This is a genomic window from Mycobacterium dioxanotrophicus, from assembly GCF_002157835.1.
Classification (GTDB): domain Bacteria; phylum Actinomycetota; class Actinomycetes; order Mycobacteriales; family Mycobacteriaceae; genus Mycobacterium; species Mycobacterium dioxanotrophicus.
This window is the reverse complement of the sequence record NZ_CP020809.1, coordinates 629105-685373: the sequence shown is the minus strand read 5'-3', so window position 1 is coordinate 685373 and position 56269 is coordinate 629105. Positions and strand designations below refer to the sequence as shown.

The following is a 56269-nucleotide window of genomic DNA, read 5'->3' as shown; positions in this document are numbered from 1 at the left end:
ATCCCGGTGAGACGTTCCAGATCGGGCGCTCTCACAGCGCCGCCCGGAACAGCGTCTGCAGCGCCGCCTCGTCGGCGGGACGCGGGTTGGTGGTGATGCACGCGTCGGCCATCGCGTTGTGCGCCAGCACCGGCACGTCCTCGTCCCGCACGCCCAGCTCGCCCAGGCCGCGCGGCACCCCCACCCCCCGGGCCAGCTCCTGCAGCCGATCAGCAAGGGCCAGTGCGGATTCCCGCGCCGGGGCACGCTTGTCTGCGATGCCGAGGCAGGCGGCGATGGTGGCGAACGGCGCCGGGTCGGCCTCGGCGTTGAACCGCACCACATGGGGCAGCAGGACACCGTTGATGACGCCGTGCGGCAGGTCCAGCAGCCCGCCGACCTGATGGCTCATGGCGTGGGCGGCACCGAGGATGGCGTTGGTGAAGGCCAGACCGGCCTCGAGCGCCGCCTGCGCCATGAGCACCCGGGCAGGCATCTCGTGCGGACGTTCGATGGTGGACACCAGGTTCTCGGTGACCATGACGACCGACCGCAGCGCGTGATGGTCGGTCAGCTGATTGTGGCCCAGCGAGACGAACGCTTCGATACCGTGCGTGAGCGCGTCCAGACCCGTTGCGGCATTGAGCCATTCCGGCATGGTGGTGAGCAGCCGCGGATCGATGACGGTGATGTCGGGGACCAGGGCGCGGCCCAGGATCGTGATCTTGGTGTTGCGCGTGGTGTCGGTGACGATGTAGAACTGGGAGACGTCGGCGCCGGTGCCCGACGTCGACGGCAATACCACGAGCGGTGGAATCGGCATGGTGGCCTTGTCCACGCCGGCGTAGTCGAGGATGTCGCCGCCGTTGGCCGACAGGATGGCGATGCCCTTGGCGGCGTCGATCACCGAGCCGCCGCCCAGCGCGATGAGCACATCGCACCCGTGTTCGCGGTAGAACTCGTGCCCTGCGGTGATCTCGTGGTCCTTGGGATTGGGTGTCAGCGCGCTCCATACCTGCGCCTCTACGCACTGGGCGCGCAGGTGTCCGACGAGTTCGCGCACCCAGCCGGCCTCGATCAGCCCCGGGTCGGTGACCAACAGCGGCCGCAACCCGCCGAGTCGCACGGCGGCATGGGCGGCCTCGGCCATCGAGTCGATGCCGAACACGATCTCGGGTGCATGGAACTTCAGCAGCCGGGTGGGCATCGCGTCGGGCGTGGCCGTCGGCACCGCCATGGGCGTGATCTCCGCCTGCGCTATCACGTCGCACTCCCAAGTCATGTGAGCCAGGTAACACTGTCACCCTACGGCCCATCCCGACCGCCGCCAATGTGCAGGTGGGCAGCTGCCTACCTGTCCGATCGGGCAGGTGGGCGGTCAGGACAGGGCGTGGGCGAGTTCCCCGGCGTGCGCGCTGAGCGCCGCGGCGTCGCTGGCCACCACCACGCGGTCGCAGACCTGCGCGTACTGCGGCATCGCACAGGTGGCCTGGTTCCAGTACCGCCGCGGCTCGGGCGTCACCCACGCCAGCCGATGCACGCGGCGGCGCAGCGCACGCAGCTGCTCGACACCGGCGGGAAGTCCCCCGCTTCGCCCATCTCCGACGATCAGCACGGCCGTGCGGCGATCGAGGGCGTCGGCCTGCCCGCGCAGCATGTCGTCGAACACCTGCCCGTAGTCGCTGCTGGCGTCGAGATCCAGCTGCGCTTCGGCCAGCACCGCGGCCAGCGAGTCGTCGCCCCCGGTGCGCAACAGGATGTCCGTGACATCGACCGGGCGGTCGACGAACGCCATCACCCGGCACCGATGCGCGCGCCGGTGCATTGCCTGGGCCAGCCGCAGGGTGAACGCGGTGATCGGCCGCACGGACAGCGACACGTCGGCGATCACCAGCAGCCGAATCCGGTCGGGCAGCGGGGTACGGGTCACCAGGTGGAACGGCACACCGTCGGTGCGCAGCGCGGCTCGCGTGGTGCGGCGCATGTCGAGCCTGCCATGTCCGCGCTCGCGGGGACGCGGCCGCGGCGCACCACGCATGCGGCGCAACACCTCGTGGCACGCCAGGTCGACATCGGTGGCCAGCCCGGCATCCATTGCGGTATCTGGGGTTTCGGCTTCAGCAGTCAGCCCGCAGCGGTCCGCCAGGGCAGCGACGAAACCCTCGACCGCCGCGCTCAGCTGGCCGAGTTGTTCGGCGGTCAACGGCTGCTCGCCCGCGTCGTCGCCGTAGGTGCGGCTCGGGTCATAAGCATCCAACCAGGCCAGGATCGACGCGGGATCGTCCCAACTGAGCGCGCCCGCCACCACAGGTGCCACCGAGTCGGCGAGGTCGCCGGCCATGCTGGCGGAGGCGCGGTCCACCTCCACGGTGTAGCGGACGCCGCGTCGTCCGGTGTCGCTCTCGGCCGATACCGTCAGCTGGTTGTCGGCTCCCGTCACGCTGTGGTCGTCGTCGTCCTTGTGTGGGTTGAAGCCCTTGTCGGCCTCCGGGGTGTCGAAGTGGTCGCCGACCTCCGCGGCGCGTTCGTTGTATTCGGCGTAGCGCCCGATCTCCTGGTCCTCGCCGATGTCGAGTGCCTCGGGCAGGCCCGAGCCGGTGTGGGCACGGCTCGGGCCCGGGTCCTGACGCGCGACGTCCGTTGCGCCGAACAACGCGTCGAAGGCGCGGTCGAATCCTCGTTGTTCCCGACCGTATTTGGCGCACGTCGCCCGCAGCGCCGCACGCAATGCGGGCAGGTCCGCAGCGCCGAGCAGGCCCAGCACCCGGCGTACCTCGATGACCTCAGCCGGTGACGTCGCCACCCCCGCGCGGCGCAGCAAGGCACCGAACGTCGCGGCAACGATGTCGAGCAGATGTGACGGCGTCACGTCCTGCCGCCCCTCCCGCGGAACACCGCGGTGGTGGTGTTGGCCGGGCGCGACGCCACGGTGGCCCGTAGCGGTTCGGTGTGCACCGGGAGCGGGGCGTCACCGAGGTGGCGCAGCGCGATGTCGCGGTCACTGGTGAACTTCACCAACGTGGACAGCAGAAGCGCTTGTGCCGTATCCGATGTCGTGTCGCCGAGGATCGCGGCAGCGCGTGCGGCGTCGATCACCTCCGAGATCGACGGCGCCTTGCGCAGCGGGAGCTCACGCAGGGTGCGCGCCAGCTCGACCACATCGGCCACCACAGCGGGTTCGACGCGCGGTGCCCGCACCCCGACGATTTCCCGTTCCCGTTGCGGCGTGGGGAAATCCAGGTGGTAGTGCAGGCAGCGACGCTTGAGCGCGGCCGAGAGTTCCCGAGTGTCGTTGGACGTCAACACCACCCATGGCACGGTGCGGGCCACGAAGGTGCCAATCTCCGGGATGGTGACTTGACGTTCGGCCAGCACCTCGAGCAGCAGCGCCTCCATCGCCTCTTCGGTGCGGTCGACCTCGTCGATCAGCAGCACCACGGGCTGTTCGGAGAGCACCGATTCCAGCAGCGGACGCACCGAAAGGAAGGCCTCGGAATAGATGTCGGTGGCGATCTCGCCGACGTCGCTCGTCTGGTCGCGCATCATCTGCACGTGCAGCAGCTGTTTGGCGTAGTCCCATTCGTAGAGCACCCGGTTGTCGTCGAGACCCTCGTAGCACTGCAGGCGGATCAGCCGTCGGCCGCCGGCCGCGGCCAACGCCTTGGCCAGTTCGGTCTTCCCGACGCCTGCCGGTCCCTCCAACAACAGGGGCCGATCCAGCGCGGTCGCCAGGTGCACCACCGTGGCCAGGTCGCCGTCGGCAATGTAGTCCTGCTCCCGCAGCGCTTCGGAAAGCGCTGCGGGACCGGCGAATCCGTCGACCTCGGACTCAGTAAGTGCCATTAATCGCATGGCCGACCACCGGGATCATCGATTCCACCGTCACCTCGCGCGGGTTGCCCGGCGTGCACCAGTCGCCCTGGATGTGCTCGGAGATGGCCAGCACGGACTTGTCGTCACCCTTGATAACGTCACCCCGGCCGGCGTACTTGCCGGTGTTCATCCGGTTCTTCTCATACGAGTCGGTGCGGACCTGCGAGAAGTTGTCCGGGATGCCCACGTCCTGCGACAGCCGGATCGCGGCCTCGACCGCGGCATCGGCGGCCTGCACGGTGGTCATGTTGCGGGTGTCGACGCCCATGGCGGTGGCCAGCTGCGCGTAACGCTCATAGCGGGCGGGAAGGTTGTATTCCCACACCCGTGGCAACGCGATCGCGTTGTTGAGCCCGTGGTGGCTGTCGAAGAACGCGCTGACGGCGTGGCTGATCGAGTGCACGATGCCCAGCCCGCCGGAGTTGAACGCCTGCCCGGCGATGTACTGCGCGTTCATCATGCCTTCGCGGGCTTTGAGGTTGCGGGGTTCGAACACGGCCTCCCGCAGGTTCTTGGCGACGAGTTCGACTGAGTACAGGGCATTTCCGAGCGACGGCGCGAAGTCGATGCGCGAGACGTAGGGCTCGCTGCCGTGCGCGAGCACGTCGAAGCCACAGTATGCGGTGAAGTGTTGCGGGCAGGTGTAATACAGCAGCGGGTCGTCGATGGCCAGGGTGACGATGGTCGCCTCGTCGAATCCGACCCACTTGTGCGGGTGGTCCATGTCGGAGGTGTCGGTGATGACGTAGGCCCATGAGGTCTCCGAACCCGTTCCCGCCGTGGTGGATACGGCGATGTGCGGCGGATTCTGCTTGTTGGTGGATTTGGCGAAACCCTCGAATTCGTTGATGTTGCGGCCGTCATGGGCGATGACGACGCGCGCGCCCTTGGCCGCGTCATGGCTGGAACCACCGCCGATGGAGATGATGCTGTCGCACTTCTCCTGCTGATACAGCGCCGCGGCCTCCATGACGTTGTAGTCCTTGGGGTTGGACTCCACCTTGTCGTAGAGCACCACCTCGACGCCCTGGTACTCGATCTTGCCGGTCAGCTCCTCGATGATGCCCGAGCCGCGCAGGCCCGTCGTCATCAGCAGGGTGCGCTTGAAGCCGAGGTTCTTGGCCTCGACGCCGATGATGTCGTGCGCGCCCACCCCGAGCAGGGCCCGCGGGAACGGGTGGAACTCCTTGATCGGAAAGTCCCAAATCTGGTTCAGCTCAATGGCCATCGGAAGGCTCCTTCTGTCGTGTGACACCACCGTGAACCTCGGTGGCGCGGGTCACAACGATTCGGGGGCACTACCGGCCGACCGGAACGCCAGAACTCTCCGATCGGGTAGTGCTGCACGCTCTCCTGTGCAACAGGCTCGGTGGCGCGTGCCCGCCGCGCAGTGGACAGCCACAACATTCCGGCGCCGCACACGCGACATAAGTGCGCCTATGCATATTTGCCAGTATCCCACAAGCCGTACGTCAAGACCCATCGTGCTCAAGTCCACAGCCATCTACGTTGCGATCATCCAGTAGCAAGATACAAGCTATTTATTCCGATACCGGGTCTGCTGCACGATCAGGTGACAGTTGCGGTCACGCGGCCTGACTGGCCGGTGTGGTCATGATTGCTTCGAATTCGATCGGGGTCAACCGCCCGAGACCCGCCTGGCGCCGGCGACGATGATAGGTCCGTTCGATCCAGGTGACGATCGCGATCCGCAGCTCCTCGCGGGTGTCCCAGCGGCGACGATCGAGCACGTTCTTCTGCAGCAGACTAAAGAAGCTCTCCATGGCCGCGTTGTCGCCGGCTGCGCCGACACGGCCCATCGATCCGACCATCTCGAAGCGGCCCAGAGCATGCACGAATCTCCTTGACCTGAACTGAGATCCGCGATCGGAATGCAGAATGCATCCGGCCACCTCGCCGCGGCGTGCCACCGCGTTGCTCAAGGCCGTGGTCGCTAACCGGGACTTCATTCGGAGTCGATCGAGTACCCGACGATGCGGTTGGAGTACACGTCCTTGATCGCACACAGATAGAGCTTGCCTTCACCGGTGCGATGCTCGGTGATATCGCTGAGCCACAACTGATTTGGACCGCCAGCGGTGAAGTCACGCTCGACAAGATCATCGTGCACCGGCGGACCGACCTTGCCGTTCTTGCCGCGTTTCTTACCGAACACACTCCACAATCGATTCTGCGAGCAGATCCGCCAGGCGGTGCGCTCAGCCATCGGCTCGCCGACATCGCGGGCCTCTTGGACCAGGTAGCGGTACCCGAACTCCGGGTCGTCCTTGTGGGCGTCGAACAGGGCGTTGGCGCGGTAGGCCTCGATCATCTCGGCGTCGGTGATCGGCTGGGCCAGCCAGCGGTAGTACGGCTGGCGGCGAGCTTGAGTACCCGGCACGTCACCGCGACGGGGATCCCGTCGGCGGCGAGCTCACTTACGAGCGGGTAGATCCTTTTCCCGGCAGGTTGGCCTGCGACAGATAGGCCGCCGCGCGGCGCAGGACCTCGTTCTCCTGCTCCAACAACCGATTCCGGCGACGCAGCTCCCGTAACTCAGCCGAATCGCCGGTGCTCTTGCCGGGCTTGGCACCTTCATCGATATCGGCTTGGCGCATCCACTTGTGCAGCGTCATCGGGTGCACACCGAAATCAGTGGCGATGTGCTCGATCGTCACGCCGTCGTCGCGGTTGCGGGCCACACGGACGACATCATCGCGGAACTCTCGGGGGTAGGGCCTGGGCACACTGACATCCTTCCAGCTCACCCGTTCCGGGCAAGCCAACTCAGATGTCACCTATTCGTGCAGCAGACCCACCAGCGGTATCAGCAAAGGCAATGTGGCGACAAACACAAGGGCTGTCAAACTCGGCCAAGCATTGCTACAGTCCTCGCGAATACTTGCCAATTCAAGATCGGAACGGTCATGACAGCCGGCTTCGTAACGGGTAGTTACCACACTGGCAACGCTGACTTGCAGCGCAGCTGGACTGACCCCAAACGCTTTCTATGGCTCCTCGGCGCTGCGGTCCCATGCCTGGTGATGCTGTCCTGGCTGGCCGTGACGTTGACGGGGTTCGGCGGGTTCTGGTGGCTCGGAGCGCTTCTCACGTTCGTTGTGATCCCGCTGCTCGACCACATCGTCGGGACCGACCGCAGTACCGCACCCGATGACGTCTACATCGACCTCGACAACGATCCCTGGTATCGCTGGGCGACGTACCTTTACCTGCCCAACCAGTACCTGTCACTGATCTTCGCGTGCTGGTTGTGGAGCGGTGGCGGCTGGGTTGTCCTGTCGTCGATCGACCGCGCCGGCCTGCTGGTGACGGTGGGGATCGTGGGCGGCATCGGGATCAACGCCGCTCACGAGTTGGGTCACAGAAACGCCCGCCTCGAACGGCGGCTGAGCAAGATCGCCCTCGCCCAGACGGGCTACGGCCACTTCTTCGTCGAACACAATCGCGGTCACCACGTACGCGTCGCGACACCGGAGGATCCCGCCAGTTCCCTTATGGGCCAAAGCCTCTACCGCTTCATCCCACGCTCGGTGACCGGTGGGCTTCGATCCGCATGGGCGTTGGAGGCACGACGATTCACGCGTCGCGGCGAGACACCGTGGACATCGAGAAACAATGTGCTCAACGCGTGGCTGGTGAGTGTCGCGCTGTTCGGCGGGCTCGCCGTATGGTTCGGGCCGGTCGTCCTTCCGATGCTCATCGGCCAGGCGATGGTCGGCATCTGCCTGCTCGAATCGGTCAACTATCTCGAGCACTACGGACTGCGTCGCGAACTCCTGGCCACCGGTCGCTACGAACGGGTCTCCGCCCGGCACAGCTGGAACAGCAACACCCTGGTCGCCAACGTGTTCCTCTACCACCTCCAACGCCACTCCGACCATCACACCAATCCCCAACGGCGCTACCAATCCCTGCGCAGTCTCGACGAGGCGCCGCACCTGCCGTATGGATACGGCACCATGTTCGTGCTGTCACTGGTTCCTCCGCTGTGGCGCAAAGTCATGGATCCTCGGGTGGTTGAACACTATTCGGGGCGAATCGAATTGGCGGCGCTCGACCCGCGGCGCCGCGCGCACCTCATCCGCAGACACCAGATGCGTGCTGCATGACTGTCATGTCGCGCAGGCGGTTTCTCGGTACCAGCACGGCGGCCGCCCTGGGTGCGTGCGGCGCGGGCTGGTGGATGCACCGACATGCCGAGCGATCCGAACCACGCGCGCGCTACCCCGCGATCGTGATCGGAAGTGGTTATGGCGGAGGCGTGTCCGCACTTCGCCTGGCAGAAGCCGGTATCGAGACTCTGGTGCTGGAGAAGGGCCGGCTGTGGGACGCACCTGACACCGACGGCAAACGGTTCACCAAGATGTTGCCCGCTGACACCCGGGCAGGCTGGTTCAGTGCCGTTCCCCCCAGCCTGGTCACGTCGTTCCAGGGATTCTCGATCGACGCTGTCGCGCGCAATTCGCCGTCGCCGCAGCCAGTTCAAGCCGGCATCTGCGACAAGACGACACATGGCACCCACCATGTGTTTCGGGGTATCGGGGTCGGCGGGGGGTCTCTGATCAACGCCGCTGTGGCCGCCGTGCCCACCGCGCGGCAGATCGCCGAATGCTTCCCCGACATCGCGGCCGACGAGTTCCTGGGGACTTACATCGAGCGCGCCAAGCGCACGCTGCGCATCAGCTACCGGGATATGGGCTGGTTCGAACGGACACCGTGGTTTCAATTCGCCCGGGTAGGCCGCGAATATGCCTCCGCGGCAGGCTATCCGGTCGACTACAACGGCAGTGCGTACTCGTTCGATTACATGTTGGCCGAAGAGGCCGGAGAAGTCGAAAGATCGGCGCTGGCGTTCGAGCAGCAGTTCGGCAACAACTACGGGCGGACGGGCAGCGTCGACCAGACATACATCGCGTCCGCCCTGGCCACCGGGAAGGTCACGTTACGGCCGCTGACGGAAGTGACGGCCGTACACCGGGAGGGCCGCCAGTACGTGGTGGCCACCCGATCGATCGACCGATGGGGCAACGAGACGGGCCGTGAAGAAATCGGTTGCGACCGGCTGTTTCTGAGCGCCGGCGTGTTGGGCACCAACCAGATCCTGTTGCGCGCCAGGGAGACCGGGGCACTGCCCGATCTGAACGACGCCGTGGGATCCGGCTACGGCAACAACGGTGACGTGATGGTGGCACACTGGCTCAAGAACAGTGACCCCGCCGGAACTCAGCAGTCACTGCTCGGCCTGATCAACCTCGATGGTCGGGCCGACACCGAAAACCCCGTGTATGCCACCATGTTTTCCCTTCCGTTGCCGGTCGAGACCTTCATGCTGGGCTACTACGTCATGGTCAAGACCGGTGATCGCGCCGACATCACCTATGACCGGGCGTCGGATTCGATCGCTATCGACTGGCCTGCCCTCTACAACGACCACCTGATCGAGCGGACCCGGACCGTCTTCGACAAGCTGACACGGGTCAACGGGGTGGAGTATCGCGATGACATCTTCTCCGGGGAGATCTTCGCACCCAACACCGTTCATCCGCTGGGTGGTTGCGTGCGCGGTGAGGTCACCGATGCGTTCGGGCGCGTCAAAGGGTACGACAACCTCTACGTCAACGATGCATCGCTGATACCCGGCTACCTCGGATGCAATCCGTTCATGTCCATCACGGCGTTGGCCGAACGCAACATCGAGGCCGTGCTGCAGGGCCGCCGCTAGGCGACCGTGTGCACGGGAGGGCATGGCCAGGCGGTGGGCTTGTCCGCTCCAGGCGGTGAGCTCGTCCGCTCCAGGCGGTGAGCCCGTCCGCTCCAGGCGGCGTTCACACCAGCCACATTCGTCACCGCGCGGCGAGCACGGTGTGTGCTGCCCGCCTGTTTGCGACAGAGTCGCGGAAATCGCCACATAGGCACCGCAGATATCAGCTGCCTCAGGTCAGCCAATCCCGTGCGTCAGTCTGGCACCATCAGATCGGTTCTGCCCCACTGGTTGTGCGCCCGCGCTGCGAGCGACACTGTCGCCAATAGCCGGGCACGGCAAATTTCGGTGCGGATGTGGCTGCCGCTGCTGCCGGGGGCGGTGAGGTTCGCCCGCGTGGTACGGCAGTGAAACAAGTTGCTGCTGAGGCTGTTTCCGCGACTTTGTCGCAAACAGCCGGGCAACACGTCCATAGTTTCCGCGCAGGGACTGGTGTGACAGGTGTGACTGCACACCTACGCACGCCCGACGGCTACACCACTGCACACTAAAGCGCCCGGACTGCGACCGGGCGGGCTACACCACTGCCCGCAGCGCCTCCGCGAACTGCTCGAGCTCATCGACGCCGGTATCGACATGCGGGGAGATCCGCAGCACCGGTTTGGTCATCTCGAAGGGCGCCCGCACCACATCGCACGCCGTGGTGACGATGCCGTGTTCGGCGATCAGCCGTGCCCGCACGGTCGTCGGGTCAGCTCCGTCAACGGGTTCGAGCGTCGTGATGGCCGTGGGCTCATCGACCGATTCCACGACGCGCCATCCGGGCGTGTCGGCGAGCACCTGCCGGGACAGGCCGCCCACCTCGGCCAGCCGGGCGCGCACGTGCTCTGGGCCGGCCGCCAGATGCTCCCCGATCGCGACCGAAAACCCGATCCGGGCAGCGGCATTCGACTCGACTCCGTCCAGCATTTGCACGGCCGGGATGCCCAAGCCCCAGGACGGCGGTGGCACCCGAGGCTGTAGCCGCTGGGCCAGCTCGTCGGCCAGCGCGAGCACACCCACCCCGCGCGGACCCGCCAACCATTTGCGCGACGATGAATACATCGCGGTAACACCGACATTGCAGTCGAGATGGCCGAGCGCCTGCGCGGCATCCACCACCAACGGGATACCCGCCGCCCGGCACACCTCGGCGAACTCGGCCAGCGGCTGGGCCACCCCGCGATGGCTGGCCAGTGCGGTCAGGTGGGCGATCGCGGGCGGGTCGGCGGCGAGTTGACGGGCCGCCGCGTCGACATCCAACCGCCCGGCCCCGTCGACGGCCAACGCTCGCACCTCAAACCCGTTGGCCGCCATCACCGCAAGGTTCGGACCATATTCACCGACCAGACACGCAACCGTGCGCTCCCCCGGCCAACTGCTCAGCAGCAGATCCAGGGCGTTGCCCGACCCGGACGTGTAGATGACGTTGGCCGAAGGCAGCCCTGTCAACGCCGCAACCGCGGCCCGGCCCGCGTCGAGCGCCGGCGCCGCCGCATCGAGCGCGACGTACCCGCCGACCTCTGCCTCATGACGGGCATGCGTGGCCGCGGCGTCGATCGCCGCGAAGCTCTGCCGCGAACAGGCGCCGCTGTCGAAATGCAGCCCTGCCACCTTCGGGCGGGCGTCCCGCCACTGCTGCGCGACGCTCATTTGACAGCCAGCGACATGCCGAAGTCACCGGCTTGGTCGGTCCACCAATGTGTTTGTCGCAGACCGGCTTTCCCCAGCTCCGCCGTCACACCCTGCTGCCGGAACTTGCACGACACCTCGGTCAGCATCTCCTCGCCGGCAGCGAAAGCCACGTCGAGGTCAAGCGCCGTCACCCGCACCCGCTGCGCACTGCGGGCCCGCAGCCACATCTCGATGCGCTCCTCGCCCGAGTTCCACCGGGCCACATGCTCGAAGGCCGCCAGGTCGAAGTCCGCGCCCAATTCGCGGTTCACCACGGCCAGCACGTTGCGGTTGAATTCGGCGGTGACTCCGGCACTGTCGTCGTAGGCGCGGATCAGGCGCGCGGTGTCCTTCACCAGGTCCGTGCCCAGCAGCAGGCTGTCCCCGGGCTGCAGGGTATCGGCCAGCGTGCCCAGGAACTCCGCGCGGGGGCCGGGCGTCAGATTGCCGATGGTCGATCCCAGGAAGACCACCAGCCGCCGGCCCACCTGCGGGATCTTGCCGAGATGCTCCTCGAAATCGCCACACACCGCGTCGATTTCGATGCCCGGATACTCACGGCCGATGGCCCGGCCCGCGGCGCGAAGCACCCCGGCGTCGACGTCGAACGGGATGAACCGGGTGAGCACACCCGCATCGCGCATCGCGTCGAGCAGCATCCTGGTCTTCTCCGAGGTGCCGCTGCCCAACTCCACCAGCGTGTCCGCACCGGCGGCCGCGGCGATCTCCGCGGAGCGCTCGCGCAGGATCTGCGCTTCGGTGCGCGTCGGGTAGTACTCCGGCAACCGGGTGATCTGGTCGAACAGATCGCTGCCCACGGCGTCGTAGAACCATTTGGGCGGCAAAGTCTTCGGCGTCTGGGTGAGCCCGGCGCGGACATCGTGGCGTAAGGCGTCCGCGGCGGAGTCGGCGGCCAGGTAGTTCGACAGCGAGAGCGTCATGCCGGTCCTTTCAGAGGTGTCAGCTCGACGTGCGAGTCATGTACGTGGACCAGGTGGCGGTCCGGGACGTCGTGCCATTGCGGATCGTCGTCGTACGGTTCACTGGCCAGCACCACGCCGTCGGGCAGCCTCAGTATCGACAGCGTGTCGCCCCACGTGGTGGCGAGCATGCGAGAACCGTTGGCGGCCAGGATGTTCAGCCGGGCGTTGGGGTCGCGCTCGCCGACCTCGGCGACCGTCTCGCCCAGCGCGTCCAGCCCCCGGTCGAAGATCAGCGCTGCGAGCACCGCGCTGTCGACCGTGGATTCGGCGTCTGCGGTCACCGGCAGCACCGCCCGGTCGACCACGCCGTTGTGCGACAGCAGCCACCGTCCGTCGGTGAACGGGGCGCACGCCGATGGTTCGATGGGCATGCCGACGGTGGCCGAGCGCACCGCCGCGACAACGCAACCGCTGCGCAGCGCCGGCGCCACCGATGCGAACGAGGCCTCGCCCCACAGCGGTTTGTCGCTGCGCCAGCGCCGGGCCACCCCGTCATCGAAAAAGCCCGCACCCCAACCGTCGGCGTTGACCAGTCCGTGCTTCTGCCGCCTGGGTGCGTAGGACTGCACCAGCAGCCCCTGCGGCGGGTCGAGCATGAGCGCGGCCACCGACCGGGGCGCCCCGAGCCAACCCAGGTGCCGACACATCAGCCGGCGTCCCAGGCGAGCCGGACGCCGGAGAAGATCTGTCTGCGGATCGGGTGGTCCCAGTTGCGGAAACTGGGCCGCAGGATGCCCGCGGCCACCGCCCACGATCCGCCGCGCAGCACCCGGTAGTCGCCGTCGAAGAACGGCTGGGTGTAGCGCTCGTAGATCATCGGGGTGAAGCCGGGCCACGGTCGCAGCGGGGAGCTGGTCCACTCCCACACATCGCCGAGGAGCTGTTCGACACCATAGGCCGAGGCTCCCGCGGGATACGCGCCGACAGGCGCCGGACGCAGCGCATCACCGCCCAGATTGACCAGCGGCGAGGTGGGTTCCGAAGCGCCCCAAGGGAACCGGCGCCGTGAACCGGTCGACGGGTCCCACGCACAGGCCTTCTCCCACTCGATCTCGGTGGGCAGCCGGGCACCGGCCCACGCCGCGTAGGCCTGCGCCTCGAAGAACGTGACGTGCTGGACGGGTTCGTCAGCGGGGATCGCCTCGACATGGCCGAACCGGGTGCGGGTGCCGTCAGCGTTCCAGAAGGCAGGCGCGACGAGGCCCGCCTGCTGCCGATGCGCCCAACCGCGCTCGGACCACCAGCGCGACTGCTGATAACCGCCATCGTCGATGAACTCGCGCCACTCGGCGTTGGTGACCGGCACCCGGCCGATCCGGAACGCCGGCACGTCCACCACGTGCGCAGGCCGCTCGTTGTCCAGCGAGTGTGGTTCGTTGAGCTCGTCGACCCCGAGCGTGAACGGCCCGCCGGGGATCAGTACCGAGCTGCCCGCAATCCCTGGCCTGCCGGCAGGCAATACGCTGCCGGCATCCAGCAGTGGCGGCCCCACGCGCAGGTTCAGTGCCTGCAGCATAGTTTCGTCGTGCTGGTTCTCGTGGCTGATCACCAGTCCGAAGTTGAACGCCGACGCATCGTCGGGCAATGCGTCGAGCGCATCGAATGCCTTGGCCCGCACCGTGGCGCAATACGCCCGGGCATCGGTGGGCGGCAGCAGCGGCAGCTCGACGCGGCTGGCACGGGAATGCTCGAAAGCGTCGTAGAGCTGTTCCACCGCGGGCGCCAACATTCCGGACCGATCCGGGTTGCCGTCGCGCAGCAGCCACAACTCCTCCTGCTGTCCGATGTGCGCCAGGTCCCAGACGAGCGGGCTCATCAGCGGGTCGTACTGGCGGTGCAGTTCGGCATCGTCGAAATCGACCAACCGCAGTGTGCGCTCGCGGGCCCGCGTCAGCTCCTGCGCCAGTGTCTCGCGTGTGATCAAGACTCACCTTTCGCCAGTTGGCTCACCGCCGAGGCGATTCCGTAACGCACGGCACGGTCGGCGAAATCGTCGGCCGGAGAGCGTCCCTGTTCGACCGAACGCATCAGGTGCCGCATCGATTCCGCGAGTTCGGCCGGAGCCCGTTCCGCCGCGGCCCGCACGCAGGTGACCGCAGCCGCATGCAGCCTGCGATCGGCCAGACCCATCCGGGCCGCCCGGTCCCATGCCGTGGCCACCGGCGCGGTCGCCTCCGCGGCGATCGCGGCAGCCTCCGGATCGTCGAGCAGCGTGGTGAGCATGAACACCGCAGCGGGCCACAGCCCGTCGGGAAGGCTGTCGAGGTACCTGATCTCCAGCCACCGCCGCGGTCGCACGGGCGGGAACAGGGTCGTGAGGTGATAGTCGAGATCGGCGGAGGTGGGGCGCCGGCCGCCGAGCACGGCACGGCCGTCGGCCCAGTCCGCGAATGGCACCCAGTTGACGACGGGCACCGCATCATCGGAGGTGTTCACCAGCATCACCGGCGCCCGCAACGCATACCGCGCCCAGTCGTCGGCCGGATCGGTTCCGTCAGCACCGAGGATGGGCCCGCACCGCGCCGAATCGAGCTCACCCCACACCCATTGCCGGGTGGAGCGCCAGCCGGTGAACTCACCGCCCAGCAGCGGCGAATTCGCGGTGACGGCGATCATCGTCGGCCCCAGCGCATGTGCCAGCCGCACCCGGTCACCCCAGCCGGCGCGAGGACCTGCGTCGAGGTTGACCTGCACGGACGCGGTCGAGGTCATCATCGCCGCGCCCGCCGCGCCGGTACCGCTCGCGGCGAAGAAGCGCTCCATGGCCTGATAGCGCGCACCGGGATTCACCCGCTGAGGCGGGCGCAACGGGTCGGTACCCAACAGCACCAAGCCGAGGCCGCGGCGGGCGAAGGCCGCGCGCAGTGTCGCCCGGTCGGCGATCAACCCGGTGATGGCGGCGAGCGGGCCGTCGCCCGGTGGCCCCGAGAGTTCGACCGCGCCGCCGGGTTCGACGGTGATCCGGCTGCCTCCTGGCAGGTCGGGAACCGTCGCGATGGCGGCGGTCAACTCATCCCAGTCGGGACGGCGCATCGGATCGGTCAGGTCGTAACAGTGGGCTTCGATCTCGAGCCCAACCTTGCCGACTGCACCGTCGTGCAGGCAGTGCGCATCGATATGAGCAGCGGCCTGCTCGGCGCTGCCGAATTCGATGAGCGGTTGGGGGCCGGGATCGGCCCTGATGGGTACTGCCATGGCAACAACCCCTCCCGGTCCTCTACCGGTGTCGGACCGTCTGGTTCTCTCCATCTTCCAGACAGCACCGACAAAGTCGGCCTGTGCGCGGGTTACGCGTTTGTGACGGCTAACCCAACTTCATCCTGCAGTTATTGCCCGAGCGAGTTCTGCATGGCGCCGGCCAGCACGTTGACGGCCGGGCCACCGTTGCCGGACTGACACACCTTCGCCTGCAGCAGCACGTTTTCCCGTTTCCGGGTGGTCGTGAAACATCGCCGGTCGGTGCCCGCTTCCTGTTTCACCCAGTCCGCGTCGGTCGCGCCGGCCGGCCCGCCGGTAAAAGTCCACACCTGCGTCACGAAGTTGTCCAGGTGCATCGCGCTGGTCAACCCGGAACATCCCTGGGTGCGGTCCACCACCCGGTGGAACGCCCGGTCTGCGGCGTCTGCGGTGGCGAACACCCCGACCGCCTGTTTGACGTAGTGGCTGTCGTCGTTGGCCGAGGTCTGCGTCGTCGCGCTGTTGAACGACGCCAGATCCGGATCGTTGTACACCTCGGGCAGGCCGATGTCGGCCCAGTTGTTGCACACCGGATCGTCGACCCCGAATGCCTGGTACGGAACCGTCGAGTCAGACGCCCACGTCATCGGAGCGCCGACGATGTTGCCGACCGAACCCTTCGGCAGGACGGCATACGACACCACCCCCGGATCCGACGGGCGGGCGCCCGCCGGTGCCGCCAAGGCCAACGCGAGACCGGCCACCCCGAAACCCACAGTCAGAGCGCGCATTCAATTGATCATGCCATTCAGTACAGCGTGCGAGTGCAGTAGGTGCGGGCCGGTGACGGGTAGCGCCAGGCGTATTCGCCGCTCGCCTTCGGGCAGCTGGACGCGTCCTGCACGTCGTCGAGTCGCTGGGTGACCTGCACGAGTACGCCGTTGCCGCGGGAGGTGCAGTCGGCCAGGCCCATGACGCCTGCGGGCACGCCCAGTTCATAGCAGTGATAGGTCACCAGATTGGGCACCAGGCACAGCCGGGCTGTCGACGGATCGGCCAATTTGGCGGGCAGATGCTGATATTCGTCGCTGGGGCAGGCGCCCGTGGCATCGGCGACCGCCCCGACTGTGTAGCTGGGGTCAGCACTGCAGGCCACCTTGGCGGCGCGGGTGACATCGGGGGCCGACGGGGTGCCCGCCGGGAAGCTGACGCAGTCGCCGACGGCGAAGAGCATGGCCGCGTTGCGTTCGGATTGCCCGCTGCCACAGCCGACGGCACCCGCCAGGACGGCGATCAGCACGGCAACCAGTATCCGATTGCGCGTCATGGTTAGGCAGAATCTCACGATTCCCGGCGACACGCCTACAAAATCAGACGTCCCGGCCACCTGATGTGGTAGCCGGGACGCCCGGTGGGCTGCAGATGTGGTCTATGCGGTGTTGCGGTCGGCCTGGCAGTCAGGACAGACGCCCCAGAACACCACCTCGGCTTCGTCGATGGTGAAACCGTCGACATCCGCGGGCTCGAGGCAGGGCGCGGGCCCGACGACACATTCGACGTCGGCCACCCGGCCGCAGACCCGGCACACGAGGTGGTGGTGGTTGTCGCCGGCCCTGGTCTCGTAGCGGGCCGATGAGCCTGCCGGTTCGATCCGACGGACCAGGCCTGTCGTGACGCAGGCCCGGAGCACGTCGTAGACGGCCTGGGTCGAGACCGATCCGAGTGATTGGCGAACTCGGGTCGCGAGGTCGTCGGCCGTCGCGTGCGGCTGGTCGGCGAGCGCTTCCAGGACCGCGACCCTCGGGGCGGTGACACGAAGCCCCACGGCCCGCAAGCGGGCCCTGGGGTCGTCGTCATGCACCGGAGTCACCGCTCCAGTATGCGCCTTGTCTGGAGTCGGTCAAAAAGAGCTCCGCGGGTCAGCGGGACGGCGTGGTCGTCGGGGCACCCGGCTGCCCACCCGGGCCTGCCGGGCCTCCCGGACCGAAAGCGGGTCCACCCGGGCCGCCGGGGCCACCCTGACCGCCCTGCCGTTCAGGGCCGCCGCCCTGGCCCCACCCACCGTGGTGGTGGAACATCATCCCGGGCCGTTCCCAGCCGCCTCCGCCGTGGCGATGATGTCCGCCGCCCGAGTGGGCGCCGAGGAAGAACCCGGTGCCGAACACGACCAGGGTGATGAAGACGATGCCCGCGACGATGCCGACCCAGGCCAGCGCCTGGAACAGTCGATTGGGCCTGCGGTCTTCGACGACGGCGGGTGCAGGCGCAGGCTCGGCGAGCGGCTCGGCCGTGGTGACCGGGCCGGTGGGTTCGGAAGATGTATCAGTCATGTAAGCCAGCTTGCGAGCGTCATCCAAGTGCCGATCATGAATTGGCTATGTATTACCTGTGTATGCTCACCAGGGCTTTATCGGGTTTACAGCGTACTGAATCACGCGGTAGGGCGTCGCGCCACCGCCGGGCGTGGTGTTCCACTGGCTGACGAACACCCGCACCTCGTCGAGGGTCGATCCCGGGGAGATGTAGCCGCCGTACGGCTGCGCCAGCTGGTTGTCCTCGGGCGGCGGCAACGTCTCGGCGGGATCCGGCCAGTCGACGCCCCGGCCCACCACAACGGTGGTCACCGGCGCCGTCCCGAGACCGGTGGGGTCGTAGGCGACCCGGATCTCCATGTTGCCGGTGCTGGCATTGAAATACGACAGGACGGGCTTGCCGTCGATCTGCTTGATGCTCATCTCGCCGACCTTGTCCGACCACAACGGCGTCGGCGGCTTGCCCCAGCCCCCTTTGGCAGACCAGCCCTGCCAGCCGGCGCGGTCGGTGAACGTCTGCGGCGTGCTTCGGTAGAGGAACACCTGCCCGCTGCGGTCGAAGTTGTTGGCGACGATGTAGACCCAGCCGCTCTGCGATTCGGCCGTCGGGACAGGGTCGTAATAGCCGCTGATCTGCGACTGCCCGCCGCCTTGATAGCTCGCGGGCCGCTGCGAACCCGGGATGGTCTGCCAATTGCCCCGCGAGGCGTCGGCTTTCACCAACCGCGAGTTCTGCGGGCGCAGGTTCGCCGTGGTGCTCACCATCAGGTAGTTGTCCCGGTTGATCGAGACCACACCCGCGGGCAATTGCGAGCTGCCCGGCGGTGTCTTGTCGGCCAGCAACGGGCTTCCCACCACGGCTCCCGTCACGCCGTCGTAGCGGACGCCGGCAGGGTCGTCGACCGAATCCGGGTCGACATGCAGCGCGATCGGTGCGTGCCAGCTGCCGAAGCCCACGGCCTGCCCGGCGAAGCTGTCACCACACACCTGCAGCAGACGGGCCGGGAACTCCATGAACTCGCACAGGTCGGTCGCGCCGATTCCGTAATCCCCTGTGGGAGTACCCGTTCCGGCCGCCGGCGCAATCCGCAGCACCTGTCCGGGAGCCAGCGGCGCCAGCACCGTACCGGGCGCGGGCGACGGTGGGTCGGCGTAGGCCCAGGGCACCTGCCACAGCGACACGACAACCGTCGTCGCCGCGGCCGCGAACCTCAGGGCGGCGGACACGCCGCGCTCAGAGCTCGGCGGCCAGCAGCTCGGCGATCTGAATCGTGTTCAGCGCCGCACCTTTTCGCAGGTTGTCACCCGAGACGAACAGAGCGAGACCGCGCCCGTCGGGCACACCGGGATCCTGGCGGATACGGCCCACCAGCGACTCGTCGACACCGGCGGCGGCCAGCGGCGTCGGTACGTCGACCAGCTTCACCCCCGGAGCGTCGGCAAGCAGTTCCTTGGCACGCTCGACCGAGAGCGGTTGGGCGAACTCGGCATTGATCGACAACGAGTGTCCGGTGAAAACCGGCACCCGCACGCAGGTGCCCGACACCAGCAGCTCGGGGATACCCAGGATCTTGCGACTCTCGTAGCGCAGCTTCTGATCCTCGTCGGTCTCCCCCGAGCCGTCGTCGACCAGCGAGCCCGCCAGCGGGACCACGTTGAAGGCAATCGGCGCAACGTATTTCACCGGCGCGGGGTATTCGAGTGCAGATCCGTTGTGCACCAGCGCCTCTGCGCCGTCGACCACCGCGCGGGTCTGGGTGGCGAGTTCCTCGACACCGGCCAGGCCACTGCCCGACACCGCCTGGTAGCTGGACACGATCAGCCGGGTCAGGCCCGCTTCTTCATGCAGCACCTTGAGCACCGGCATCGCGGCCATGGTGGTGCAGTTCGGGTTGGCGATGATGCCTTTCGGCCTGGCCCCCGCGTCGCGCGAGAAGTTGACCTCGGAGACCACCAGCGGCACCTCGGGGTCCTTGCGCCACGCCGAGGAGTTGTCGACGACAACCGCGCCGGCCGCGGCGAACCGCGGGGCCTGCACGCGCGACATCGTCGCTCCCGCGGAGAACAGGGCGATGTCCAGACCCGAGGGGTCGGCGGTCTCGCTGTTCTCGACCTCGATCTCCTGGCCCCGGAACGCCAGCTTCCTGCCCTCTGAGCGGGCCGAGGCGAAGAACCGCACCGAGTCGGCAGGAAAGTTGCGCTCCTCGAGGAGGGCGCGCATGACCTGCCCGACCTGGCCGGTCGCGCCGACTACACCGATGTTGACCATGTTGCTTACCGCCCTGTCCCGCCGTAGACCACAGCCTCGTCGTCGGTGCCGAGGCCGAACGCCTCGTGCAGGGCGGCGACGGCCTTGTCGAGCTCAGTGTCCTTGACCAGCACCGAGATTCGGATCTCCGAGGTGGAGATCAGGTCGATGTTGACGCCGACCTCGGCCAGCGCCTCACAGAACGTGGCGGTGACGCCGGGGTGGCTGCGCATGCCCGCGCCGACCAGCGACACCTTGCCGATGTGATCGTCGTAGAGCACCTGGCTGAACCCGATCTCGTCCTTGAGCGCGGTCAGCTTCTCCACCGCACCGGGGCCGTTGTCCCGGGCACAGGTGAAGGTGATGTCGGTCTTGCCGTCCTCGATCTTGGAGATGTTCTGCAGCACCATGTCGATGTTCACGTCGGCGTCGGAGACGGCGCGGAAGACCTTGGCGGCGTAGCCCGGTACGTCGGGCAGCCCGACCACCGTGACCTTCGCCTCGCTGCGGTCGTGGGCTACTCCGGTCAGGATGGCGTCTTCCATGGGGATGTCCTCGATCGATCCTTTGACGATGGTGCCCGGCTTGTCGGAGTACGACGAGCGGACATGGATGGGCACGTTGTAACGACGCGCGTATTCGACACAACGCAGCATGAGCACCTTCGCGCCGCAGGCTGCCATCTCGAGCATCTCCTCGAAGGAGACGGTGTCGAGGTGCCGGGCGTTGGGCACGATGCGCGGGTCGGCGGTGAAGATGCCGTCGACGTCGGTGTAGATCTCGCAGACGTCGGCATGCAGTGCGGCGGCCAGCGCGACGGCGGTGGTGTCCGAGCCGCCGCGGCCGAGCGTGGTGACGTCCTTGCTGTCCTGGCTGACGCCCTGGAACCCGGCGACCAGCACGATCTGTCCCTCGTCCAGCGCGTCGCGCAGCCGGCCGGGGGTGACGTCGATGATCTTGGCGTTGCCGTGGGTACCGGTGGTGATCACCCCGGCCTGGGAGCCGGTGAACGAACGGGCCTGCGCACCCAGGGACTCGATGGCCATCGCAACCAACGCGTTGGAGATGCGCTCACCCGCGGTGAGCAGCATGTCCATCTCGCGGGGCGGCGGCGCGGGCGAGACCTGGCGGGCCAGGTCCAGCAAATCGTCGGTGGTGTCGCCCATCGCGGAGACGACCACGACGACGTCGTTGCCGGCCTTCCTGGTCTCCACGATGCGCTCGGCGACGCGACGGATTCGCTCGGCATCCGATACCGAGGATCCGCCGTATTTCTGTACGACGAGCGCCACTGTCTGTCCTTAGAGAATGCGGGAATGAGTCGCATCAAGGATAAGGGAGACGTGCAGCTGGTTTTTTGTCGCCCAGGTCAGGGCACCGTCATGAAGGTGAACGGTTGCGCAGGCCGGAACTGCGAACTCGCGTCCCCGGCATAGACAGTCTTCTCTCCTTCGCCGAGATCGAGCCGCAGGGTGGGCGCGCCCGCGCTGAAATCCAGGTTCGCCAGCTCCACCCAGAACGTGTTCGGAGACAGCGCCGATTCGAAGAAGTACCGCCGCGCCTTGTGGTCGACGACCGTGCGCCACCGGGTCGAGGAGATGTTCGGTTCGTCGGAGGTCGCGATGCCGTACGGGGTCGACGCGTTGCGCACCACGCTGAACACCGCGGCCACCGACAGCACCGGATCGTCGGACTTGGGAACGGCATTGATGTAGAAGGACGCCCGCACGAATCGGTCGGCGGCGCGGTTGGTGCCGGGCAGCATCACGGTGCCGCCGATCTCCTCCCAGTACTCGGTGATGGCGAGCTGCTTGGCGAAGATCGGCGAGTTGGTCATCACCTGGTACTGACGGCCGTGGTGGATGGTCTGTTGCCCGTCGACGTACTCGACGATCGCGCTGTCCCCTGTGCCGTCGGACATGGCCAGGTGCAACGTGGCCATCCGCTGCTCACCGGGCACGTCGGCGGTGGCGACCCGCAGCGGCGTCGCGGTCAGGGCCTCGACGGCCTCGGCGACCGAGCCGAAGTTGTCCAGGACGTACTGGCCCCACAGCGACAGGGCGACCGCCGGGCCTGCAGCGTCGGCGGCCGGGTACTGCGATTCGGCGAGCCACAGCAGGTTCACGGCCAGGCCCGCCTCGTTGACCCCGTCGGTCGTGCAGATGTCGTAGCCGGTCGCCACCACGCTGCCGTACTTCGCGGTCCATTCCACCGAGTCCGGTCCGGCCTGTCCGGTGCGCGCCACCCCGCGGGGCAAAACCCACAGATTGGTGCCGATCTCCAGTTTCCAGTCCATCGAACGGCCGGTGACGACGCGATCTCCGGTGCCGAGGTAGACGACGCGGGTGCACATGCGCCCAAAGGCTAGCCAGCCCAGACCCGGGTCAGGCGTAATCCGCCCGCAACACGCGAAGCCCGTTCCCGTAACAGAAGCGTCGTCTATTGACGGGGACCGGCCCGACGGGCCGCCACCCTCAGGAGATATTTGATGGACACAGGAACCACGGCGTTCATGCTCTGTTGCATCATCGGGCTGACGATGATGATCCCCGGCCTGGCGCTGTTCTACGGCGGCATGGTGTCGGTGAAGAGCTCGACGAACATGATGATGATGACGTTCGGTGCGGTCGCCGTCGTCGGTGTGCTCTGGATCCTCTTCGGGTTCTCCATGACGTTCGGCACCTCGTACGGCGGGTTCGTCGGCAGCTTCACCGAGTTTCTCGGCATGAAGAACCTGCTCGAACCGATGACCACTGTCAACGGCCTGCCGGTCAGCCTGTTCTCGCTGTTCCAGGCGTTGTTCGCGGCCATCACCGTGGCGCTGATCTCGGGCGCGGCCGCCGACCGGATGAAGTTCGCCGCATGGATGGTCTTCGCGACCGTGTGGGCCGTGCTCGTCTACTTCCCCGTCGCGCACTGGGTGTTCGCGGTCGACGGCACCGTGACCAAGGATTCCGTGGGCGGCTGGATCGCCAACAAGCTGCACGCCATCGACTTCGCGGGCGGCACGGCAGTGCACATCAACGCCGGCGCCGCCGCGCTGGCCGTGGCCATCGTGCTCGGCAAGGGCGCCAACTGGGGCCGGCTGCGCAAGCCGCACAACGTGCCGCTGACCCTGCTGGGAGCGGGCCTGCTGTGGGCCGGCTGGTATGCGTTCAACGGCGGGTCGGCGCTGGCCGCGGGCAATTCGGCCGCCATCGTCATGGTTACCACGTTCGTCGCGACCTGCGCGGCCACGCTGGCCTGGCTCGCGGTCGAGAAACTCAAAGACGGGCACGTCACGGGCGTCGGCGCCGCAGCGGGCGCCATCACCGGCCTGGTGGCCATCACCCCGGCCTGCGGTGCCGTCACACCCGTCGGTGCGATCGTGCTCGGCCTGATCGCCGGGGCGATCTGCCCGCTGGCCGTCGGCCTGAAGGAGAAGTTCGGCTACGACGATTCGCTCGACGTGGTCGGGGTGCACCTCGTCGGCGGAGTCATCGGCACGCTGCTCATCGGCTTGCTGGCCAGTGACACCATGCCCAACAAGGTCAACGGCCTGTTCTATGGCGGCGGTCTCGACCAGCTGTGGCGCCAGGGCGTCGCGGCACTGGCCGTGATGGTTTATTCGTTCGTCATCGCCTACGTCATCGCGCTGGCGATCAAGAAGACGATGGGCATCCGCATCTCGCCGGAAGACGAGGAACTCGGCATCGACACCAAGGTCCATCGCGACGCCGCCTACGAGCTCGAACTGGTCTGACCCACGACCGACGGAAGTCTCCGCAGCCCCACGCCGGCACTTCGGCGTGGGGAAATGCGGGAGGATACGGAGGGAAATACGTTAAACAGGTAATTGTGAGCGCCAGCCAGAAGCCGAAGGCGGATTGCGCATGAGTGAAGTCCCACTACTCCGCAACAAATCGGGCACCGCCCGGGACCGTGATCCGCTCGCTTCCGCCGATGAGCTCGAGTTCGAGGCGGCGATCGGGCGCAATGTGCGCCAGCTGCGCCAGCAGCACGGCCTGACGGTCGCCGATATGGCGACCCAGGTCGGGATCTCCAAGGCCATGCTGTCCAAGATCGAGAACGCGCAGACGTCGTGCAGCCTGTCCACGCTCGCGTTATTGGCGAAGGGTCTGGACGTGCCGGTGACCAGCCTCTTTCGCGGTGCGGACGTGGAACGTCCGGCGGCGTTCGTCAAGGCGGGCACCGGAGCGCGCATCGTGCGCGAGGGCACGCGCGAAGGCCACGAGTACCAGCTGCTGAGTTCGTTGCGCGGGGAACACAAGCGGCTGGAATGCCTGCACGTGACGCTGTCGGAGAAGAGCCAGACCTATCCGTTGTTCCAGCATCCCGGCACGGAGTTCATCTTCATGCTCGAAGGCGTGATGGATTACAGCCACAGCCGCTCGGTGTACCGGTTGCACCCCGGCGACTCGCTGCAGATCGACGGCGAGGGCGCCCACGGACCGACCGATCTGGTGGAGCTGCCGATCCGGTTCTTGTCGGTCATCGCCTTCCCCGATTCGCAGGTCTGACCGAGAACACCTCTGCGAGATCAATTTTCGCGCGCGTAAGTCGCGGATTCCGCCATGCGCGAGTGGCACTGTCACTAAAGTTTGAAGGCGTCTGCTCGACAGTGCCCGCCGAGGGGAACTCCCATGAGCACAGCCGCCGAACGCGCTGCCCACCTGGAATTGGTCGGACGGCTCAAGTCCGCCTATCCGGAGATGCCGGACGCGCCGCCCCCCGATCTCCTCGATCACGAGCGCTTCCTGGCGTACATGAAGACCGTCCACGACGTGGGCGGAGAGCCGGACGCTCCGATGAAGTACGAGAACAAGGATTACGAGTACTGGGAGCACATGACCTACGTCATCTGCGAAGTGCTCGCGTGGCGCGGGATCTGGCTGTCCGAGGAGCGCCGCCGTATCGGCAACGTCGACGTCGGGCGCGCGGTCTACCAGGGCTTCCCCTACTACGGGCGGTGGCTGTGGGCCGTCGCGCGGGTGTTGGTGGAGAAACACCACATCAGCCTCGGTGAGCTGACCCAGCGCATGGTCGAGGTCCAGGCCCGCTACGAGGGCGGCCTGGCGGGCCGCAAGCTCGAAGCGCAGCCGAAATCCGCGGGCGACGGCGCGGATGTCACCCGCAACGAGCACCACATCCGGGCGGTCGGCAAGGGCGACCCGCAGGTGTACGCCGGACAGGCGGGTGAACCCAGGTTCCGGGTGGGCGACGCGGTCAAGGTCCGCGAGCTGCCGATCCTGCTCTACACCCGCACTCCCGAATACGTGCGCGGTGCCCGGGGCGAGATCGCCGAGGTCACCTACGAGAGCCCGGCCGCCGAGGACGAGACGTGGGACCGCGCCGACGCCACACCCGAGTGGTTCTACATCGTGCGCTTCAACCAGTCCGAGTTGTGGCACGGCTACACCGGCACCGCGAGCGACACCTTGCAGACAGAGATCCCCGAACGTTGGCTGGAGAGGGCCTGATGACGGATCACCACGATCACGATCACGACCATGCGCGCACGGTCAAGCCCATGGTGGACGAGATCACCGACTTCGAAGTGCTCGAGATCGCCCTGCGTGAACTGTGCATCGAGAAGGGCATCTTCACCGCTGAGGAACACCGCCGGTTCACCGAGTTCGCCGAGCAGATCGGGCCGACACCGGCCGCCCGCCTGGTCGCGCGTGCCTGGCTGGACCCGGACTTCAAACAGCTCGCGCTGACCGACGCGCTGGCCGCGAGCAAAGCCGTCGGCGTCGACTGGCTCGAACCGACCGGCTTCGGTACGCCGAGCGATTTCACCGCGTTCAAGATCCTCGAAGACACTCCGACCCTGCACAACGTGATCGTCTGCGCGCTGTGCTCGTGCTACCCGCGGCCCATCCTCGGCAATTCACCCGAGTGGTACCGCACCCCCAACTACCGCCGACGTCTGGTGCGTTGGCCGCGCCAGGTGCTCGCCGAATTCGGCCTGTACCTGCCCGACGACGTGGAGGTCCGCGTCGAGGATTCCAACCAGAAGCATCGCTTCATGGTCATGCCCATGCGCCCCGATGGCACCGACGGCTGGGACGAGGATCAGCTCGCCGAGATCATCACGCGGGACTGCCTCATCGGCGTCGCGCTGCCCAGGCCGGGCGTCACCACCAATGTGATCGTCGACACCCGACCTGCGGTCCACCCGGCGGAGTGACGGCATGGCTGACGACATCTCGACGCTGAAGACCATCGTCGACCGCAACCAGGTGTGGCCCCGGATGGCCGCCAAGTACGGCGTCGAGAATCCCGTACCGCCGTGGAAGACCAGCCTCGACGGTCTCTGCGATGCACTCGACCATTCCGCTTGCGGGACAGGGAGACTCAGCTTCAAGGAACGCCGTGACGAGGAAGACGAACTCTCGGCGACGCTCTATGCGGACCTGCCCTACCCCGAGAACCAATTGGTGTCCTTGGCGCACTCGCTGCTGGTGCGCGGCGTGATCGACGAGACCGAGCTGCGACAGCGGCTCGACGCGGTGCGGGCCAGGCTCGAGGCCTGAGCCCCGCGTACGCGTGGGGCCATCCCACCTCGGGGACGGCCCCTCTGCGGCACTACTGGTTCTGCAGGTTGGTGATGCGCCAGGCGCCATGGTGGTTGTGCCAGCCCGGCATCACGTCCGGCGCCGGGGTGGCGTAGGTGTCGGGGCTGTACACGTGACCCGGGCCGGTGGGGCCTTGAGCGGATGCGGTGCCGGCCAGGCCGAGGGCGGCCGCGCCGATGGCGCCGGCGGACAGGATCGGCAGAGCGGCGATCCGGACGATGCTCTTGGTGGTGATCATTTCGAATTCCTTTGCGTGAGTGGCTATTTCGATTGTTTCTTCGGCTTGTTTCGCCGTTGAGACAAGAATGCCGCGCACAGCCGTCCAGGTCTGTCGAGCGACTGGAGGATGTGCCGGCTGAATGTGCCGTCCCCCGATCGGAGGACGGTGGCGCACGCTCAGGTTTGGGGTGGAACAGGGACGCGGAGTACAGTCAGCGGTGATGTTGACTGTGCAGCGGGTGCTCCTTCTCGGACGCCGCGACGGGGTCTGATCCAGACTGGCCTCCCGTCGCGGGTTTTCGCGATGCGCCGGTCTGAATCCCCCATCGACCCGGAGCAACCATCATGACCACGCAAGAAACCTCTGTCGACGCCTACAGTTCGGTACGCGCCATCAAGACCCCGGCCGGTCCGCGCCGCGACGGCCAACCCTCCTGGAACACCCAGCACGCATCGTCGATGCCTGTCAACCGGTACCGGACGTTCGCCGCCGAGGTCGAACCTGTCACGCTGCCCGACCGCACCTGGCCGGACAAGGTGATCGAGCACGCACCCATGTGGTGCGCGGTCGACCTGCGTGACGGCAACCAGGCCCTGATCGACCCGATGAGCCCCGAGCGCAAACGCCGGATGTTCGACCTGCTGGTCCGCATGGGCTACAAGGAGATCGAGGTCGGTTTCCCGTCGGCGAGCCAGACCGACTACGACTTCGTCCGCGAGATCATCGAGCAGGGCGCCGTTCCCGACGACGTGACCATCCAGGTGCTGACACAGTGCCGCCCCGAGCTGATCGAGCGCACCTTCGAGGCGTGCGCCGGCGCGCCGCGCGTCATCGTGCACTTCTACAACTCCACCTCGATCCTGCAGCGCCGCGTGGTGTTCCGCGCCGACCGTGAGGCCGTCAAGAAGATCGCCACCGACGGCGCCCGCATGTGCGTCGAGGAGGCCAAGAAGTACCCCGGCACGCTGTGGCGCTTCGAGTACTCGCCGGAGTCCTACACCGGAACCGAACTGGAGTACGCCGTCGACGTCTGCAACGCCGTCGCCGAGGTGGTCCAGCCGACGCCGGAATGGCCGCTGATCGTCAACCTGCCCGCGACCGTCGAGATGGCCACCCCGAACGTCTACGCCGATTCGATCGAGTGGATGAACCGCCATCTGGCCCCGCGGGATTCGATCATCCTGAGCCTGCACCCGCACAACGACCGCGGAACCGCCGTCGCCGCAGCGGAATTGGGCTACCAGGCCGGTGCCGACCGGATCGAGGGCTGCCTGTTCGGCAACGGTGAGCGCACCGGCAACGTGTGCCTGGTGACGCTGGGCATGAACATGTTCTCCCGCGGCGTCGACCCGCAGATCGACTTCTCCAACATCGACGAGATCCGCCGCACCGTCGAGTACTGCAACCAGCTGCCGGTACACGAGCGCCACCCCTACGGCGGCGACCTGGTGTACACCGCGTTCTCGGGCAGCCACCAGGACGCCATCAACAAGGGCCTGGACCAGATGAAGGTGGATGCGGACGAGGCCGATCAGGACGTCGACGACATCCTGTGGCAGGTGCCGTACCTGCCGATCGACCCGAAGGACGTCGGCCGCACCTACGAGGCCGTCATCCGCGTCAACTCGCAGTCCGGCAAGGGCGGCGTCGCCTACATCATGAAGGCCGATCACGGCCTGGTGCTGCCGCGCCGGCTGCAGATCGAGTTCTCGCAAGCCGTCCAGAAGATCACCGACGGCGAGGGCGGCGAAGTGTCGCCCAAGGAGATGTGGGACGTCTTCTCCGACGAATACCTGGCGCCGATCACGCCGCTGGAGCGGATACGGCAGAAGGTCGTGGCCTCCGAGGTCGACGGCGGCACCGACACCATCACCGCGATCGTGAAGATCGACGGCGTGGAACGCGAGATCGTCGGTGCGGGCAACGGTCCGCTGGCGGCGTTCGTCGACGCCCTCGGAGCCGTGGGCTACGACATCAACGTGCTGGACTACTCCGAGCACGCCATGTCCTCCGGTGAGGAAGCGCAGGCCGCGGCCTACGTAGAGGTGTCGATCGACGGAAAGACCGTGTGGGGCGTCGGCATCGCGACGTCGATCACGACTGCATCACTTCGGGCCGTCGTGTCCGCCGTGAACCGTGCCGCGCGTGGTTAACTGACGGAAGCGTAGATCAGCTACGCAGCCGACAATTCCAAAGGAGCCACCCATGGACTGGGGATCATCGTGGGACTTTCTCTGGCACTTCCTGATCATCTTTGCGTGGATTGCATATTTGCTGGTGCTGTTCCAGATCCTGGGGGACCTGTTCTGGCGCGATCATGAGACCTCCGGCTGGATCAAGGCCGTCTGGGTGATCTTCCTGATCGTGTTCCCCTGGCTCACGGCGTTCATCTACCTGATCGCCCGCGGCAAGGGGATGGCCCAGCGCGCGGCCACGGCCGCCGCTGCGGCCAAGCAGGAGACCGACGCCTACATCCGTGAGGCGGCAGGCCGCACCCCCGCCCAGGAGATCGCCGACGCCAAGGCACTGCTCGACGCGGGAACGATCAACCAGGCCGAGTACGAGTCCCTCAAGGCCAAGGCGCTGAGCTAGAACAACGTGAACTGGTCGCCGTCGGGCGGGCTGTCGACGAACTCCTCGACATCGGTCCCACCCACGACGTGGCCGATGAGGGTCATGAACTCCCCGTCGGCGACCAGTGGCACCCCCAGCTCACACGCCTGGTACCCCTTGCCCTGATCCGGGGCGGTCTCGTTGCAGATCACCAACGAGGTCTGCTGATCGACCGCATCGGTGTAGGCCAGGCCGGCATCGAGGATGCGCTCGATGACCTCCTCATGCGTGCGCGTCATCTCGGCCGACAGCGCGACCCGCATGCCCTGCACCAGCGGCCGGCCCGGCACGTACGCCCCCGGGTTGGCATACGGACACGGCAGCCGCGACGCCAGCACCTTCAACGGCCGCAGCTCGTCATGGGTGACCTGGCCGTTGGGCCAGCGCCGGCGGCCGACCTCGCGCAGCGGCAGCCACACCTTGCGGTCGCGGGCCCGGGCCAGGGTGGGCTTGAGGATCTGCGCCAGCACCTGGGCATCGTCGAGCGCGTCGTGCGGGCGCATCTGGCTGACACCCCAGTGTGCTGCCAGCGTCTCCAGCCGCAGGTTCTCCGTGCCCAGTTCCAGCCGGCGAGCGAGCTCGACCGTGCACATCACCGAGTCGATGGGCAGCTCGGCTCCGACCAACTCGGCCTCGGCGGTGAGAAAGCCGTAGTCGAATCCGACGTTGTGGGCCACCAGCGTGCGACCACGCAGCACGTCGATGAGCTGATCGACGACGTCAGCGAAGGTGGGCTGGCCTTCCAGCATCTCCGCGGTGAGCCCGTGCACGTGGGTGGGACCCGGATCGACGCCCGGATTGAGCAGGCTTGCGACGCTGCGCTCGACACTGCCGTCGTCGCCGACCGCCAGCGCGGCCACGCTCACGATGCGGGCCTGCCCGGGCCGGAAACCCGAGGTCTCCACATCAACGACGGCCCAGCCCGCGCCCGGCTCGGCTGCCGGTCGGCCCCACGACGGGCGGGCCGTCAACGGCGGTGCGGTGCTCATAGTCGCCAGGATGGCACGCAAGTCCGACAACCTCGCTCGGCGGGCCAGCGTGTCGTGCACCTAAAATCGCCGGAATGCTGACCCTGCGCGGACGTGCCGCACTCGCGGCCGGAGCATCCGCACGCTGGGCGTCGCGGGTGACCGGCCGCGGCGCAGGCGCAATGATCGGCGGCCTGGTCGCGATGACTCTGGACTCCTCGATCCTGCGCCAGCTCGGACGGGGCCGTCGCACGGTGGTGGTGACCGGCACCAACGGCAAGTCGACCACCACCCGGATGACCGCGGCGGCGCTGGCCACCGTGGGCCCGGTGGCCAGCAACTCGGAGGGCGCCAACATGGACGCCGGGCTGGTGGCGGCGCTGGCTGGGGCCCGCACCGCGAATCTGGCCGCGCTCGAAGTCGACGAGATGCACGTCCCACACGTCTCAGATGCCGTGGACCCCTCGGTGATCGTGCTGCTCAACCTGTCCCGCGACCAGCTGGACCGGGTCGGGGAGATCAACCACATCGAGCGCACGCTGCGGGGCGGCCTGGCCCGGCATCCGGACGCGGTGATCGTGGCCAACTGCGACGACGTCCTGATGACCTCGGCCGCCTACGACAACCCCAACGTGGTGTGGGTGGCGGCCGGCGGCAGCTGGGCCGGCGATTCGGTCAGCTGCCCGCGCTCCGGCGAGATCATCGTGCGCGACGGCGTCAGCTGGTACTCCACCGGAAGCGACTTCAAGCGTCCCAGCCCGCAGTGGTGGTTCGACGACACCCACATCTACGGCCCCGACGGGCTGGTCCTGCCGATGACGCTGGCGCTGCCCGGCGCCGTCAACCGCGGCAACGCCACCCAGGCCGTCGCGGCGGCGGTCGCGCTCGGCGCGGACCCGGCTGCCGCCGTGGCCGCCGTCTCCGGCGTCGACGAGGTGGCAGGCCGCTACCGCACCGTGCAGATCGGCTCGCACACCGCCCGGATCCTGCTCGCGAAGAATCCGGCCGGATGGCAGGAGGCGCTGTCGATGGTGGACAAGCAGGCGGCCGGCGTCGTCATCTCCGTCAACGGGCAGGTGCCCGACGGTGAGGACCTCTCGTGGTTGTGGGATGTGAGCTTCGAGCACTTCGCCGATGAGCCGCTTGCGCGACGAGAAGCCGGCACCGACGCTGTCGTGGTGGCCGCCGGTGAACGGGGCACCGACCTGGCGGTGCGGCTGGGCTACGCGGGGGTCGAACACACGCTGGTACACGACACGGTCGCCGCGATCGACTCGTGCCCGCCCGGGCATGTCGAGGTGATCGCGAACTACACCGCGTTCTTGCAACTGAATCGGCGGATCTCATGAGTGCTGTGCAGATCGGGCTGGTGCTCCCCGATGTCATGGGCACCTATGGCGACAGCGGCAATGCTGTGGTGCTGCGGCAGCGGCTTCGGCTGCGTGGCATCGACGCGGAGATCGTCGAGATCACCCTTGCCGACCCGGTTCCCAGCTCGTGTGACCTCTACACCCTCGGCGGCGCCGAGGACTACGCACAACGCCTGGCCACCAAGCACCTGATCCGGTATCCCGGTCTGCAGCAGGCGGTTTCGCGGGGCGCTCCCGTGCTGGCGATCTGCGCGGCGATCCAGGTCCTGGGGCATTGGTATGAGACCTCGGCAGGCGAACGCGTCGAAGGCGTCGGCCTGCTGGACGTCACAACGTCGCCGCAAGAGGCCAGGACCATCGGTGAAGTGGCATCCACACCGCTGCTGGACGGGCTCACCCAGCCGCTGACCGGCTTCGAAAACCACCGCGGCGGAACGGTTCTCGGCCCTGATGCCCGCCCATTGGCGGCAGTCACCAAAGGCGCGGGCAACCGGGCCGGGGACGGTTACGACGGCGCAGTGCAGGGCAGCGTGGTCGCCACCTATCTCCACGGGCCATGCCTGGCGCGCAACCCGGAGCTGGCCGATCACCTGCTGACCCGTGTGGTCGGTGAACTGCCACCACTGGAACTGCCCGAGGTCGACCTGTTGCGGCGCGAACGGTTCGCGGCGCCGCGGCGGGTCTAGCCCTACCGTCGACTGGCCACTTGTTGCACGGAAACTCCGAAAAAGCGTGCAATAACTGGCCATTCACGGGACGAAGGGGTCGACCGCTGCGGCGATCCGCGCCGCAGCGTCGGTGAGCACCGCGTCCCCGTGACCAAATCCGGCGACCTGCGCGCCGGTGGCCGCGAGTCGTTCCAGCGACTCGGTGGCGGCGCGCCGGTCGGTGTTGAAGACTCCGAGGATCACCTGTCCGTTGAACTCCGCGACCGCATCACCGGTGAGTACGGCGTCAGCAGCGGGCAGGTACAACCCGATGCTGCCCGGCGTGTGCCCGGCTGCGGCGACGATGCGGGCGCCTCCGGCGAGGTCGAGCACATCGCCGTCGCGCACCGAGCGGTCGACGCGGCACGCGGGGCCGTGCGGTGAGGTTTCGAAGTCCGGCCGGATCGCCCGCTCACCGTCGGTGAGCACCGGCAGCGGCCCCGGCTCGTCACCGCGTATGTAGGTCGAATCATCCACGCCGGCAACCACTTCAGCGCCCGACCAGCCGGCGATCTCGGCAGCCGAGCCGCAGTGGTCTTCGTGAAAATGGGTCAGCACAACGCGTTTCACGTCGGCGCGGGAGCGGCCCAACGCCGTCAAGGCCTCACCGATCAACGCGGCGCTGTCGGGCCAGCCGGTGTCGACGAGCGTCACACCGTCCGGACCGAGCCAGAGATAGCAGTTCAGCAGATGCGCGCGGTCACCGGGAATGCGCAGCCGATACAGCGAGGGAGCCAACTCAAGCAGGTCGGGCATGATTCGACGCTAGTAGATCCCGCCGAGTGGCCAGTTGTCGCACGCCGAACGCGGAAAATTGTGCGGTAACTGGCCACTCGGGACCAAAGAATTCAGGCCATCGCGCGGCGGCCGGCCAAGGCGCGGCCGAGGGTGAGCTCGTCGGCGAACTCCAGATCCCCGCCCATCGGCAGGCCCGAGGCGATGCGCGTCACGGTCAGCCCCGGGATGTCGCGCAGCATCCGCACCAGGTAGGTGGCGGTCGCCTCGCCCTCGGTGTTCGGGTCGGTGGCGATGATCACCTCGGCCACGTCGACGCCATCGACACGTTCCCCGATCCGGTTCAGCAGCTCACGGATGCGCAGCTGGTCGGGCCCGATACCGGACAACGGGTCCAGCGCGCCGCCGAGCACGTGGTAGCGGCCGCGGAACTCGCGCGTGCGCTCGACGGCCTGCACGTCCTTGGGTTCCTCGACGACGCACACCAACGACGCGTCACGCCGGGGGTCACTGCAGATCCGGCAGCGCTGCGCGTCGGACACGTTGCCGCACACCTCGCAGAACGTGACCCCGTCGCGGATGCGGCCCAGCACGGCCGTGAGCCGGTCGATGTCGGGCGGCTCGACGCTCAGCAGATGAAACGCGATGCGCTGCGCGCTCTTCGGGCCGATGCCGGGCAGTTTGCCCAGCTCGTCGATCAGATCCTGAACCGGACCCTCAAACACTCCAGAACACCTACAGTCCCGGGATGCCGAAGCCGCTCAACCCGCCGGCCAGCGGGCCCAGGCGGCTTTGCGCCATCTCCTGCACCTGCGCCGACGCGTCGGCGAAAGCGCCCACGATGAGGTCCTGCAGGGTCTCCGGATCGGACGGATCGATGACCTTCGGATCGATCGACACGGCGACGACCTCGCCGCTGCCCTTCACCGTGACCTTGACCAGACCTCCGCCTGCCTGACCCTCGACCTCCGCGTTGGTCATCGCCTCCTGGGCCTCCATCAGCTGCTGCTGCACCTGCTGTGCCTGTGCGAGCAGTGCCGACATGTCGGGTGTGCCTCCGGGTTGCATGACAGGTCCCCTTGCCGTGTTGGTTGCGTCTTGGTCTCGACTTGGTTTCTCTCCGCTCGAGCGCGGCGGTTTGACCTTCCAGCCTAGACGGCGCCCGGGCTACCGTGGCGCCCGTGCGAGTCCCAGCCTGCCTGCGTGTCGGCACCGCGGTTGCCAGCAGCGTGCTCATCGCTGTCTCGACCGCCGCCGCACCGATAGCCCATGCCGCACCCGCGAACCTCGCCGGGATGATCGTCTTCCTCGATCCCGGCCACAACGGAGCGAACGACGCCTCGATCAGCAGACAGGTCCCGACCGGCCGTGGCGGCACCAAGGACTGCCAGGCCAGTGGCACCTCGACCGACGACGGCTATCCCGAGCACACCTTCACCTGGGACACCACGCTGCGGGTCCGGGCCGCGCTGACCGCCCTGGGGGTACGGACGGCGATGACGCGCGGCGACGACACCTCGGTGGGGCCGTGCGTCGACGCCCGCGCCGCGATGGCCAACGCCGTGCACCCGAACGCCATCGTCGCGATCCACGCCGACGGCGGCCCCGCCAACGGCCGCGGCTTCCACGTGCTCTACTCGTCGCCGCCACTCAACGCCGTGCAGGCCGGTCCGTCGGTGCAGTTCGCGAAGGTGATGCGCGATCAGATCTCCGCGTCGGGTATCCCGCCGGCCACCTACATCGGCTCGGGCGGGCTGGATGCCCGCTCCGACATCGCCGGGCTCAACCTCGCGCAGTACCCGTCGGTCCTCGTCGAGTGCGGCAACATGAAGAACCCGGTCGACTCCTCGCTGATGAAGTCGCCGGAGGGCAGGCAGAAATACGCCGACGCCATCGTCCGCGGGATCGCCGGGTTCCTCGGTTCGCAGCAGGTCGCGTCGGCGCGCTAGGCGCCTTCCACCTCCTTCTTGAGGTTGGCGAGCACCTCGTCCTGAATCTTGCGCAGCCCCAGCGGCGCGAACGTCTTCTCGAAGAAGCCGCCCACGCCACCGGCGCCGGTCCAGGTCGTCTTGAGGTTGACCGACGATCCGGCTCCGGCAGGCGCGACGGTCCAGTTGATCACCATCGACGAGTTGGCGTCCTTCTCGATGACGGTGTGCCCGGCCACGTCGACGGTCGCCTTGACCTCGCGGACACGTGATTTCGTCGCCTGCAGCTTCCAGGTGGCGACGGTGCCCGCACCCTGCCCGCCTTCGAGTACCTGGTAGGCGCTGTAGTTCGAGGAGAGAATCTTCGGCCGCACCGTCTGGTAGTCGGCGATCGCAGCGAACACGGCGGCGGGTTCGGCGTTGATCAATACGGTGCTGACCGCGCTGACCTGTCCCATCGGTGAATACTCCTTGTATCAATGACGTCGCGGTCTGATAACCGCGCTCCTCCGGGTCGCATCGAATGCAACCGCCGACTAGCGTATATGTGTGTCTGTTGTTCCGACTGACGCACAGGCTGTCCACGCTGCCGGCGTACAGCGGCTCCTCGACAGCTATCGCGCCATAAAACCCACCGAGACAGTTCGTCTTGCCAAAAGCACGTCGAACCTGTTCCGCGCCCGCGACCGGCACGCCGGTAAGGGTCTGGACACATCAGGTTTGACCAATGTCATCGCGGTCGACCCACACGCGTCGACCGCAGATGTGGCAGGCATGTGCACATACGAGGACCTGGTGGATGCGACGCTGCCATATGGGCTGGCGCCCTTGGTGGTACCGCAACTCAAGACCATCACCCTCGGTGGTGCGGTCACCGGCCTCGGTATCGAGTCCACGTCGTTCCGCAACGGGCTGCCGCACGAATCCGTGTTGGAGATGGACATCCTCACCGGCGCAGGCGAAATCGTCACCGCATCGCCCGCCGAGCATTCGGATCTATTCCGGGCTTTCCCCAATTCCTATGGCACTCTTGGCTATTCGACGCGGCTGCGGATCGAGCTGGAACCGGTGCTGCCATTCGTGGCGCTGCGCCACCTGCGCTTCCACACGTTGGACGAGCTGGTCGCGGCCATGGACCGCATCATCGAAACCGGCGGCATCGGCGGCGAGAAGGTCGATTACCTCGACGGCGTGGTGTTCAGCGCCGACGAAAGTTACCTGTGCGTGGGCATCAAGACCGCCACCGCCGGTCCTGTCAGCGACTACACAGGCAGCGCCATCTACTACCGCTCCATCCAGCACGACGGGAAGACCGCGGCGGAAAAACATGACCGCCTGACCATTCACGATTACCTGTGGCGGTGGGACACCGACTGGTTCTGGTGCTCACGGGCATTCGGCGCGCAGCACCCCGCGATCCGGCGGCTGTGGCCGCGCCGCTACCGCCGCAGCAGCTTCTACTGGAAACTCATCGGCTACGACCGGCGGTTCAACATCGCCGACCGCATCGAGAAGCGCAACGGCCGCCCGCCCCGGGAACGCGTGGTGCAGGACGTCGAGGTGCCGATCGAGAACTGCGCGGAATTTCTCACCTGGTTTCTCGAGAACGTCCCGATCGAACCAATCTGGCTGTGCCCGCTACGGTTACGCGACGATCCGAGAACCGCCGGAACGTGGCCGCTGTATCCGCTGCGCCCCCACCACACCTATGTCAACGTCGGCTTCTGGTCGTCGGTGCCGATCGGGCCCGAACCCGGGCACACCAACCGGCTCATCGAACGCAAGGTCAGCCAGCTCGATGGACACAAATCGCTGTATTCGGACGCGTTTTACCCGCGCGACGAGTTTGACGCACTATATGGCGGGGAAGCTTATAAGACGGTCAAGAAAACCTACGATCCCGATTCACGTCTCCTTGATCTGTATTCGAAAGCGGTGCAACGGCAATGACAACTTTCAGGGAAAATTCGACGCACTCTCAGGCGAACAAACTCACGCTCGCCGAGATCCTGGAGATCTTCGCCGCGGGACAGCTCCCCCTGAAATTCACCGCTTACGACGGCAGCACCGCAGGCCCCGAGGACGCCGCACTCGGACTCGATCTCAAGACCCCGCGCGGTACCACCTACCTCGCCACCGCCCCCGGTGACCTCGGGTTGGCGCGCGCCTACGTGTCGGGTGATCTGGAACCGCACGGCGTGCACCCGGGCGATCCGTACCCGCTGCTGTGCGCGCTGGCCGAGAAGATGGACTTCAAACGGCCACCGGCGCGCGTACTGGCCAACATCGTCCGCTCCATCGGCATCGAGCACCTCAAGCCCATCGCCCCTCCGCCGCAGGAAGCGCTGCCGCGCTGGCGCCGGATGGTGGAAGGGTTGCGGCACAGCCGGGTTCGCGACGCCGAGGCCATCCATCACCACTACGACGTGTCGAACACGTTCTACGAGTGGGTGCTGGGGCCGTCGATGACCTATACGTGTGCGTGCTACCCCGATGCGGACGCCACGCTGGAGCAGGCTCAGGAGAACAAGTACCGCCTGGTGTTCGACAAGCTGCGGCTGCAGCCCGGGGACCGGCTGCTCGACGTCGGCTGCGGCTGGGGCGCCATGGTCCGTTACGCAGCCCGCCAGGGTGTGCGGGCCATCGGGGTGACGCTGTCGCGCGAGCAGGCCGCGTGGGCACAGAAGGCCATCGCCGAAGAAGGGCTGAGCGATCTGGCCGAGGTGCGTCACGGCGACTACCGCGACGTCGCCGAGTCGGGCTTCGACGCGGTGTCCTCGATCGGCCTCACCGAACACATCGGCGTGCACAACTACCCGTCGTACTTCGGCTTCCTCAAGTCCAAGCTGCGCGTCGGCGGGCTGCTGCTCAACCACTGCATCACCCGGCACGACAACCGGTCGGGGGCCGCGGCCGGCGGCTTCATCGACCGCTACGTGTTCCCCGACGGCGAGCTGACGGGCTCCGGCCGCATCATCACCGAGGTCCAGGATGTGGGCCTGGAGGTGCTGCACGAGGAAAACCTGCGTCATCACTACGCGATGACCCTGCGCGACTGGTGCGCCAACCTCGTCGAGCACTGGGACGAGGCGGTAGCCGAGGTCGGCCTGCCCACCGCCAAGGTCTGGGGCCTGTACATGGCCGGTTCCCGGCTGGGCTTCGAGACCAACGTCATCCAGCTGCACCAGGTGCTGGCGGTCAAGCTCGACGAGAACGGGCACGACGGGGGCCTGCCGCTGCGCCCGTGGTGGCAGCCGTAGACGTCGGCTATTTCGCCGAGACTGCGCTGAGGGTTGTGAAGTCGCTCGTTTCACGACCCTCAGCGCAGTCTCGCGGCTAACCGTCGATCTTGCGCGCGCCCAGTTCGTTCTGCAGGAGCTCCAGCGCGACCTCCTCGGGGTCGCGGCGAGGCCCGGCCTCGCTCTGCCCGGCCTCGGCGAGCAACTCTTCTTCCTCGTCCTCGGGCGATGGCGGCTCCGGAGGGGGCGCCAGGTCCGCTTCGGGTATGGAACGAGCGACCCGGGCGGGGACCTTTGGCGGGGGCTTGGTGGCCCGCGGCGGTGGCGGCGCCGCGGCTTCCGCGGTGCCCACCTCACAGCGGATCTGCCAGTCCACGCCGAGCGCGTCCTTGAGCGCATCGCGGATGACGTCGGCATTGCGCGATTCGGTGAGCCGCTTGGCCAGCGGCGGAGATTCATGGGACAGCACAAGGGTTTTGTCCTCAACCGCCCGCACGATCGCGCCCGACAGCATGACCTCGGTGGTGCGGCTGCGCTCGCGCACCTTCTCGCGGACCGTCGTCCACATGGAGCGCACCGCGGCGGCGTTGGGTTCGCCACCGGGCGCAGGCGCCGACGGCGCGGGTTCGGGCGCCGACGGCATGGGTTCTGGCTCGGGCGTCGGTTCTGGTTCCGGCGCCGGTGCTGGTGCAGGCGCCGGAACCACGGGCTCGGGCACACGCACCGGTTCCGGCTCGGGTTCCGGCACCGGCGGCGGCGGAGGCGGAGGCGGAGGTGCCACCGCAGCGGGCGGGCCGCCACAACAGCGGGAGCCGGCGCGGGTTCGGGCGTCGGCGGCGGTGTGGCCGCCGCCTGGCTGCGCCGGGTGTAGGTCTTGGCGGGCTCGGCGGCAGGCCGACCCGCCGATGCCTGGGCCTCCCCGACCGGGATCGACATGTCGAGCCGGGTTTCGATCCGTTCGATGCGCTGCAGCAGGGCCGATTCGGTGTCATGCGCCGAGGGCAGCAGCAGCCGCGCGCACACCACCTCGAGCAGCAGCCGGGGTGCCGTGGCGCCGCGCATCTCCCCCAGCCCGGCGTGGACCACCTCGGCGTAGCGGGTCAGCGTCGCCGAGCCGAGTCGGGTGGACTGGTCACGCATGTGCTCGAGCACATCGGCGGGCGCGTCGACGACCCCGCGGGTCGCGGCGTCGGGGACCGCCTGCAAAACGATCAGGTCGCGAAAGCGTTCGAGCAGGTCGGTGGCGAACCGGCGCGGATCGTGGCCGGCGTCGATCACCGACTCGACCGCCCCGAACAGCGCCGCGGCGTCACCGGCGGCCAGCGCCTCGACGGCGTCGTCGATCAGCGCCATGTCGGTGGCACCGAGCAGCGACAGCGCCCGCTGGTAGGTGATCCGGTTGCCCTCGGCCCCGGCCAGCAGCTGATCGAGCACCGACAGGGTGTCGCGGGGGGAACCACCGCCGGCCCGGATGACCAGCGGGTAGACGGCGTCGTCGACGTCGACGCTCTCGTCGCCGCAGATGCGCTCGAGCAGCGGGCGCATGGTCCGCGGTGCCAGCAGCCGGAACGGGTAGTGATGGGTGCGCGACCGGATGGTCGGCAGCACCTTCTCCGGTTCGGTGGTCGCGAACACGAAGATCAGGTGCTCGGGCGGCTCCTCGACGATCTTGAGCAGAGCGTTGAAACCGGCCGTGGTGACCATGTGCGCTTCGTCGATGATGAAGATGCGGTACCGCGATTGCGCGGGGGTGAAGAACGCGCGGTCGCGCAGTTCGCGGGTGTCGTCGACGCCACCGTGGCTGGCCGCGTCGAGTTCGGTGACGTCGAGGTTGCCCGGGCCGTTGGGGGCCAGCGCGACGCACGAATCGCACACCCCGCACGGTGTCGGCGTGGGCCCCTGCTCGCAGTTCAGCGAGCGGGCCAGGATCCGCGCCGACGAGGTCTTACCGCAGCCGCGCGGCCCCGAGAACAGGTACGCGTGGTTGATCCGGCCCGCGGTGAGCGCCGTCGACAGCGGCTCGGTGACATGCTCCTGCCCGACGACTTCGGCGAACGTAGCCGGACGGTACTTGCGGTAGAGAGCCACGGATGCAGGCTACCTACCGGTCCCGACTAGTCATCCAGCAGCGACTCGGTCGCCGCCAGGAGCGCGCACGTCGCCAGGCCGTCGATGGCCTCTCGCACGTCGGGCAGCGACGGGAACGTCGGGGCGATGCGAATGTTCTTGTCCTCCGGGTCATTCCGGTACGGGAAGGCCGAACCCGCCTCGGTCAGCGCGATACCGGCGTTCTGTGCCAGGGCGATGGTGCGCTTGGCGGTGCCGGGCCACACGTCGAGGCTGACGAAGTAGCCGCCCTTGGGGTCGGTCCACGACGCGATCTTCGACTCACCCAAGCGGTCTTCGAGCACCTCGGCCACGAGCGCGAACTTGGGCGCGATCAGTTCGCGGTGGCGCTGCATCTGCTGCCGGACGCCGTCGGCGTCACGGAAGAACCGCAGATGCCGCAGCTGGTTGACCTTGTCGGGGCCGATCGATTTCTTCCCCGCGTGCAGTACGTACCAGGCGATGTTGCGCATGGATGCGCCCAGGAAGCACACACCGGCGCCGGCGAAGGTGATCTTGGAGGTCGAGGCGAACACCAGCGGGCGGTTGGGGTTGCCCGCGGCTTCGGCCAGGCCCAGCACGTCGACCTGCTCGACGAAATCTTCGGTGAGCGTGTGGACGGCGTAGGCGTTGTCCCACATCAGCCGGAAATCCGGTGCGGCCGTGGGCATTTGGACGAGTCGGCGGACGGTCTCCGCGGAGTAGACGGTGCCGGTCGGGTTGGAGAACACCGGTACGCACCACATGCCCTTGATGGCCGGGTCGGCGGCGACGAGTTCCTCGATGAGATCGACGTCGGGGCCTTCCTCGCCCATCGGTACCGGGATCATCTCGATACCGAACGACTCGGTGATCGCGAAGTGCCGGTCATACCCCGGCGACGGGCACAGGAATTTGACGACCGGTTCCTGGATCCACGGCCGCTCCGAATCCTCGCCACCGTGCAGCAGCGAGAACACGATGCAGTCGTGCATCATCGCCAGGCTCGAGTTGTCGCCCGCGATCAGGTTCTGCACCGAGATACCGAGCAGTTCGGCGAAGATCTCGCGCAGCTCGGTCAGGCCGTTGAGGCCGCCGTAGTTGCGGGTATCGGTGCCGTCGCGGTCGCGGTAGTCAGCGTCGCCGGGCAGGCTCAGCAGCGCATTCGCCAGATCCAACTGAGCCGGGGACGGCTTACCGCGGGTCAGGTCGAGGCTGAGGTTCTTGGCCTGCAGCTCGGCATAGTTGCGCTGTTGGCTTTCGTGCTGCGCGAGCAGATCGTCGCGGCCGAGAGAGTGGAACGACGACACCGCGCGCCTTTCACAAGCGTGGACCCGGAAGGGTCCGGGCGTTCAATGAATGAAGGGGACCCCGCGCACCCGCCAGAGCCCATTGACCCTTGCTGCCTTCCGGCCCTGGGGGAGTTCACAGGATGGACGCCGCGCGGGGTCCACGGGCGAGTGTAGTACCCGGTGCTCGATACCCACGAACCACAGGTGCACAGCGGGTCCACACCCGCACCTGGACAGAGCAGGTTGCGCTGTCGGCTACGATTGCCGACGGAGGATTCGCCTAGTGGCCTATGGCGCTCGCCTGGAACGCGGGTTGGGTTAACAGCCCTCAGGGGTTCAAATCCCCTATCCTCCGCACTCGGGTCCGGGGTGTGACCTGCTCATATGCAGTCTGGTCGCACCCCGGCCCACCCAAATCCAAGGAGGGGTATGAGCCGCACCGTCGCGGTGATATGGCATGCGTCGTTCTCACTCGTCGCTGCCGGGCTCTACTTCTTCTTCGTTCTCCCCCGCTGGCCCGAGCTCATGGGCGAAACTTCCCCCACCCTCGGCCTGGTGCTGCGGATCGTCACCGGCGTCCTGATCGCGGTGGCCGCGCTTCCGGTGTTCTTCACGCTGCAGCGCACGCGTCGCCCCGAGTACGGCACCCCGCAGTTGGCGCTGCGCCTGCGTACCTCGGCGGTCGCGTTCCACGTGCTGGCCGGGGTGCTCATCGTCGGCGCCGCGATCTCCGAGATCTGGTTGTCCCTGGACAGTGCCGGCCAGTGGCTGTTCGGTATCTACGGTGCGGCCGCCTCGATCGCGCTGCTCGGCATCCTTGGCTTCTATCTGGCGTTCCTCGCCGAGCTTCCGCCGCCACCGCCGAAGCCGCTCAAGACGACACAGAAGAAGGCCCGCGGCCGTCGCAAATCCGAGGCTGCTGAGGCTGACGAGGCCGCTGAGTCCGAAGAGACCGCTGAGGCTGACGAGTCTGAAAAGACCGAGGAATCGGACGAGGGCGACGAGCCGGAGACGGACGAAGAATCCGAAGAACCCCAGGTCACAGCCACCGACGAGGCGTCGGTCGAGCTGACCGAGTCCGCCGCGGAGGAGCCGGAATCGTCGGCCGTCGAGCACGAGACCGACGAGGACTCCGCAAACCAGCCCGGCGACGACGCCGATTACCCGAAAGAAGCTGCCGCCGACGACGACGCCGCAGGTCAGCAAGGCAAACTGCGCAACCGGCGGCCCGCCAACAAGGGCGGCATCTCGCGCCTGCGCCGACGGTCCCGCGACAACGTCACCGTCGAGGACTGAAGCCCCCGCGCGTCGACAGCGCCGCTTACGCGGGCGAAGATGGATACATGGGCAAACTGCGGTCACACCGTGCCACCTCGATAATCCTGGCGGTCCTCGCTGCCTTGGTGTTGGTGGCACCGCTGGCACCGGCAACCGCCGCTCCCGGCGATCCACTGTCCGCGGTCTCCGTGGTGCAACCGGCAGTGGCCCGGGTCGACACCAGGGTCGATTACCAGCAGGCATACGGCATCGGCACCGGCATCGTGCTGTCCCCGAACGGTGAGGTGCTGACCAACTACCACGTCGTGCAGGGCGCCAACGCGGTCAGCGCCACGGTCAACGGCCGGTCCTACCCCGCTGACCTCATCGGGTACGACCGGCAGCACGACGTGGCTGTTCTGCAGCTGCGCGGTGCGGACGGTCTGCCGACGGCCACGATCGGGGATTCCACCGCGCTGGCACCAGGAGATCCGGTGGTAGCCCTAGGCAATGCGCAGGGCAGCGACGCCCCGCTGACCCAGGAGGTCGGCACGGTCACCGCCTTCGGGCGCACCGTCAACGCCGAGGACGAGCTGACCGGTAGCAGCGACGAGATCACCGGTCTGTTCGAGTTCGCCGCACCCGTGCGGGCCGGCGATTCGGGCGGTCCCGTCATCAACGGCGCGGGCCAGGTGGTCGGTATGACGACGGCTGCGTCGGTGAACTTCCGGATGGGTCCGGGCGGCAAGGGCTTTGCGATCCCGATCAACGACGCGATGGCCGTCGCCGGGCAGATCCGCTCCCGCACGCCGTCGGGCTCGGTGCACATCGGTGCGCCGACGATGCTCGGCGTCGGCGTGCGCAGCGCACCCCGCCAGGGTGGCGGCGTGATCATCCAGGACGTCATGCGAGGCGGCCCCGCGGACGGCGCGGGCCTTGTCCCGGGTGACCTGCTGACGAGCATCGACGGCACTCCGCTGGATTCGGCACGGACCCTGACGCTGGTCCTCGACCGGCACTACCCGGGCGACGTCATCGACCTGACCTGGCAGGACGCCTCCGGGACTCCGCGCAACGGCAAGGCGACGCTGGCCGCCGGGCCGTAAGTTGATCACACTCGACCGGCTGATCAACGTACTGGGCGGCTACGGAGTCCACCTGCGGCACTGCTCCACTCCGCGGTCGACCGAGCTGCGCAGCGTCGTGATCCACGAGCCGGGCTATGTGGTCGGTGACGTCCTGATCGCCGTCGGCGCCGCCGATTCCGCCGAAGCCATCGCCTGGGCCTCCGCGGCCCGGGCGGTGGTGGTCCTGGTCCGCGACTCCGGTGAGCCCGTCTCGAGCGAGCCCGAGGACATGGCGGTGATGGTCGTCGACCCGCAGGTGTCCTGGAGTGAGCTGGCCGCCGTGGTGTACGGCCTGGTCCTGGAGGGCCGCGAAACCGAATCCGGGCGCGGGCCAACGGACTTGTTCGCGCTCGCGGACAGCCTGGCCGACGCGGTCGGCGGTTCGGTGACCATCGAAGGCCGGCGTTCGACGGTGCTGGCGTATTCGCGGATGCAACAGCACGCCGACCCGGCTCGCGCCGAGACGATCCTGAGCCGAGAGGCCCCGCAGCGGCTGCGGGCCGTGTTCGAGGAGCGCGGCGTGTTCCGTCATCTCGCCGAATCCGACGATCCAATGTTCGTCGCGGGCGACCCCGACTACGGGCTGACGGGACGCATGGTGGTGGCCGCGCGGGCCGGCCGCGAACTGCTGGGCTCGGTCTGGGTGACCTGCGCCGAGCCGCTGCCCGAAGACCGGCGCATCGCGCTGGCCCACGGCGCGCGGCTGGTGGCCATGCATCTGCTGCGCTCACGGGCCAGCGCGGACCTGGAACGACAGGTGGAGTCCGAGTTGGTGCTGCGGCTGCTCGAGGGCGCCGCCGACGCGACAACGGTGGTCAGCAGACTCGCGTTGCCGCAGACCCCGCTGCGGGTGATCGCCCTGCGGGCGCACACCGCCGACGACCGGCACGCGGCGCTGCTGTTGGCGTTCGAGCGGGCCACCACGGGCTTCGGCTGGTCCCGGCCGGGCCGCAGCGCGCTGGCCGGAAACGCCGTCTACACCGTGCTCCCCGGCGCCGACGCCTCGGCCGCGGGACGTTGGCTGACGGCACTGCGGACGGCGTTGCCCGCGCACCTGACGCTGCTGGCCGGAGTCAGCGGACCGGCAACCGCGGCGGAACTCGCGTCGGCGCGCCGCGAGGCCGAGGAGTGCCTGGCCCTGCACGAGGTGCGGCGCACCGGAGCTGCTCCGGTCTACGACGAAGCCTGGGATGACATCCTGCTGCAACGGCTGCGGGTGGCCGCGCAGTCGGGCCGCGTACCGCAGCGCGGTCCTGTCGCCGAGCTGCGTGAACACGACCGCACGCACTCCACCCGGTACACCGAGACCCTGCGGGCGTGGCTGGAGGCCCAGGGCGATCTGGCCAATGCCGGGCAGCGGCTCGACGTGCACGAGAACACCGTGCGGTACCGGCTGCGCAAGATGGCCGAGGTGACCAATCTCGGCCTCGACGACGCCCGCAAACGGCTGGCGATGATGATCGAATTAGCCGTCACCGACAGCCTGTCGGAAGCCGACAATCCGCCCTAGTTCGTTTGTCGAAATCGGGCAAACAGTGCCGTGGTCGCCGACCTCACCATGGGTGTTGTCAGAGTGAATCTCGATCGCGGAGGTGGCGGCATGGTCGGCGTCGAACGGATTGACGGCGGTCCACGTTCCGCCGTCGTCGTGGGTGCCGGCATCGTCGGTCTCTCGACCGCATGGTTCCTGCAGGAGCGCGGTGTCGACGTGACCGTCGTGGACCGCACCGGGGTGGCCGCAGGCGCGTCCTGGGGCAACGCCGGCTGGGTGTCACCGACGCTGACCATCCCGCTCAACGATTCGGGTGTGCTGCGTTACGGGCTGCGCTCGCTGGCCAACCCGACCGCACCGCTGCACATCCCGCTGACGGCCGATCCGCGGCTGTGGTCGTTCCTGCTGCGCTTCGCCGCCAACTGCCGACGCTCCTCGTGGAGCCGGGTCGCCCGGGCCAACGTGCCGTTCAACGCGGAGTGCATCGAGGCCTACGACGTGCTGACCAGCAACGGCGTGGATGCGCCCACGACCGACGGGCCCATCACCGCACTGTTCGAATCACCGCATCAGGCCGAGCATCTGCTGGCCGAGCTGCGCGGGCTCGCCGCCGTCGGGCAGACCGTGACCATCAATCGGCTCTCCGGTGCCACGTTGCGCGACAACGTGCCGCTCGCGTCGCCGGCGATCACCACGGGCATCAGCGTCGAAGGCCAGCGCTACGTAGATCCCGGCCGGTTCGTGCACGCCCTGGCCGAATCCGTGGTCGCGCGCGGCGGAACCATCCGCATCGCCGAGGTGACGGACGTGCAACCCGCGGGCAGCCGCATCCGAGTCAAGCTGCGCGACACGGACCTCACCACCGATGCCACGGTGATCGCCACCGGCGCATGGCTGTCCCGGCTGACCGGCCGACGGGTCCGGACCCCGGTGCGGGCCGGCCGCGGCTACTCGTTCACCGTGCCGGTGGACCGCCCGGTTCCGGGTCCCATGTATCTCCCCGACGTCCGGGTGGCGTGTACGCCGTACCAGGGCGCGCTGCGGGTCGCCGGAACAATGGAATTCCGTTCCCCAGACGATCCACTGCAGCCCGCACGGGTGGAGGCCATCGTCGCGTCGGCCGCGCCGCTGCTCGACGGTGTGCGCTGGGCCGAACGCACCGATGTGTGGGTCGGCGGTCGACCGGTCACCCCGGACGGCCGCCCCTTGATCGGCGAAGTGGCACACGGTCTCTTCGTCGCAGGCGGCCACGGAATGTGGGGCCTGGCGCACGGTCCCATCACCGGCCGGTTGCTGGCCGAGCACATCACCACCGGCAAGCAACCCGAAGCACTACGCGAATTCAACCCGCTCCGTTAGGAATTCAGCACGTCGCGGCCCCGCTGTGGGCCACCGCGTCGTCAGGGGCGGTGCCCTGTCCCGCCCCTGACGACAAACACGCTTCACCACCAGGAGGAACCAAAATGACGACGAGCCAACGCGTTTGGATGTCACCGCAGGCCCACGACCGCCTGCAGCAGGAGCTGGCCACGCTGCGCGAACTGATCGCCACCGAAGCCGCGACCGATTCCGACGAGAACAGCGTCGCCATCCAGCGCGCCCGCCAGGCCCGCATCCAGCACATCCACGACCTGCTGCTCAACTGCGTCGTCGGGGAGGATCCGCCGGACGACGGCGTGGCAGAACCGGGCATGGTGTTGACCGTGCGCTACGACGACGGGGACACCGAAGAGTTCCTGCTCGGCGTCCGCGGCGCGGAATACGGTGACCTGGAGGTGTATTCGGTACAGTCCCCACTCGGTACCGCGATCCTCGGCGCCCGCCCGGGCGAGCGCCGCAGCTACTCGGTTCCCAGTGGCGACCAGATTCCGGTCACCCTTGTCTCCGCGGTTCCGTACGGGCTGCACCAGCCCGTCACCAGCTATCGCGGAGTCACGGCCTTGCGCCGCCGCGGCTGAGGAAAGCTGGAGCCCTGAGCCGGCACGATCATCGGTCCGGCGTGCCGGGCCGCCTCGATCGCCACCCGCATGGGACGGGCCAGCGCGGCGAACGCCGCCATGTCGAGCACCATCGGCGTCAATAGCCGGTTGTGCACGTAGCCGAACGAGCTGGCCGTCTCCGGGTCGGCCCAGCCCAGGGTGCCACCCAGACCGATGTGCCCGAACCCGTGCAGCAGACCTGGAATCGGCGATCCGTGGTACCCCAGGTGAAACGCCATCGGGACACCGACGTTGAGGTCCGGCCAGAGGCTCGGCTTGCCGGCCAGGTCTCGCACCAGTTCGGTCGACAGGTACTGCCGGCCGTGCATCGCGCCGCTGTTGGCCAGTGCGCCGTACATGGTGGACAGCGCCCGCGCGGTGACCACCCCGTTGGCGCCGGGCACCTCACCGTCGAGGAACGGGGTGTCGCCCTGCACCAACGACAGCACGCCCGGAAAGTACATCGCCCCGAGCGGCCCGGAGAACCGGCCACCGGCCACCCGCGGGGCGATGGTGCCCAACAACGGAACCCCACGCGAACTCTGGGGCACCAGGATCTGCGCGGGCTGGGTGGCGGCATCGGCAGGCGGTCGGCCGAGGTGCAGCCCGTCGGTGTCCAGCGGCGCGGCCACCTCAGTGCGGATCAGTTCGCGCATCCCTTTACCGGTCACCGCCCGCGCCAGCCCCGATAACAGCCAGCCGTAGGTCAGCGCGTGGTAGGCCGACCGGCCCCGCAGATGGTCGGCCCGCGCGTCGGCCAGGCGGGCCTCCATGAGTTCGTGGTCGAGCAGTTCCTCCTTGCGCACACCCCGCAGGTGCGACAGACCGGAGCGGTGGCGCAGCACGTCGCGGACGGTGATGTCCTCCTTGCCCTTGGCCCCGAACGCCGGCCAGTACTCGGCCATCGGCATGTCGTAGTCGATCAGACCGCGGTCGGCCAGCCGGTGGATCACCGTCGTCGCCACGCCTTTGGTCGCCGAGAACACCATGGCTCCGGTGTCGGCGGTCCACAACTGCTCACCCGCACGGTCCGCCCATCCGGTCCACACGTCGACGACCGGTTCGCCGTCGATGTGCACGCACAGCGCGCCACCGCCGAATCGCTTGCCCGGGAACAGTTCGGAGAAGACCCGCACCGCGGTGGCGAACCGGGGATCGGCGGCGCCGGAGACCCCGCGGGGCAGGCCGTCGCCGGGCCGGAGCAGATCTTCACGCGTCATACCGCCCACCTTGGTGGCAATCAGCGGTCGACGGGAGCGATTCCGCCGATCCGCGCGCGCCGCGGCATAACCTGGTTGCCATGGCAGGTGCACGCAAGGGCGTACCCGGCACCTTGACCGCCGACGACTGGCTGCAGGCCGGCTACGCTCTGCTGGCCACCGACGGGATGCGCGCATTGAAGATCGAGCGCCTCTGCCAACAGGTCGGTGCCACACGCGGCAGCTTCTACTGGCACTTCACCGACATGGACGGCTACCGCTCGGCGTTGGTGGCGTCCTGGAACACGTTCCTGGAGAACGACCGCCGCTCGCTGGCCGAGTTGGAGAACCTGCCACCGCGCGAGCGGTTGTCGAAGATGATGTCCGCGCTCCTGAGCCCCCAGCACTGGATGTTGGAGCGGGCCATGCGGGAGTGGGCGCGTTCCGACGAGGTGGCCGCGGCCAATGTGCGGGCCGCCGACGTGCGGGTGCTGCTCGCGGTGGGCAAGGCGTACCAGGATTACGGATTCAGCGCCGAGGAGGCGCAGCTGCGCGCCGAGTCGACGTTCGCCGCGGGCATCGGCATGCTGCACCTCGTGGACTCGACGGCACAGCTGACCGACTCCGGGCGCCAGGAGCGGTTCCTGGACCTCATGCTGAAGAAGTAGGCCACCGCAGCTACTCGCGCCGGTTGCCTTCGTCGTCCCAGTGCGCGGCGACCTTCTTGCTCGGCTGCACCCGTGGCGGTTCGCCCGGCATCTTCGGGTAGCTCGGCGGGTACGGCAGGTCCCCGAGGCCACGCTCTTCGTCCGCGGCAACCAAATCCAGCAAAGGTTGCAGGGATTGCTTGTCGTCGTCGATCCCGGCCCACGGATCCTCGCGTCCAGCAAGGAAATCGGGCACCGTAGCGATGGTGTAGTCGTCGGGGTCAGCGTCGCGCAGCTCAGCCCAGCTCAGCGGGGTCGACACGGTCGCGATCGGGGTCTTGCGGGCCGAGTACGCCGAGGCGAAGGTGCGGTCGCGGGCGTTCTGGTTGTAGTCGATGAACAACCGCTCGCCACGTTCTTCTTTCCACCACGACGTGGTGACCGCGTCGGGGGCGCGCCGTTCCACTTCACGCGCCAGCGCGATCCCGGCCCGACGCACCTCGATGAAATCCCAGTCGGTCTTGATCCGCAGGAACACGTGCACCCCGCGGCCGCCGGAGGTCTTCGGGTAGCCGACCAGACCCAGCTCGTCGAGCAGCGGCTTGAGCACGTCGCACGCGATGGTCCTGGCTTCTTTGAAGCCGGTGCCGGGCTGCGGGTCCAGGTCGATGCGCAGCTCGTCGGGATGCTCGGTGTCGGGGCAGCGCACCTGCCACGGATGCAGCGTCACGGTGCCCATCTGGGCGGCCCACGCGATGGCCGCTGGGTGGGTCACCTTGAGCGCGTCGGCGGTGCGGCCCGACGGGAAGGTGACGCGGCAGGTCTGCAGATATTCGGGATGCTTCTGCGGCACCCGCTTCTGGTAGATCTCCTCACCCTCGATGCCGTCGGGAAACCGCTGCAGATGCGTCGGGCGGTCTTTCAGCAGGGTCACCATGCGGTCGGCGACGGACAGGTAGTAGTCCATCAGCTTGCCCTTGGTGCCGTCCTTGCCGAGCTTCGGGAAATACATCTTGTCCGGGTTGGTGAACCGGACCTTGATCCCGTCGACGTCGAGTTCCGTTGCAGGCGTTGCCATCTCAATTACCCCCCGGCGCTTCGCTCGCCCCGCGCTGCTCCAGGACGTCGTAGAGGTCGTAGTTCAGCGGCACGTCGAGCTGGTCGAACGTGCAACTCGACGGTTCCCGGTCGGGCCGCCACCGGAGGAACTTCACCGCGTGCCGAAACCTTTGGGCCTGCATGCCGTTTCCCTCCATCTGGTCATACGCCACCTCGCATACCCGTTCGGGGCGCACCGGAATCCAGCGCTTGTCCGCCGCCGAGTTCCACCGGCTCGGATCACCTTCGCGCACCTCGTCACCCTCGCGCAGCGGCTCCAGGTCGGCAAGCAGTTTCACCCGATCTTTCGCGGTGAACGACGCAGCGCCACCGACCATTTGGAGCTCGCCGTCGCCGCGGTACAAGCCCAGCAGGATCGAGCCGACACCTTCGCCGCTCTTGTGGATGCGATAGCCGATGGCCACACAGTCGGCGTCGCGGTGGTGTTTGACCTTCACCATCTCCCGCTTGCCCGGCAGATACGGCCCGTCGAGCCGCTTGGCGATCACACCGTCGAGCCCGGCGCCCTCGAACGTCGTGAGCCACTCGGTGCCCAGCGCGGGATCCTCGGTGGTGCGGGTGACGTGACACCACTGCGTCTCATGGACCGCCTCGACCAGAGCCTCACGCCGGATCCGGAACCGCTCGTCGAGCAAGGACTTCTCGCCCGTCGCCAGCGCGTCGAACCCGATGAAGTGCGCGGGCGTCTGTTCGGCCAGCATGCGGATCCGGGATTCGGCCGGGTGGATGCGCTGCGACAGCGAGTCCCAGTCGAGCCGGACACGGGTGCTCCCGTCGGCGGTGATCTCTTTGCTCCTCGCGTCCGCGGTGATCTCCCGCGGCACCACCACTTCACCGTCCAGCACACAGCGGTCGACGAGTTCGTCGCGCAGCGCATCGAGCAGCTCGGGAAAGTACCGGCCGAGGTCTTTGCCGCTGCGGGACTGCAACATCACATCGTTGCCGTCCCGAAAGACCAGCGCCCGGAAGCCGTCCCACTTGGGCTCATACGACCACACGCCGGCGTCATCGGGCACTTTCACCTGCGCCTTGGCCAACATGGGTTCCAGCGGCGGCGCGACAGGTAGGTCCACAGGTTCCATACTCACGTAGACCCGGGAACGCGGGCAATGTCATCGACAATGAAGCGATGCAACTGCCCGTCATGCCTCCGGTCTCCCCGATGCTCTCGAAATCGCTGGCCGCGATCCCCGCAGGCATGTCCTACGAACCGAAGTGGGACGGCTTCCGGTCGATCTGCTTCCGCGACGGCGACGAAGTCGAGTGGGGCAGCCGCAACGAACGCCCGCTCACCCGGTATTTCCCCGAACTGGTCGCGGCCGCGACGGCGGAACTGCCGCCGCGCTGTGTGATCGACGGGGAGATCGTCCTGCCCACCGGCAACGGCCTGGACTTCGAAGCATTGCAGCTGCGGTTGCACCCGGCCGCGAGCCGGGTGCGCCTGCTGGCCGAGCAGACCCCGGCCGCGTTCATCGCCTTCGATCTGCTCGCCCTCGGCGATGAGGACTACACCGAGCGCCCGTTCACCGAGCGTCGTGCGGCCCTGGTCGATGCCCTGGCCGATGCGGGACGCTCGATCCACCTCACCCCGGCGACGACTGACCTGGAGACGGCGCAGCGGTGGTTCGCCGAGTTCGAGGGCGCCGGGTTGGACGGCGTGGTCGCCAAACCGCTTGACCTCACCTACCAACCGGACAAGCGGGTGATGTTCAAGGTCAAGCATCAGCGCACCGCCGACTGCGTGGTGGCGGGCTATCGGCTGCACAAGTCCGGGCCCGACGCGATCGGCTCGCTGCTGCTCGGCCTCTATGACGACGACGGCTCGCTGGCCTCGGTCGGTGTGATCGGCGCTTTCCCGATGGCCGAACGCCGGGAGCTGTTCACCGAATTGCAGCCCCTGGTCACCGATTTCGAGGGGCATCCGTGGAACTGGGCCGCGCATGTGGACGAGGACACGCAGCGCCGCTACGGCGGGTCGCGGTGGAACGCGGGCAAGGATCTGTCGTTCGTGCCACTGCGACCCGAACGGGTGGTCGAGGTGCGCTATGACCACATGGAAGGCCGCCCTGGGGCCGGCGAAGCGACGGGGAGAAATCTACGGTTCCGGCACACCGCGCAGTTCAACCGGTGGCGGCCCGACCGGGATCCGCGTTCATGCACGTATGCGCAGCTGGACCAACCGGTGACCTTCCAGCTGAGCGATATCGTGCCGGGGCTGCGCGCGCGGCGAGTGTGAAGCTGGTGCGAAAAAGTGCGCCGCTGAATCTCGCAGAGGATTCACAGTCGCGGTACGCGAGCGAGCCCGTTTATCGCCCGCGGTCATCGGGCATGCCACCAGCATGTCTGTGACAGCATTTCAGGATCTGCCGCTGGCCGACCGGGACCGCGAATGGGACGGCGACGCCGCCGACAAACGGGTCCGCAAGTGGGCCGATGCGCAGGACGAACCCAACGAGAAATACCGCGACGCGCACGTCTGGTACGACAAGGACGCCAAGGACAACTTCACCGCCTACAAACTGCTGATCGCCGACGTGGTCGGCGGCAAGCTCGAAGCGGTACCGCGGGGTGTGATGGCCGCAGGCGGGATCATGGACGGCGCGCGGGGCGGTATCGACATCCCGAAGGACGACGTCGACCGCGTGAAGAGTCACCTCGCGAAGTACTACAAGAAGATGGGCGAGGACGCGCCCTGGGAGCGTCGTTAGCTAGATTGCGGGCGTGAGCCTCGCCCCCGCCGGACGGTTTGCGCCGAGCCCGTCGGCTGATCTGCACATCGGCAACCTGCGTACCGCGACGCTGGCGTGGTTGTTCGCGCGGTCGACGGGACGCCGGTTCCTGCTGCGGGTGGAAGATCTCGACGACCGCACGTTCAGCGAGATCGGAAACCGTCAGGTCGACGACTTGGCGGCGATCGGGTTGACGTGGGACGGCCCGGTCGAATGGCAGACGGAACACCGCGAGCGGTACGACGCGGTCATCGATGCGCTGCGCGACGACGGCCGACTCTATGAATGCTATTGCAGCAGAAGAGATATCGCCCAAGCACCGCAGGCGCCGCACGCACCGCAGGGCGCCTACCCGGGGACCTGCCGGGACCTGACCGCTGCCGAACGGCAGGCCCGGCGCGCCGAAACCGGCCGTCCCCCGGCATTGCGGCTGCGCACCGACACGTTCGTCGGGACCGTCACCGACCTCGTGCACGGCTCCTACACCGGCATCGTCGACGATTTCGTCGTGCGCCGCGGCGACGGGGTTACCGCCTACAACCTCTCCGTGGTGGTCGACGACGCAGCGTCCGGCATCGACCAGGTGGTGCGCGGTGATGACCTGCTGAGTTCCGCGCCGCGGCAGGCGTATCTGGCCCGACTGCTGGGCTACCCCGAGCCGACGTATGCCCATGTTCCGCTGGTACTCAACGAGGACGGTGCCCGGCTGGCCAAACGCGACGGCGCGGTGACCCTCGACGAGATCGGAGTCGACCGGGCCCTGGCAGAGATCAGCACGTCGCTGGGATATACAGCCACCACCGTGGAGGGCATGCTGGACGAGTTCGACCCGGCACGCCTGCCACGACATCCGTGGATATATCAAGCCAACTGAGCAGAACCCTTCGGCACGGCGACGATTCCTGTTAGCTTCCGGCAGTGCGCTACCTTCGAATGCCGCTGTTCGGGCTGCTGCTGATTCTCGCGCTGCTGACCGCGGCGTGCGGACCGTCGGCGAACACCACCACCGACCCGCTGAAGTCAGCCGGGGTGCTGCGGGTCGGCACCGAAGGCGTGTACAGCCCCTTCAGTTACCACGATCCGACCACCGGCCAGCTCACCGGCTACGACGTCGACGTGGCCCGCGCGGTGGCCGAAAAGATCGGTGTCAAGGTCGAATTCGTGGAGACGCCCTGGGATTCGATCTTCGCCGCGTTGGAGGCCAACCGATTCGACGTGGTGGCCAACGAGGTCACCATCACCCCCGAGCGCCAAGCGAAGTACGACCTATCCGAACCGTATTCGGTCGGTGAAGGCGTCATCGTCACGCGTGCCGACAATCATTCGATCAACTCGCTGGCCGACCTGAAAGGCAAGGTCGCTGCCGAGAACGCCACCAGCAACTGGTCGGACGTGGCCCGCAAGGCCGGCGCACGGGTGGAGACGGTCGAAGGGTTCACGCAAGCCATCGCACTGCTCAATCAGGGCCGCGTCGACGTCGTCGTCAACGACAGCATCGCCGTCTACGCCTATCTGGCCGAAACCAATGACAAGTCGGTCCGGATCGCGGGCACCGTCGGCGAGAAAAGCGAACAGGGCTTCGCCGCCCGCAAGGACAGCGGTCTGCTACCCGAGCTGAACAAGGCACTCGACGAGCTGCGTGCCGACGGGACCCTGGCCTCGATCTCGCAGAAGTACCTCAAGGCCAACGCATCCGGAGGGCCGCAGGCCGGCGAGGGACCGAAGGCGCCGCGGTCCACCTGGCAGCTCATCGCCGACAATCTGTGGCCGTTGGCCAAAGCGGCCATCACCAAGACGATTCCGCTGACCGTCATCAGCTTCGCCATCGGATTGGTGATCGCCCTGGCGGTGGCCTTGGCCCGGTTGTCGTCGAATGTGGTGCTCAGCAACGTCGCCCGGTTCTACATCTCGATCATCCGCGGAACGCCGCTGCTGGTGCAGTTGTTCATCGTGTTCTTCGCGCTGCCGGAGTTCGGGGTGAAGATCGACCCGTTCCCGGCCGCGGTGATCGCGTTCTCCCTCAACGTCGGTGGCTACGCGGCGGAGATCATCCGATCGGCGATCCAGAGCATCCCCAAGGGACAGTGGGAGGCGGCCGAGACCATCGGGCTGAGCTATGTCGGCACGCTGCGGCGCATCATCCTGCCGCAGGCGGCCAGGGTCGCCGTGCCGCCGCTGTCGAACACGTTGATCTCGCTGGTCAAAGACACATCGCTGGCGTCGACCATCCTGGTCACCGAGCTGCTGCGGCAAGCGCAGATCATCGCCGCGCCGACATTCGAATTCTTCGCCCTGTACGGCACGGCGGCGGTGTACTACTGGGTGATCTGCCTGGTGCTGTCGTTCGGCCAGAGTCGCCTGGAACACCGACTGGAAAGGTACGTGGCGCGATGACCGAGAATCGGATCACTGCCCAAGGCGTCCGAAAAGCGTTCGGCGACAACGAAGTCCTCAAAGGGCTGTCGTTCACGGTGCCGCGCGGCAGCGCGACGACGATCATCGGCCCGTCGGGCTCGGGCAAGACCACGCTGTTGCGGGCACTCAATGCGCTCGACGTGCCGGATGCGGGCGTGATCAAGGTCGGTGACGTCGAACTGGACTTCTCCAACCCGGTACCCAAGGATCAGCTGCGGAAATACCGGGCGCAGAGCGGTTTCGTCTTCCAGTCGCACAACCTCTTTCCACACAAGACCGTGCTGCAGAACATCACCGAGGGCCCGCTGGTCGCGCAGAAGCGCCCGCGCGACGAGGTGGAGGCCGAGGCCACCGAACTGCTCAGCCAGGTGGGCCTGGCCGACAAGCGCGACCAGTACCCGTATCAACTCTCCGGCGGCCAGCAGCAGCGCGTCGGCATCGCCCGGGCGCTGGCCCTCAAGCCCAAGGTGGTGCTGTTCGACGAGCCGACCTCGGCGCTGGATCCCGAACTGGTCGGCGAAGTGCTCTCGGTGATCCGCGATCTCGCCGTCGAAGGCTGGACC

General features: G+C 67.6%; 54 protein-coding genes, 1 tRNA gene, 1 other RNA gene and 2 pseudogenes (2 of these 58 cut by a window edge). 26 read left to right on the top strand and 32 right to left on the bottom strand.

Features of this window, described 5'->3' with window-relative positions; genetic code table 11:
* The 6 genes and pseudogenes from BTO20_RS03150 to BTO20_RS03125 form a co-directional block, all read right to left on the bottom strand.
* Window positions 1-35: the 5' portion of a MadS family sensor histidine kinase gene (locus BTO20_RS03150; RefSeq protein ID WP_408632152.1), read on the bottom strand. It extends 1303 nt beyond the left edge of the window; the window shows 35 of its 1338 coding nt (coding positions 1-35); its start codon is at window positions 33-35; its stop codon lies off the left edge, out of view.
* Window positions 32-1216: an iron-containing alcohol dehydrogenase gene (locus tag BTO20_RS03145; RefSeq protein WP_198344450.1), complete on the bottom strand. Its 1185-nt coding sequence runs from the start codon at window positions 1214-1216 to the stop codon at window positions 32-34. Before BTO20_RS03145 ends, BTO20_RS03150 begins: the two co-directional genes overlap by 4 nt.
* Before the next feature lie 141 nt (window positions 1217-1357).
* Window positions 1358-2848: a MadC family VWA domain-containing protein gene (gene madC, locus BTO20_RS03140; RefSeq protein WP_087073304.1), complete on the bottom strand. Its 1491-nt coding sequence runs from the start codon at window positions 2846-2848 to the stop codon at window positions 1358-1360.
* Window positions 2845-3822: an AAA family ATPase gene (locus BTO20_RS03135; RefSeq protein ID WP_232491025.1), complete on the bottom strand. Its 978-nt coding sequence runs from the start codon at window positions 3820-3822 to the stop codon at window positions 2845-2847. Before BTO20_RS03135 ends, madC begins: the two co-directional genes overlap by 4 nt.
* The gene (gene mdo, locus BTO20_RS03130) at window positions 3809-5080 is read right to left on the bottom strand and encodes an NDMA-dependent methanol dehydrogenase (RefSeq protein ID WP_087073299.1); all 1272 of its coding nucleotides are present in this window, start codon (window positions 5078-5080) and stop codon (window positions 3809-3811) included. Before mdo ends, BTO20_RS03135 begins: the two co-directional genes overlap by 14 nt.
* 358 nt (window positions 5081-5438) lie before the next feature.
* Window positions 5439-6599: pseudogene (locus BTO20_RS03125) on the bottom strand (IS3 family transposase).
* Between the two features lie 180 nt (window positions 6600-6779).
* Here BTO20_RS03125 and BTO20_RS03120 point away from each other — a divergent pair.
* Entirely contained in the window at window positions 6780-7982 is a 1203-nt protein-coding gene (locus tag BTO20_RS03120; RefSeq protein WP_087073297.1) for an alkane 1-monooxygenase, read from the top strand.
* Window positions 7979-9595, top strand: coding sequence for a GMC oxidoreductase (locus BTO20_RS03115; protein WP_087073295.1), 1617 nt, complete (start codon window positions 7979-7981; stop codon window positions 9593-9595). The genes BTO20_RS03120 and BTO20_RS03115 overlap by 4 nt, the downstream gene beginning before the upstream one ends.
* A 555-nt stretch (window positions 9596-10150) precedes the next feature.
* Here the strand turns inward: BTO20_RS03115 and egtE are convergent.
* The 13 genes from egtE to BTO20_RS03050 all read right to left on the bottom strand — a co-directional run bounded on the left by egtE (window position 10151) and on the right by BTO20_RS03050 (window position 22360).
* Window positions 10151-11266, bottom strand: coding sequence for an ergothioneine biosynthesis PLP-dependent enzyme EgtE (gene egtE, locus BTO20_RS03110; protein ID WP_087073293.1), 1116 nt, complete (start codon window positions 11264-11266; stop codon window positions 10151-10153).
* Window positions 11263-12228, bottom strand: coding sequence for an L-histidine N(alpha)-methyltransferase (gene egtD, locus BTO20_RS03105; RefSeq protein ID WP_087073291.1), 966 nt, complete (start codon window positions 12226-12228; stop codon window positions 11263-11265). Before egtD ends, egtE begins: the two co-directional genes overlap by 4 nt.
* Window positions 12225-12917, bottom strand: a complete 693-nt coding sequence (gene egtC, locus BTO20_RS03100; protein ID WP_087073289.1) for an ergothioneine biosynthesis protein EgtC — start codon at window positions 12915-12917, stop codon at window positions 12225-12227. The genes egtD and egtC overlap by 4 nt, the downstream gene beginning before the upstream one ends.
* Window positions 12917-14194 carry an ergothioneine biosynthesis protein EgtB gene (egtB, locus tag BTO20_RS03095; protein WP_087073287.1) on the bottom strand — a complete coding sequence of 426 codons (1278 nt, stop codon included), beginning with the start codon at window positions 14192-14194 and terminating at the stop codon, window positions 12917-12919. The genes egtC and egtB overlap by 1 nt, the downstream gene beginning before the upstream one ends.
* On the bottom strand, window positions 14191-15465 hold the full coding sequence (gene egtA / locus BTO20_RS03090) for an ergothioneine biosynthesis glutamate--cysteine ligase EgtA (protein ID WP_087073284.1): 1275 nt from the start codon (window positions 15463-15465) through the stop codon (window positions 14191-14193). Before egtA ends, egtB begins: the two co-directional genes overlap by 4 nt.
* A gap of 131 nt (window positions 15466-15596) precedes the next feature.
* Entirely contained in the window at window positions 15597-16238 is a 642-nt protein-coding gene (locus BTO20_RS03085; protein ID WP_087073281.1) for a sensor domain-containing protein, read from the bottom strand.
* Window positions 16239-16255: 17 nt separating this feature from the next.
* Window positions 16256-16774, bottom strand: a complete 519-nt coding sequence (locus BTO20_RS03080) for an LppU/SCO3897 family protein (protein ID WP_087073279.1) — start codon at window positions 16772-16774, stop codon at window positions 16256-16258.
* A gap of 102 nt (window positions 16775-16876) precedes the next feature.
* The gene (locus BTO20_RS03075) at window positions 16877-17317 is read right to left on the bottom strand and encodes a Fur family transcriptional regulator (protein ID WP_087073277.1); all 441 of its coding nucleotides are present in this window, start codon (window positions 17315-17317) and stop codon (window positions 16877-16879) included.
* Window positions 17318-17366: 49 nt separating this feature from the next.
* On the bottom strand, window positions 17367-17777 hold the full coding sequence (locus BTO20_RS03070) for a hypothetical protein (protein ID WP_087073275.1): 411 nt from the start codon (window positions 17775-17777) through the stop codon (window positions 17367-17369).
* Between the two features lie 66 nt (window positions 17778-17843).
* Entirely contained in the window at window positions 17844-18974 is a 1131-nt protein-coding gene (locus tag BTO20_RS03065) for a DUF4185 domain-containing protein (RefSeq protein WP_232491188.1), read from the bottom strand.
* 19 nt (window positions 18975-18993) lie between these two features.
* Entirely contained in the window at window positions 18994-20028 is a 1035-nt protein-coding gene (locus BTO20_RS03060) for an aspartate-semialdehyde dehydrogenase (RefSeq protein WP_087073270.1), read from the bottom strand.
* A 5-nt stretch (window positions 20029-20033) separates the two neighbouring features.
* The gene (locus BTO20_RS03055) at window positions 20034-21299 is read right to left on the bottom strand and encodes an aspartate kinase (protein WP_087073268.1); all 1266 of its coding nucleotides are present in this window, start codon (window positions 21297-21299) and stop codon (window positions 20034-20036) included.
* A 77-nt stretch (window positions 21300-21376) separates the two neighbouring features.
* On the bottom strand, window positions 21377-22360 hold the full coding sequence (locus BTO20_RS03050; RefSeq protein ID WP_087073266.1) for a linear amide C-N hydrolase: 984 nt from the start codon (window positions 22358-22360) through the stop codon (window positions 21377-21379).
* Between the two features lie 135 nt (window positions 22361-22495).
* Here BTO20_RS03050 and BTO20_RS03045 point away from each other — a divergent pair, with 135 nt between their 5' ends.
* The 5 genes from BTO20_RS03045 (at window position 22496) to BTO20_RS03025 (ending at window position 26543) form a co-directional block, all read left to right on the top strand.
* Entirely contained in the window at window positions 22496-23749 is a 1254-nt protein-coding gene (locus tag BTO20_RS03045; RefSeq protein ID WP_087073264.1) for an ammonium transporter, read from the top strand.
* A gap of 130 nt (window positions 23750-23879) precedes the next feature.
* Window positions 23880-24527, top strand: a complete 648-nt coding sequence (locus tag BTO20_RS03040; protein ID WP_087073262.1) for a helix-turn-helix domain-containing protein — start codon at window positions 23880-23882, stop codon at window positions 24525-24527.
* A gap of 123 nt (window positions 24528-24650) precedes the next feature.
* Window positions 24651-25487, top strand: coding sequence for a nitrile hydratase subunit beta (locus BTO20_RS03035; protein WP_087073260.1), 837 nt, complete (start codon window positions 24651-24653; stop codon window positions 25485-25487).
* Window positions 25487-26197: a thiocyanate hydrolase subunit gamma gene (gene scnC / locus BTO20_RS03030; RefSeq protein WP_087073258.1), complete on the top strand. Its 711-nt coding sequence runs from the start codon at window positions 25487-25489 to the stop codon at window positions 26195-26197. The genes BTO20_RS03035 and scnC overlap by 1 nt, the downstream gene beginning before the upstream one ends.
* Window positions 26198-26201: 4 nt before the next feature.
* On the top strand, window positions 26202-26543 hold the full coding sequence (locus BTO20_RS03025; protein ID WP_087073256.1) for a thiocyanate hydrolase: 342 nt from the start codon (window positions 26202-26204) through the stop codon (window positions 26541-26543).
* A 52-nt stretch (window positions 26544-26595) separates the two neighbouring features.
* Here BTO20_RS03025 and BTO20_RS03020 read toward each other — a convergent pair whose 3' ends face one another.
* Window positions 26596-26823: a hypothetical protein gene (locus BTO20_RS03020; RefSeq protein WP_198344240.1), complete on the bottom strand. Its 228-nt coding sequence runs from the start codon at window positions 26821-26823 to the stop codon at window positions 26596-26598.
* A gap of 326 nt (window positions 26824-27149) precedes the next feature.
* Here BTO20_RS03020 and leuA point away from each other — a divergent pair, with 326 nt between their 5' ends.
* Window positions 27150-28958 carry a 2-isopropylmalate synthase gene (gene leuA / locus BTO20_RS03015; protein WP_087073254.1) on the top strand — a complete coding sequence of 603 codons (1809 nt, stop codon included), beginning with the start codon at window positions 27150-27152 and terminating at the stop codon, window positions 28956-28958.
* 52 nt (window positions 28959-29010) lie between these two features.
* Window positions 29011-29397: an SHOCT domain-containing protein gene (locus BTO20_RS03010; RefSeq protein ID WP_087073252.1), complete on the top strand. Its 387-nt coding sequence runs from the start codon at window positions 29011-29013 to the stop codon at window positions 29395-29397.
* Here BTO20_RS03010 and BTO20_RS03005 read toward each other — a convergent pair.
* A complete protein-coding gene (locus BTO20_RS03005; protein WP_087073250.1) occupies window positions 29394-30407 on the bottom strand; it encodes a DEDDh family exonuclease in 1014 nt (337 codons plus the stop codon). The genes BTO20_RS03010 and BTO20_RS03005 overlap by 4 nt on opposite strands.
* A gap of 74 nt (window positions 30408-30481) precedes the next feature.
* Between BTO20_RS03005 and BTO20_RS03000 the strand changes: the two genes are divergently transcribed.
* Both BTO20_RS03000 and BTO20_RS02995 read left to right on the top strand, forming a co-directional pair.
* Window positions 30482-31735 carry a Mur ligase family protein gene (locus BTO20_RS03000; protein WP_087073248.1) on the top strand — a complete coding sequence of 418 codons (1254 nt, stop codon included), beginning with the start codon at window positions 30482-30484 and terminating at the stop codon, window positions 31733-31735.
* Window positions 31732-32442, top strand: coding sequence for a type 1 glutamine amidotransferase (locus BTO20_RS02995; protein WP_087073246.1), 711 nt, complete (start codon window positions 31732-31734; stop codon window positions 32440-32442). The genes BTO20_RS03000 and BTO20_RS02995 overlap by 4 nt, the downstream gene beginning before the upstream one ends.
* Window positions 32443-32505: 63 nt before the next feature.
* On the opposite strand, the gene BTO20_RS02990 is transcribed toward BTO20_RS02995, so the two are convergent.
* The 3 genes from BTO20_RS02990 to BTO20_RS02980 form a co-directional block, all read right to left on the bottom strand.
* The gene (locus BTO20_RS02990) at window positions 32506-33219 is read right to left on the bottom strand and encodes an MBL fold metallo-hydrolase (protein WP_087073244.1); all 714 of its coding nucleotides are present in this window, start codon (window positions 33217-33219) and stop codon (window positions 32506-32508) included.
* A 92-nt stretch (window positions 33220-33311) separates the two neighbouring features.
* Window positions 33312-33923, bottom strand: a complete 612-nt coding sequence (gene recR, locus BTO20_RS02985; protein WP_083165101.1) for a recombination mediator RecR — start codon at window positions 33921-33923, stop codon at window positions 33312-33314.
* 10 nt (window positions 33924-33933) lie between these two features.
* On the bottom strand, window positions 33934-34266 hold the full coding sequence (locus tag BTO20_RS02980) for a YbaB/EbfC family nucleoid-associated protein (protein ID WP_087073241.1): 333 nt from the start codon (window positions 34264-34266) through the stop codon (window positions 33934-33936).
* A gap of 113 nt (window positions 34267-34379) precedes the next feature.
* Here BTO20_RS02980 and BTO20_RS02975 point away from each other — a divergent pair, with 113 nt between their 5' ends.
* Window positions 34380-35147 (top strand): Rv3717 family N-acetylmuramoyl-L-alanine amidase, encoded by a 768-nt coding sequence (locus BTO20_RS02975; RefSeq protein ID WP_198344239.1) that lies wholly within the window; start codon window positions 34380-34382, stop codon window positions 35145-35147.
* On the opposite strand, the gene BTO20_RS02970 is transcribed toward BTO20_RS02975, so the two are convergent.
* Window positions 35144-35584: an SRPBCC family protein gene (locus tag BTO20_RS02970; RefSeq protein WP_087073237.1), complete on the bottom strand. Its 441-nt coding sequence runs from the start codon at window positions 35582-35584 to the stop codon at window positions 35144-35146. The two genes, BTO20_RS02975 and BTO20_RS02970, sit on opposite strands and share 4 nt — an antisense overlap.
* Before the next feature lie 91 nt (window positions 35585-35675).
* Here BTO20_RS02970 and BTO20_RS02965 point away from each other — a divergent pair, with 91 nt between their 5' ends.
* Entirely contained in the window at window positions 35676-37076 is a 1401-nt protein-coding gene (locus BTO20_RS02965; protein WP_087073235.1) for an FAD-binding oxidoreductase, read from the top strand.
* The gene (locus tag BTO20_RS02960; protein ID WP_087073233.1) at window positions 37073-38386 is read left to right on the top strand and encodes a class I SAM-dependent methyltransferase; all 1314 of its coding nucleotides are present in this window, start codon (window positions 37073-37075) and stop codon (window positions 38384-38386) included. Before BTO20_RS02965 ends, BTO20_RS02960 begins: the two co-directional genes overlap by 4 nt.
* Before the next feature lie 76 nt (window positions 38387-38462).
* Here the strand turns inward: BTO20_RS02960 and BTO20_RS40195 are convergent, their stop codons facing one another.
* From BTO20_RS40195 to ffs, 4 genes and pseudogenes are all read right to left on the bottom strand, one after another.
* Window positions 38463-39008, bottom strand: a complete 546-nt coding sequence (locus BTO20_RS40195) for a hypothetical protein (protein WP_232491024.1) — start codon at window positions 39006-39008, stop codon at window positions 38463-38465.
* 65 nt (window positions 39009-39073) lie between these two features.
* A pseudogene (locus BTO20_RS02955) lies at window positions 39074-40453 on the bottom strand (DNA polymerase III subunits gamma/tau); the annotation flags it as partial.
* 26 nt (window positions 40454-40479) lie between these two features.
* A complete protein-coding gene (locus BTO20_RS02950) occupies window positions 40480-41760 on the bottom strand; it encodes an aminotransferase class I/II-fold pyridoxal phosphate-dependent enzyme (RefSeq protein ID WP_087073231.1) in 1281 nt (426 codons plus the stop codon).
* 50 nt (window positions 41761-41810) lie between these two features.
* Window positions 41811-41905, bottom strand: an RNA gene (gene ffs, locus BTO20_RS02945) — signal recognition particle sRNA small type.
* 106 nt (window positions 41906-42011) lie between these two features.
* Here ffs and BTO20_RS02940 point away from each other — a divergent pair.
* The 6 genes from BTO20_RS02940 (at window position 42012) to BTO20_RS02915 (ending at window position 47576) form a co-directional block, all read left to right on the top strand.
* A tRNA-Ser gene (locus BTO20_RS02940) sits at window positions 42012-42097 on the top strand.
* A gap of 74 nt (window positions 42098-42171) precedes the next feature.
* Entirely contained in the window at window positions 42172-43038 is an 867-nt protein-coding gene (locus BTO20_RS02935) for a hypothetical protein (protein WP_087073229.1), read from the top strand.
* 47 nt (window positions 43039-43085) lie between these two features.
* A complete protein-coding gene (locus tag BTO20_RS02930; RefSeq protein WP_087073227.1) occupies window positions 43086-44105 on the top strand; it encodes a S1C family serine protease in 1020 nt (339 codons plus the stop codon).
* A gap of 1 nt (window position 44106) precedes the next feature.
* Window positions 44107-45636 carry a PucR family transcriptional regulator gene (locus BTO20_RS02925; protein ID WP_087073225.1) on the top strand — a complete coding sequence of 510 codons (1530 nt, stop codon included), beginning with the start codon at window positions 44107-44109 and terminating at the stop codon, window positions 45634-45636.
* 90 nt (window positions 45637-45726) lie between these two features.
* Window positions 45727-46977: an NAD(P)/FAD-dependent oxidoreductase gene (locus BTO20_RS02920; RefSeq protein ID WP_087081543.1), complete on the top strand. Its 1251-nt coding sequence runs from the start codon at window positions 45727-45729 to the stop codon at window positions 46975-46977.
* A gap of 104 nt (window positions 46978-47081) precedes the next feature.
* The gene (locus tag BTO20_RS02915; RefSeq protein ID WP_087073223.1) at window positions 47082-47576 is read left to right on the top strand and encodes a GreA/GreB family elongation factor; all 495 of its coding nucleotides are present in this window, start codon (window positions 47082-47084) and stop codon (window positions 47574-47576) included.
* Here the strand turns inward: BTO20_RS02915 and lipL are convergent.
* Complete coding sequence (gene lipL / locus BTO20_RS02910; RefSeq protein ID WP_087073221.1) at window positions 47540-48817, bottom strand: esterase/beta-lactamase LipL; 1278 nt, start codon at window positions 48815-48817, stop codon at window positions 47540-47542. The two genes, BTO20_RS02915 and lipL, sit on opposite strands and share 37 nt — an antisense overlap.
* Before the next feature lie 80 nt (window positions 48818-48897).
* Here lipL and BTO20_RS02905 point away from each other — a divergent pair, with 80 nt between their 5' ends.
* A complete protein-coding gene (locus BTO20_RS02905; RefSeq protein ID WP_087073219.1) occupies window positions 48898-49464 on the top strand; it encodes a TetR/AcrR family transcriptional regulator in 567 nt (188 codons plus the stop codon).
* Between the two features lie 10 nt (window positions 49465-49474).
* Here the strand turns inward: BTO20_RS02905 and ligD are convergent, their stop codons facing one another.
* Together ligD and BTO20_RS02895 are read right to left on the bottom strand one after the other, a co-directional pair.
* Window positions 49475-50521: a non-homologous end-joining DNA ligase gene (ligD, locus tag BTO20_RS02900; protein ID WP_087073217.1), complete on the bottom strand. Its 1047-nt coding sequence runs from the start codon at window positions 50519-50521 to the stop codon at window positions 49475-49477.
* A gap of 1 nt (window position 50522) precedes the next feature.
* Entirely contained in the window at window positions 50523-51644 is a 1122-nt protein-coding gene (locus BTO20_RS02895; RefSeq protein WP_198344238.1) for an ATP-dependent DNA ligase, read from the bottom strand.
* Window positions 51645-51691: 47 nt separating this feature from the next.
* Here BTO20_RS02895 and BTO20_RS02890 point away from each other — a divergent pair, with 47 nt between their 5' ends.
* From BTO20_RS02890 to BTO20_RS02870, 5 genes are all read left to right on the top strand, one after another.
* Window positions 51692-52798, top strand: coding sequence for an ATP-dependent DNA ligase (locus BTO20_RS02890; RefSeq protein WP_198344237.1), 1107 nt, complete (start codon window positions 51692-51694; stop codon window positions 52796-52798).
* 103 nt (window positions 52799-52901) lie between these two features.
* Window positions 52902-53270, top strand: a complete 369-nt coding sequence (locus tag BTO20_RS02885; RefSeq protein ID WP_087073215.1) for a hypothetical protein — start codon at window positions 52902-52904, stop codon at window positions 53268-53270.
* A 13-nt stretch (window positions 53271-53283) separates the two neighbouring features.
* On the top strand, window positions 53284-54165 hold the full coding sequence (gene gluQRS, locus BTO20_RS02880; RefSeq protein WP_087073213.1) for a tRNA glutamyl-Q(34) synthetase GluQRS: 882 nt from the start codon (window positions 53284-53286) through the stop codon (window positions 54163-54165).
* 59 nt (window positions 54166-54224) lie between these two features.
* Window positions 54225-55685: an ABC transporter permease subunit gene (locus BTO20_RS02875; protein ID WP_087073211.1), complete on the top strand. Its 1461-nt coding sequence runs from the start codon at window positions 54225-54227 to the stop codon at window positions 55683-55685.
* Window positions 55682-56269: the 5' portion of an amino acid ABC transporter ATP-binding protein gene (locus BTO20_RS02870; protein WP_087073209.1), read on the top strand. Its footprint extends 168 nt past the window's final position; 588 of the gene's 756 nt are visible here — the first part of the coding sequence; its start codon is at window positions 55682-55684; the stop codon falls past the right edge of the window. The genes BTO20_RS02875 and BTO20_RS02870 overlap by 4 nt, the downstream gene beginning before the upstream one ends.

What these genes read in the sequence shown, in the direction of transcription:
- BTO20_RS03050 (WP_087073266.1), bottom strand. Translation starts at nt 22,360, where the DNA reads ATGTGCACCCGCGTCGTCTACCTCGGCACCGGAGATCGCGTCGTCACC.
- BTO20_RS03070 (WP_087073275.1), bottom strand. Translation starts at nt 17,777, where the DNA reads ATGACTGATACATCTTCCGAACCCACCGGCCCGGTCACCACGGCCGAG.
- BTO20_RS03045 (WP_087073264.1), top strand. Translation starts at nt 22,496, where the DNA reads ATGGACACAGGAACCACGGCGTTCATGCTCTGTTGCATCATCGGGCTG.
- ligD (WP_087073217.1), bottom strand. Translation starts at nt 50,521, where the DNA reads ATGGCAACGCCTGCAACGGAACTCGACGTCGACGGGATCAAGGTCCGG.
- BTO20_RS02875 (WP_087073211.1), top strand. Translation starts at nt 54,225, where the DNA reads ATGCCGCTGTTCGGGCTGCTGCTGATTCTCGCGCTGCTGACCGCGGCG.
- BTO20_RS02890 (WP_198344237.1), top strand. Translation starts at nt 51,692, where the DNA reads ATGCAACTGCCCGTCATGCCTCCGGTCTCCCCGATGCTCTCGAAATCG.
- BTO20_RS02885 (WP_087073215.1), top strand. Translation starts at nt 52,902, where the DNA reads ATGTCTGTGACAGCATTTCAGGATCTGCCGCTGGCCGACCGGGACCGC.
- lipL (WP_087073221.1), bottom strand. Translation starts at nt 48,817, where the DNA reads ATGACGCGTGAAGATCTGCTCCGGCCCGGCGACGGCCTGCCCCGCGGG.
- BTO20_RS03135 (WP_232491025.1), bottom strand. Translation starts at nt 3,822, where the DNA reads ATGGCACTTACTGAGTCCGAGGTCGACGGATTCGCCGGTCCCGCAGCG.
- BTO20_RS02960 (WP_087073233.1), top strand. Translation starts at nt 37,073, where the DNA reads ATGACAACTTTCAGGGAAAATTCGACGCACTCTCAGGCGAACAAACTC.
- BTO20_RS03115 (WP_087073295.1), top strand. Translation starts at nt 7,979, where the DNA reads ATGACTGTCATGTCGCGCAGGCGGTTTCTCGGTACCAGCACGGCGGCC.
- BTO20_RS40195 (WP_232491024.1), bottom strand. Translation starts at nt 39,008, where the DNA reads ATGCCGTCGGCGCCCGAACCCGCGCCGTCGGCGCCTGCGCCCGGTGGC.
- scnC (WP_087073258.1), top strand. Translation starts at nt 25,487, where the DNA reads ATGACGGATCACCACGATCACGATCACGACCATGCGCGCACGGTCAAG.
- BTO20_RS02920 (WP_087081543.1), top strand. Translation starts at nt 45,727, where the DNA reads ATGGTCGGCGTCGAACGGATTGACGGCGGTCCACGTTCCGCCGTCGTC.
- leuA (WP_087073254.1), top strand. Translation starts at nt 27,150, where the DNA reads ATGACCACGCAAGAAACCTCTGTCGACGCCTACAGTTCGGTACGCGCC.
- BTO20_RS02970 (WP_087073237.1), bottom strand. Translation starts at nt 35,584, where the DNA reads ATGGGACAGGTCAGCGCGGTCAGCACCGTATTGATCAACGCCGAACCC.
- BTO20_RS03025 (WP_087073256.1), top strand. Translation starts at nt 26,202, where the DNA reads ATGGCTGACGACATCTCGACGCTGAAGACCATCGTCGACCGCAACCAG.
- BTO20_RS03060 (WP_087073270.1), bottom strand. Translation starts at nt 20,028, where the DNA reads ATGGTCAACATCGGTGTAGTCGGCGCGACCGGCCAGGTCGGGCAGGTC.
- egtA (WP_087073284.1), bottom strand. Translation starts at nt 15,465, where the DNA reads ATGGCAGTACCCATCAGGGCCGATCCCGGCCCCCAACCGCTCATCGAA.
- BTO20_RS02895 (WP_198344238.1), bottom strand. Translation starts at nt 51,644, where the DNA reads ATGGAACCTGTGGACCTACCTGTCGCGCCGCCGCTGGAACCCATGTTG.
- BTO20_RS02990 (WP_087073244.1), bottom strand. Translation starts at nt 33,219, where the DNA reads ATGCCCGACCTGCTTGAGTTGGCTCCCTCGCTGTATCGGCTGCGCATT.
- BTO20_RS02915 (WP_087073223.1), top strand. Translation starts at nt 47,082, where the DNA reads ATGACGACGAGCCAACGCGTTTGGATGTCACCGCAGGCCCACGACCGC.
- BTO20_RS03035 (WP_087073260.1), top strand. Translation starts at nt 24,651, where the DNA reads ATGAGCACAGCCGCCGAACGCGCTGCCCACCTGGAATTGGTCGGACGG.
- BTO20_RS02995 (WP_087073246.1), top strand. Translation starts at nt 31,732, where the DNA reads ATGAGTGCTGTGCAGATCGGGCTGGTGCTCCCCGATGTCATGGGCACC.
- BTO20_RS02905 (WP_087073219.1), top strand. Translation starts at nt 48,898, where the DNA reads ATGGCAGGTGCACGCAAGGGCGTACCCGGCACCTTGACCGCCGACGAC.
- BTO20_RS03085 (WP_087073281.1), bottom strand. Translation starts at nt 16,238, where the DNA reads ATGCGCGCTCTGACTGTGGGTTTCGGGGTGGCCGGTCTCGCGTTGGCC.
- BTO20_RS02980 (WP_087073241.1), bottom strand. Translation starts at nt 34,266, where the DNA reads ATGCAACCCGGAGGCACACCCGACATGTCGGCACTGCTCGCACAGGCA.
- egtD (WP_087073291.1), bottom strand. Translation starts at nt 12,228, where the DNA reads ATGACGCTCTCGCTGTCGAACTACCTGGCCGCCGACTCCGCCGCGGAC.
- BTO20_RS03080 (WP_087073279.1), bottom strand. Translation starts at nt 16,774, where the DNA reads ATGACGCGCAATCGGATACTGGTTGCCGTGCTGATCGCCGTCCTGGCG.
- BTO20_RS03120 (WP_087073297.1), top strand. Translation starts at nt 6,780, where the DNA reads ATGACAGCCGGCTTCGTAACGGGTAGTTACCACACTGGCAACGCTGAC.
- mdo (WP_087073299.1), bottom strand. Translation starts at nt 5,080, where the DNA reads ATGGCCATTGAGCTGAACCAGATTTGGGACTTTCCGATCAAGGAGTTC.
- BTO20_RS02935 (WP_087073229.1), top strand. Translation starts at nt 42,172, where the DNA reads ATGAGCCGCACCGTCGCGGTGATATGGCATGCGTCGTTCTCACTCGTC.
- BTO20_RS03000 (WP_087073248.1), top strand. Translation starts at nt 30,482, where the DNA reads ATGCTGACCCTGCGCGGACGTGCCGCACTCGCGGCCGGAGCATCCGCA.
- BTO20_RS03145 (WP_198344450.1), bottom strand. Translation starts at nt 1,216, where the DNA reads ATGGCGGTGCCGACGGCCACGCCCGACGCGATGCCCACCCGGCTGCTG.
- egtC (WP_087073289.1), bottom strand. Translation starts at nt 12,917, where the DNA reads ATGTGTCGGCACCTGGGTTGGCTCGGGGCGCCCCGGTCGGTGGCCGCG.
- BTO20_RS03040 (WP_087073262.1), top strand. Translation starts at nt 23,880, where the DNA reads ATGAGTGAAGTCCCACTACTCCGCAACAAATCGGGCACCGCCCGGGAC.
- BTO20_RS03020 (WP_198344240.1), bottom strand. Translation starts at nt 26,823, where the DNA reads ATGATCACCACCAAGAGCATCGTCCGGATCGCCGCTCTGCCGATCCTG.
- egtE (WP_087073293.1), bottom strand. Translation starts at nt 11,266, where the DNA reads ATGAGCGTCGCGCAGCAGTGGCGGGACGCCCGCCCGAAGGTGGCAGGG.
- BTO20_RS03005 (WP_087073250.1), bottom strand. Translation starts at nt 30,407, where the DNA reads ATGAGCACCGCACCGCCGTTGACGGCCCGCCCGTCGTGGGGCCGACCG.
- BTO20_RS02930 (WP_087073227.1), top strand. Translation starts at nt 43,086, where the DNA reads ATGGGCAAACTGCGGTCACACCGTGCCACCTCGATAATCCTGGCGGTC.
- BTO20_RS03010 (WP_087073252.1), top strand. Translation starts at nt 29,011, where the DNA reads ATGGACTGGGGATCATCGTGGGACTTTCTCTGGCACTTCCTGATCATC.